The 55,169-nt window shown below is 64.0% G+C and carries 57 protein-coding genes and 1 riboswitch (2 of these 58 cut by a window edge); of the genes, 34 read left to right on the plus strand and 23 right to left on the minus strand.

The genetic code is table 11. The features are described 5' to 3' along the window. Positions 1-287: the 3' portion of a thiolase family protein gene (locus tag BM186_RS15410; RefSeq protein WP_074916373.1), read on the plus strand. The gene continues 889 nt to the left of window position 1, outside the view; 287 of the gene's 1,176 nt are visible here — the last part of the coding sequence; its start codon lies off the left edge, out of view; it ends in the stop codon at positions 285-287. A 70-nt stretch (positions 288-357) separates the two neighbouring features. Here BM186_RS15410 and BM186_RS15415 read toward each other — a convergent pair whose 3' ends face one another. Further along, positions 358-987: a LysE family translocator gene (locus BM186_RS15415; RefSeq protein ID WP_074679398.1), complete on the minus strand. Its 630-nt coding sequence runs from the start codon at positions 985-987 to the stop codon at positions 358-360. A 79-nt stretch (positions 988-1,066) separates the two neighbouring features. On the opposite strand from BM186_RS15415, the gene BM186_RS15420 reads away from it, so the two are divergent. The 4 genes from BM186_RS15420 (at position 1,067) to BM186_RS15435 (ending at position 4,539) form a co-directional block, all read left to right on the plus strand. Next, a complete protein-coding gene (locus tag BM186_RS15420; protein ID WP_074916375.1) occupies positions 1,067-2,032 on the plus strand; it encodes a 2-hydroxyacid dehydrogenase in 966 nt (321 codons plus the stop codon). 123 nt (positions 2,033-2,155) lie between these two features. Next, the gene (locus BM186_RS15425) at positions 2,156-3,151 is read left to right on the plus strand and encodes a class I SAM-dependent methyltransferase (protein WP_074916378.1); all 996 of its coding nucleotides are present in this window, start codon (positions 2,156-2,158) and stop codon (positions 3,149-3,151) included. A 37-nt stretch (positions 3,152-3,188) separates the two neighbouring features. After that, a riboswitch (yybP-ykoY riboswitch) is annotated at positions 3,189-3,309 on the plus strand. 93 nt (positions 3,310-3,402) lie between these two features. After that, positions 3,403-3,984, plus strand: a complete 582-nt coding sequence (locus tag BM186_RS15430; protein ID WP_099481824.1) for a TMEM165/GDT1 family protein — start codon at positions 3,403-3,405, stop codon at positions 3,982-3,984. A gap of 111 nt (positions 3,985-4,095) precedes the next feature. After that, positions 4,096-4,539 carry an ester cyclase gene (locus tag BM186_RS15435; RefSeq protein ID WP_074916382.1) on the plus strand — a complete coding sequence of 148 codons (444 nt, stop codon included), beginning with the start codon at positions 4,096-4,098 and terminating at the stop codon, positions 4,537-4,539. Between the two features lie 53 nt (positions 4,540-4,592). Here the strand turns inward: BM186_RS15435 and BM186_RS15440 are convergent, their stop codons facing one another. Further along, positions 4,593-5,414 (minus strand): M48 family metallopeptidase, encoded by an 822-nt coding sequence (locus BM186_RS15440; RefSeq protein ID WP_074916384.1) that lies wholly within the window; start codon positions 5,412-5,414, stop codon positions 4,593-4,595. A gap of 194 nt (positions 5,415-5,608) precedes the next feature. On the opposite strand from BM186_RS15440, the gene BM186_RS15445 reads away from it, so the two are divergent. Continuing rightward, positions 5,609-7,759 (plus strand): methyl-accepting chemotaxis protein, encoded by a 2,151-nt coding sequence (locus BM186_RS15445; protein ID WP_074916386.1) that lies wholly within the window; start codon positions 5,609-5,611, stop codon positions 7,757-7,759. A gap of 93 nt (positions 7,760-7,852) precedes the next feature. Here the strand turns inward: BM186_RS15445 and BM186_RS15450 are convergent, their stop codons facing one another. The 3 genes from BM186_RS15450 to BM186_RS15460 are packed head-to-tail and all read right to left on the minus strand — an operon-like array spanning position 7,853 to position 8,940. Beyond that, positions 7,853-8,470 (minus strand): SOS response-associated peptidase, encoded by a 618-nt coding sequence (locus BM186_RS15450; protein ID WP_074916387.1) that lies wholly within the window; start codon positions 8,468-8,470, stop codon positions 7,853-7,855. A gap of 27 nt (positions 8,471-8,497) precedes the next feature. Beyond that, positions 8,498-8,758 (minus strand): putative signal transducing protein, encoded by a 261-nt coding sequence (locus BM186_RS15455; protein ID WP_072424310.1) that lies wholly within the window; start codon positions 8,756-8,758, stop codon positions 8,498-8,500. After that, a complete protein-coding gene (locus BM186_RS15460) occupies positions 8,758-8,940 on the minus strand; it encodes a CPXCG motif-containing cysteine-rich protein (RefSeq protein ID WP_017675389.1) in 183 nt (60 codons plus the stop codon). Before BM186_RS15460 ends, BM186_RS15455 begins: the two co-directional genes overlap by 1 nt. Positions 8,941-9,039: 99 nt before the next feature. Between BM186_RS15460 and BM186_RS15465 the strand changes: the two genes are divergently transcribed. After that, a complete protein-coding gene (locus BM186_RS15465; protein WP_074916389.1) occupies positions 9,040-10,203 on the plus strand; it encodes a 1-acyl-sn-glycerol-3-phosphate acyltransferase in 1,164 nt (387 codons plus the stop codon). Positions 10,204-10,267: 64 nt separating this feature from the next. On the opposite strand, the gene BM186_RS15470 is transcribed toward BM186_RS15465, so the two are convergent. Continuing rightward, positions 10,268-10,543 carry a hypothetical protein gene (locus BM186_RS15470; RefSeq protein WP_074916392.1) on the minus strand — a complete coding sequence of 92 codons (276 nt, stop codon included), beginning with the start codon at positions 10,541-10,543 and terminating at the stop codon, positions 10,268-10,270. 274 nt (positions 10,544-10,817) lie between these two features. Between BM186_RS15470 and BM186_RS15475 the strand changes: the two genes are divergently transcribed. Continuing rightward, positions 10,818-11,024: a hypothetical protein gene (locus tag BM186_RS15475; RefSeq protein ID WP_004424534.1), complete on the plus strand. Its 207-nt coding sequence runs from the start codon at positions 10,818-10,820 to the stop codon at positions 11,022-11,024. A 61-nt stretch (positions 11,025-11,085) separates the two neighbouring features. On the opposite strand, the gene BM186_RS15480 is transcribed toward BM186_RS15475, so the two are convergent. Continuing rightward, on the minus strand, positions 11,086-11,670 hold the full coding sequence (locus BM186_RS15480) for a YajG family lipoprotein (protein ID WP_031306642.1): 585 nt from the start codon (positions 11,668-11,670) through the stop codon (positions 11,086-11,088). Positions 11,671-11,836: 166 nt separating this feature from the next. Here BM186_RS15480 and BM186_RS15485 point away from each other — a divergent pair, with 166 nt between their 5' ends. After that, positions 11,837-12,067 carry a hypothetical protein gene (locus tag BM186_RS15485; RefSeq protein WP_072424313.1) on the plus strand — a complete coding sequence of 77 codons (231 nt, stop codon included), beginning with the start codon at positions 11,837-11,839 and terminating at the stop codon, positions 12,065-12,067. Positions 12,068-12,530: 463 nt separating this feature from the next. Beyond that, a complete protein-coding gene (mqo, locus tag BM186_RS15495) occupies positions 12,531-14,030 on the plus strand; it encodes a malate dehydrogenase (quinone) (RefSeq protein WP_074916394.1) in 1,500 nt (499 codons plus the stop codon). Positions 14,031-14,075: 45 nt separating this feature from the next. On the opposite strand, the gene BM186_RS15500 is transcribed toward mqo, so the two are convergent. From BM186_RS15500 to rplU, 5 genes are all read right to left on the minus strand, one after another. After that, entirely contained in the window at positions 14,076-14,537 is a 462-nt protein-coding gene (locus BM186_RS15500; RefSeq protein WP_074916396.1) for a CreA family protein, read from the minus strand. 11 nt (positions 14,538-14,548) lie between these two features. Continuing rightward, positions 14,549-15,667 carry a glutamate 5-kinase gene (gene proB, locus BM186_RS15505; protein WP_072424316.1) on the minus strand — a complete coding sequence of 373 codons (1,119 nt, stop codon included), beginning with the start codon at positions 15,665-15,667 and terminating at the stop codon, positions 14,549-14,551. A gap of 81 nt (positions 15,668-15,748) precedes the next feature. Further along, positions 15,749-16,969, minus strand: a complete 1,221-nt coding sequence (gene cgtA / locus BM186_RS15510) for an Obg family GTPase CgtA (RefSeq protein WP_017675396.1) — start codon at positions 16,967-16,969, stop codon at positions 15,749-15,751. A gap of 242 nt (positions 16,970-17,211) precedes the next feature. Then, positions 17,212-17,469: a 50S ribosomal protein L27 gene (rpmA, locus tag BM186_RS15515; RefSeq protein WP_003240427.1), complete on the minus strand. Its 258-nt coding sequence runs from the start codon at positions 17,467-17,469 to the stop codon at positions 17,212-17,214. 36 nt (positions 17,470-17,505) lie between these two features. After that, positions 17,506-17,817 carry a 50S ribosomal protein L21 gene (gene rplU, locus BM186_RS15520; protein ID WP_004424548.1) on the minus strand — a complete coding sequence of 104 codons (312 nt, stop codon included), beginning with the start codon at positions 17,815-17,817 and terminating at the stop codon, positions 17,506-17,508. 246 nt (positions 17,818-18,063) lie between these two features. Between rplU and BM186_RS15525 the strand changes: the two genes are divergently transcribed. Further along, the gene (locus BM186_RS15525) at positions 18,064-19,032 is read left to right on the plus strand and encodes a polyprenyl synthetase family protein (protein ID WP_074679366.1); all 969 of its coding nucleotides are present in this window, start codon (positions 18,064-18,066) and stop codon (positions 19,030-19,032) included. A gap of 148 nt (positions 19,033-19,180) precedes the next feature. On the opposite strand, the gene BM186_RS15530 is transcribed toward BM186_RS15525, so the two are convergent. Continuing rightward, positions 19,181-19,939, minus strand: coding sequence for an SDR family oxidoreductase (locus tag BM186_RS15530; RefSeq protein WP_072424318.1), 759 nt, complete (start codon positions 19,937-19,939; stop codon positions 19,181-19,183). 108 nt (positions 19,940-20,047) lie between these two features. Between BM186_RS15530 and BM186_RS15535 the strand changes: the two genes are divergently transcribed. The 8 genes from BM186_RS15535 to BM186_RS15570 all read left to right on the plus strand — a co-directional run bounded on the left by BM186_RS15535 (position 20,048) and on the right by BM186_RS15570 (position 27,801). After that, positions 20,048-20,782, plus strand: a complete 735-nt coding sequence (locus BM186_RS15535) for a HugZ family pyridoxamine 5'-phosphate oxidase (RefSeq protein ID WP_074916398.1) — start codon at positions 20,048-20,050, stop codon at positions 20,780-20,782. A 67-nt stretch (positions 20,783-20,849) separates the two neighbouring features. Then, positions 20,850-21,299, plus strand: coding sequence for an FxsA family protein (locus BM186_RS15540; RefSeq protein WP_074916400.1), 450 nt, complete (start codon positions 20,850-20,852; stop codon positions 21,297-21,299). Positions 21,300-21,589: 290 nt separating this feature from the next. After that, positions 21,590-21,883: a co-chaperone GroES gene (locus BM186_RS15545; RefSeq protein WP_017675400.1), complete on the plus strand. Its 294-nt coding sequence runs from the start codon at positions 21,590-21,592 to the stop codon at positions 21,881-21,883. A gap of 48 nt (positions 21,884-21,931) precedes the next feature. Beyond that, a complete protein-coding gene (groL, locus tag BM186_RS15550) occupies positions 21,932-23,578 on the plus strand; it encodes a chaperonin GroEL (RefSeq protein WP_074916402.1) in 1,647 nt (548 codons plus the stop codon). A 282-nt stretch (positions 23,579-23,860) separates the two neighbouring features. Then, positions 23,861-24,565 carry a lipopolysaccharide kinase InaA family protein gene (locus tag BM186_RS15555; RefSeq protein ID WP_074916404.1) on the plus strand — a complete coding sequence of 235 codons (705 nt, stop codon included), beginning with the start codon at positions 23,861-23,863 and terminating at the stop codon, positions 24,563-24,565. A gap of 358 nt (positions 24,566-24,923) precedes the next feature. Beyond that, a complete protein-coding gene (locus BM186_RS15560) occupies positions 24,924-25,160 on the plus strand; it encodes a hypothetical protein (RefSeq protein ID WP_072424323.1) in 237 nt (78 codons plus the stop codon). 314 nt (positions 25,161-25,474) lie between these two features. After that, entirely contained in the window at positions 25,475-26,206 is a 732-nt protein-coding gene (locus tag BM186_RS15565) for a carbonic anhydrase (protein ID WP_074916406.1), read from the plus strand. Positions 26,207-26,289: 83 nt separating this feature from the next. Further along, entirely contained in the window at positions 26,290-27,801 is a 1,512-nt protein-coding gene (locus tag BM186_RS15570) for a SulP family inorganic anion transporter (protein WP_074916408.1), read from the plus strand. A gap of 429 nt (positions 27,802-28,230) precedes the next feature. Here the strand turns inward: BM186_RS15570 and BM186_RS15575 are convergent, their stop codons facing one another. After that, positions 28,231-29,058 carry an arylamine N-acetyltransferase family protein gene (locus tag BM186_RS15575; RefSeq protein ID WP_074916410.1) on the minus strand — a complete coding sequence of 276 codons (828 nt, stop codon included), beginning with the start codon at positions 29,056-29,058 and terminating at the stop codon, positions 28,231-28,233. Positions 29,059-29,236: 178 nt separating this feature from the next. On the opposite strand from BM186_RS15575, the gene BM186_RS15580 reads away from it, so the two are divergent. Continuing rightward, positions 29,237-29,440 carry a hypothetical protein gene (locus tag BM186_RS15580; protein ID WP_241519865.1) on the plus strand — a complete coding sequence of 68 codons (204 nt, stop codon included), beginning with the start codon at positions 29,237-29,239 and terminating at the stop codon, positions 29,438-29,440. Between the two features lie 102 nt (positions 29,441-29,542). On the opposite strand, the gene BM186_RS15585 is transcribed toward BM186_RS15580, so the two are convergent. Both BM186_RS15585 and BM186_RS15590 read right to left on the minus strand, forming a co-directional pair. Next, entirely contained in the window at positions 29,543-31,039 is a 1,497-nt protein-coding gene (locus tag BM186_RS15585) for a CoA-acylating methylmalonate-semialdehyde dehydrogenase (protein ID WP_074916414.1), read from the minus strand. Between the two features lie 82 nt (positions 31,040-31,121). Beyond that, the gene (locus tag BM186_RS15590) at positions 31,122-32,468 is read right to left on the minus strand and encodes an omega-aminotransferase AptA (protein ID WP_074916416.1); all 1,347 of its coding nucleotides are present in this window, start codon (positions 32,466-32,468) and stop codon (positions 31,122-31,124) included. 184 nt (positions 32,469-32,652) lie between these two features. On the opposite strand from BM186_RS15590, the gene BM186_RS15595 reads away from it, so the two are divergent. The 3 genes from BM186_RS15595 (at position 32,653) to BM186_RS15605 (ending at position 36,164) form a co-directional block, all read left to right on the plus strand. Then, the gene (locus BM186_RS15595) at positions 32,653-33,570 is read left to right on the plus strand and encodes a LysR family transcriptional regulator (RefSeq protein ID WP_017675412.1); all 918 of its coding nucleotides are present in this window, start codon (positions 32,653-32,655) and stop codon (positions 33,568-33,570) included. 341 nt (positions 33,571-33,911) lie between these two features. Then, positions 33,912-34,712 (plus strand): outer membrane protein OmpK, encoded by an 801-nt coding sequence (locus BM186_RS15600; RefSeq protein ID WP_074916418.1) that lies wholly within the window; start codon positions 33,912-33,914, stop codon positions 34,710-34,712. A gap of 72 nt (positions 34,713-34,784) precedes the next feature. Continuing rightward, positions 34,785-36,164 carry a uracil-xanthine permease family protein gene (locus BM186_RS15605; protein ID WP_074916420.1) on the plus strand — a complete coding sequence of 460 codons (1,380 nt, stop codon included), beginning with the start codon at positions 34,785-34,787 and terminating at the stop codon, positions 36,162-36,164. A 92-nt stretch (positions 36,165-36,256) separates the two neighbouring features. On the opposite strand, the gene BM186_RS15610 is transcribed toward BM186_RS15605, so the two are convergent. From BM186_RS15610 to BM186_RS15635, 6 genes are all read right to left on the minus strand, one after another. Further along, entirely contained in the window at positions 36,257-37,210 is a 954-nt protein-coding gene (locus BM186_RS15610; protein WP_074916422.1) for a PDR/VanB family oxidoreductase, read from the minus strand. Further along, entirely contained in the window at positions 37,207-38,643 is a 1,437-nt protein-coding gene (locus tag BM186_RS15615; protein ID WP_074916424.1) for an amidohydrolase family protein, read from the minus strand. Before BM186_RS15615 ends, BM186_RS15610 begins: the two co-directional genes overlap by 4 nt. Positions 38,644-38,789: 146 nt before the next feature. Further along, a complete protein-coding gene (locus tag BM186_RS15620; protein WP_338153426.1) occupies positions 38,790-39,554 on the minus strand; it encodes an ABC transporter permease in 765 nt (254 codons plus the stop codon). 115 nt (positions 39,555-39,669) lie between these two features. Then, complete coding sequence (locus tag BM186_RS15625) at positions 39,670-40,476, minus strand: ABC transporter ATP-binding protein (RefSeq protein ID WP_074916428.1); 807 nt, start codon at positions 40,474-40,476, stop codon at positions 39,670-39,672. Continuing rightward, positions 40,473-41,522, minus strand: coding sequence for an aromatic ring-hydroxylating dioxygenase subunit alpha (locus BM186_RS15630; protein WP_074916430.1), 1,050 nt, complete (start codon positions 41,520-41,522; stop codon positions 40,473-40,475). The genes BM186_RS15625 and BM186_RS15630 overlap by 4 nt, the downstream gene beginning before the upstream one ends. 47 nt (positions 41,523-41,569) lie before the next feature. Further along, complete coding sequence (locus tag BM186_RS15635) at positions 41,570-42,601, minus strand: ABC transporter substrate-binding protein (protein WP_074916432.1); 1,032 nt, start codon at positions 42,599-42,601, stop codon at positions 41,570-41,572. Between the two features lie 571 nt (positions 42,602-43,172). Here BM186_RS15635 and BM186_RS15640 point away from each other — a divergent pair. The 11 genes from BM186_RS15640 to BM186_RS15690 all read left to right on the plus strand — a co-directional run bounded on the left by BM186_RS15640 (position 43,173) and on the right by BM186_RS15690 (position 54,977). Next, complete coding sequence (locus tag BM186_RS15640) at positions 43,173-43,835, plus strand: TetR/AcrR family transcriptional regulator (RefSeq protein ID WP_072424330.1); 663 nt, start codon at positions 43,173-43,175, stop codon at positions 43,833-43,835. Further along, positions 43,835-44,419: an IMPACT family protein gene (locus BM186_RS15645; protein ID WP_074916434.1), complete on the plus strand. Its 585-nt coding sequence runs from the start codon at positions 43,835-43,837 to the stop codon at positions 44,417-44,419. The genes BM186_RS15640 and BM186_RS15645 overlap by 1 nt, the downstream gene beginning before the upstream one ends. Further along, entirely contained in the window at positions 44,416-44,979 is a 564-nt protein-coding gene (locus tag BM186_RS15650) for a DUF922 domain-containing protein (RefSeq protein WP_074916436.1), read from the plus strand. Before BM186_RS15645 ends, BM186_RS15650 begins: the two co-directional genes overlap by 4 nt. Before the next feature lie 158 nt (positions 44,980-45,137). Then, entirely contained in the window at positions 45,138-45,824 is a 687-nt protein-coding gene (locus BM186_RS15655) for an SDR family oxidoreductase (protein ID WP_074916438.1), read from the plus strand. 324 nt (positions 45,825-46,148) lie between these two features. Next, positions 46,149-47,696, plus strand: a complete 1,548-nt coding sequence (locus BM186_RS15660) for an ABC transporter ATP-binding protein (RefSeq protein ID WP_074916439.1) — start codon at positions 46,149-46,151, stop codon at positions 47,694-47,696. An 11-nt stretch (positions 47,697-47,707) separates the two neighbouring features. Beyond that, the gene (locus tag BM186_RS15665; RefSeq protein WP_074916441.1) at positions 47,708-48,805 is read left to right on the plus strand and encodes an ABC transporter permease; all 1,098 of its coding nucleotides are present in this window, start codon (positions 47,708-47,710) and stop codon (positions 48,803-48,805) included. 17 nt (positions 48,806-48,822) lie between these two features. Beyond that, on the plus strand, positions 48,823-49,749 hold the full coding sequence (locus BM186_RS15670; RefSeq protein WP_072424336.1) for an ABC transporter permease: 927 nt from the start codon (positions 48,823-48,825) through the stop codon (positions 49,747-49,749). Between the two features lie 212 nt (positions 49,750-49,961). Next, positions 49,962-51,317, plus strand: coding sequence for an 8-oxoguanine deaminase (locus BM186_RS15675; protein ID WP_074916443.1), 1,356 nt, complete (start codon positions 49,962-49,964; stop codon positions 51,315-51,317). 337 nt (positions 51,318-51,654) lie between these two features. Next, entirely contained in the window at positions 51,655-52,737 is a 1,083-nt protein-coding gene (locus BM186_RS15680; protein WP_074916445.1) for a BMP family ABC transporter substrate-binding protein, read from the plus strand. Between the two features lie 184 nt (positions 52,738-52,921). Next, a complete protein-coding gene (locus BM186_RS15685; protein ID WP_074916447.1) occupies positions 52,922-53,887 on the plus strand; it encodes a 2-oxoglutarate and iron-dependent oxygenase domain-containing protein in 966 nt (321 codons plus the stop codon). 142 nt (positions 53,888-54,029) lie between these two features. Continuing rightward, positions 54,030-54,977, plus strand: a complete 948-nt coding sequence (locus tag BM186_RS15690) for an adenosine deaminase (RefSeq protein ID WP_072424341.1) — start codon at positions 54,030-54,032, stop codon at positions 54,975-54,977. 62 nt (positions 54,978-55,039) lie between these two features. On the opposite strand, the gene BM186_RS15695 is transcribed toward BM186_RS15690, so the two are convergent. Next, positions 55,040-55,169, minus strand: partial view of a cytochrome b/b6 domain-containing protein gene (locus BM186_RS15695; RefSeq protein WP_072424342.1) — the end only. The gene runs 407 nt beyond the window's last position; 130 of the gene's 537 nt are visible here — the last part of the coding sequence; its start codon lies off the right edge, out of view — the gene reads right to left on this strand; it ends in the stop codon at positions 55,040-55,042.

Below are 55,169 nucleotides of genomic sequence, written 5' to 3' on the forward strand. Positions count from 1 at the left end.
ACCTGCTGAAGAAGAGCGGCTGGAGCAAGGACGACATCGACCTGTTCGAGATCAACGAAGCCTTCGCCATGGTGACCATGCTCGCCATGCGCGAACACGGCCTGGATCACGCCAAGGTCAACGTCTTCGGCGGTGCTTGCGCCCAGGGCCACCCGGTCGGCTCCACCGGCTCGCGGATCATCCTCACCCTGATCAACGCCCTGCAGAAGAAAGGCGGCAAGCGCGGCGTCGCCTCGCTTTGCATCGGCGGCGGCGAAGCCACCGCAGTCGCCATCGAACTGCTGTAAGCCGGCCCACCGACGAAAGAGCCCCGCAACTGCGGGGCTCTTTCTTTTAGCAGGTTGTTAGAACCACCTGCTAGCGCATTTCGGTCAGCGCCAGCTTCACGCCGATCCCGACCAGCACTGCCCCCATCAGCCGATCGAACCAATGCCCCATGCGGGCGAAACCGGCGCGCACGCGTGGCTGGCTGAACAGCCAGGCCACCAGACAGAACCAGAACGCCGTCGCCAACGCCAGATAGAGGCCATAACCAGCCTGAACCGCCACTGGGGTATGCGGGTTGATCACCACGGTGAACAAGGAAAGGAAGAACAGCGTCGCCTTGGGATTCAAACCGTTGGTGACGAACCCCGTGACGAAAGCACCACGACCGCTACGCTCGCCTGCTGCCAGATTCAACTCGGCGCTGGCCGGGTCGGCCGGACGCGCACGCAGCGCCTTGATGCCGATATACAGCAGATAAGCAGCCGCCAGCCATTTCAGCGCGTTGAACAGGACGATGGACTGCGACACGATCAGGCCAATACCGAGCAACGAATAGGTGACATGGACCAGAATCCCGGCGCCCACACCGAAAGCGCTGAACAACCCAGCGCGTCGACCGTAGCCGACACTCTCGCGCACGACGATGGCGAAATCCGGCCCCGGGCTGGCCACAGCCAGCAGGTGAATCAGGGCAACGGTGAGAAATTCAGTCCAGTACATGGCGGCTCCGCATCGACGATGAAGGTCTGGTAGGCTCGCCAATCTACTCTTGCGACCCTCCTGCGAAAAGGTACAGCTGATGAGCAACAGCCCACGCGCCGTCTTCCTCGACCACGCCTCCCTCGACCTTGGCGACCTCGACATGCAACCGCTGCATCAGGCGTTCGCCGAGCTGACCCTGCACGCGCACACGCGGCCGGATCAGGTCGCCGAACGCCTGCAAGGTGCCCAGGTCGCCATCAGCAACAAGGTGCCGCTGGACGCCACCACCTTCGCTGCCTGCCCAGAGCTGAAACTGGTTCTGGTAACCGCCACCGGCACCAACAACATCGACCTGAAAGCCGCCAACGCCCATGGTGTGACCGTCTGCAACTGCCAAGGCTACGGTACTCCGTCCGTGGCACAGCACACCTTGATGTTGCTGCTGGCCCTGGCCACGCGCCTGCCCGACTACCAGCGCGATATCGCTGCAGGTCGTTGGCAGCAAGCCAGCCAGTTCTGCCTGCTTGATCACCCCATCGTCGAACTCGAAGGCAAGACTCTGGGCATGCTCGGCCATGGCGAACTGGGCGGCGCAGTCGCCCGCCTGGCCGAAGCCTTCGGTATGCGCGTGCTGCTCGGCCAACTGCCGGGCAGACCCGCGCGCGCTGATCGCCTGCCGCTGCACGAACTGCTGCCGCAGGTCGATGCGCTGACCCTGCACTGCCCGCTCAACGAACAGACGCGCAACCTGATCGGCGCAGCTGAGCTGGCCCTGATGAAACCGCGCGCGTTCCTGATCAACACCGCGCGCGGCGGCCTGGTCGACGAACAGGCATTGGCCGATGCCCTGCGCCGTGGTCATCTGGGCGGCGCCGCAACCGACGTGCTGCTGCAGGAGCCACCGAAGGACGGCAACCCCCTGCTGGCAGCCGACATTCCGCGCCTGATCGTCACCCCGCACAGCGCCTGGGGCAGCCAGGAAGCGCGCCAGCGCATCGTCGGCCAGGTCGTGGAAAGCGCCGCCGGCTTCTTCGCCGGTGCGCCGCTGCGAGTCGTCGGGTAAGCTGCGCAGCTTTTTTTGGGGCGACGGACCAGCGCTGCGCTTTAGCAGCGATGCCCAGGTTTCTCGAACCGAGATCGCTCCTGCCCCTCTTACTTTTCCGCATCACAGATTTCAGGAAGCACCATGGACCCGCGAAGCGAAGTTCTCCTGCGTCAGGCCGAGTTGTTCGGTGGCGAGCTGCTGTTGGCCGGCCTGCCGGCTGACGACCTGCTTGGTGCCCTGCCGCAAGCGCGCGGCTGGAACTGGCATGCCGGCGATCAGGCAGTGCTCGCCGCACGCTTTGCCGGCCGCAACCACTTCGACACACGCATGCCCGATGGCGACTACCGCGCCGCCGTGCTGTTCCTGCCCAAGTCACGCGAGCTGACTGACTATCTGCTGCAAGCGCTGGCCTCGCGCCTGGCAGGTAAACCGCTGTACCTGGTCGGTGAAAAACGTGGCGGTATCGAGCGTGCGGCGAAACAGCTGGCTGCTTATGGCAAACCGCGCAAGCTCGATAGCGCGCGACATTGCCAACTCTGGTGCGTCGAGGTGGAACAGGCGCCGCCCGTACCCGACCTGCACGCCCTGGCACAGAGCTACCCATTGCAGCTGGCCGACGGGGCACTGGAGATCGTTACCCTGCCCGGCGTATTCGCCCATGGCCGCCTGGATCGCGGCAGCGCGTTGCTGCTGGAGCATCTGGATGACCTGCCCAGTGGGCACCTGCTGGACTTCGGTTGCGGCGCCGGCGTACTCGGCGCCGCACTCAAAAGACGTTACCCAGACAACGAGCTGAGCCTGCTGGATGTCGACGCCTTCGCCCTGGAAAGCAGCCGCCTGACCCTCGCGCGCAATGGCCTGTCAGCCAACCTGATCGCCGGCACCGGGATCGAATCGGCGCCAGAGGGACTCAGCGCCATCGTCAGCAACCCGCCGTTCCATCAGGGCGTACATACCGACTACCAGGCCAGCGAGAACCTGCTGAGCCAGGCGGCTCGCCACTTGATAAAAGGTGGCGAGCTGCGCCTGGTGGCCAACAGTTTCCTCAAATACCCGCCACTGATCGAGCGTCATCTCGGCCCCTGCCGCACCCTGGCAGACGCCGATGGCTTCCGCATCTATAGCGCACGACGCTGAATTGGGGTTGCCCCCAACGCAGCGCTTGGGCACAATTGCGCCCGTCCTAGGGGAGTAGTCTCCCGCGAGCGCCCTGCTCGCCCGGTATACGTCAACACACTTGCTCCGCAGAGCATGGCGTATACGACCCAAGGCCTTCACAGAGAGGCCTGCGGTTTGACAAGACCTATGACACGCACAACCTAACCCGGGGCGGGAAGGTCGTTCGTGTCATAAGCCGTGTCGACCCGCCCCCTGTAGGAAACCTGATGCTGGAATCGCTGTTCGTCCCCACCCTGATCGTTGCCCTGGCCGAAATCGGCGACAAGACCCAGTTGCTCGCTCTTCTGCTGGCCGCCCGTTTTCGCAAGCCCTGGCCAATCATCTGGGGCATAGTCGTCGCCACTCTGGCCAACCACTTCGCCGCAGGCGCCGTCGGTAACTGGGTCGCCGGTTTCTTCTCCCCTGCCACGCTCAGCTGGATTCTCGCCGCCAGTTTCGTCGCTGTAGCGGCCTGGACCCTGGTGCCGGACAAGCTCGACGACGACGAGGAATCCGGCCTGAAGAAGTACGGTCCCTTCCTCACCACCCTGATCGCCTTCTTCCTCGCCGAGATGGGCGACAAGACCCAGGTCGCAACCGTGATGCTGGCCGCGCAGTACCCGCACTTCATCCTGGTGGTGGTCGGCACCACACTGGGCATGTTGATCGCTAACGTACCGGTGGTACTGGCGGGCAATTTCGCAGCCGAACGCCTGCCGCTGACCCTGATCCGGCGCCTGGCCGCCTGCGCCTTCGCCGCGCTGGCAATCTATGCCGGCTACCAGGCAATGAAGCTGAGCGGCCTTATCTGACGGAGCAATGACGTCAACGAGCCGGCACTTCGGCCAATCCCAGCCCCCTCCTGCCTGCTGCTAAAGTGCGTGCCACGTCACAGGGTGACGGCCGGTAGTCGGGAGGGCTGCATGTCATTGGATGATCGCAAGAAGGTGGTGTGCCAGCACATCGATCTGGTCTGGAACAAGGGCCGCCTGGCGCTGGCCGAACAACTGCACAGCCGCGACTTTCTCTATAAGAGTTCGTTCATTGGTCGGCCGCTCGACAGCACCGGTTTCACCCAGATGGTGCAAGACATCCGCAGCGCCATGCCGGACCTGCAGGTACTGGTCGAGGAATGCATCGCCGAGAACTACAAGGTGGTCACCTGGAGCACCCTGATCGGCACCATCCAGAAACCCGCACTGGGCTACCCACCCAGCGACAAGGTACTGAGCATCTCGGCCATGGCCTTCTGGACCCTGACGCCGGGCAATGAGATCCAGGAAATCTGCACCATGTTCGACATGGAAAGCTTCCGCGCTCAGTTGGGCCTGCAACCCCGTCCACTTGCCGAAACCGCCCTGCCCTGAAACGCAAACGGCGCGCCGTGAACCATCACGCCGCGCCGTTTCCTGGCCCGAAATTAACGCCCTGCCTTGGCCTGCTCGTACAGCGGCATCACCTTGGGGATCGCCGCCTGCAGTGAGGCGATACGGCTGCTGGACGACGGGTGGGTACTCATGAACTCGGGCGGTGCCCCACCACCGGCGGCCTCCATCTTTTGCCACAGGCTGATGGCGGCATTCGGGTTGTAGCCCGCGCGGGCGGCCAGCTCCAGGCCAATCAGGTCGGCCTCGTTCTCGTTACTGCGGCTGTTGGGCAATGTCAGGCTGTACTGCACCACCGTATCCGCCATGGCCATCCCACTCTCACCCAGTCCGAGCAAGGCACTGGCACCCTGTTTGGCGACCTGAATACCGTAGGCCTTGGACATCGCCTCACGGCTGTGCTCACGCAGGGCATGCGCCATTTCGTGGCCCATGATCGCGGCGATTTCATCGTCAGTCAGCTTCAGCTGCTCGATGATGCCGCTGTAGAAGATGATCTTGCCGCCCGGCCCGCAGTTGGCATTGAGCTCGGGGCTCTTGATCAGATTGACCTCCCACTGCCAGTTGGCGGCATCCGGGCGAAAACGCGGCGCCTGCGGAATCAGGCGACCGGCGACGGCCTGCAGGCGCTTGGCATTATTGCTGGTCTTGTCCAGCACGCCCTTGCTCGACGCCTCGCTCAGCGTCTGCTGATAGGACTGCGCGTACATCTGATTGACTTCTTCGGCTGACAGCATGCTGAACATGTACTGCTTGCGCTCCACGCCAACCGCACCACCGCTGGTGGTATTGACGGCCTGACACCCTGCCAGCAGCACGGCAGCAGCCAGGCCACTCAGATATAGAACCTTGCTCATCGAGCCTTCTCCTTGAATCGGACGCCCTATGCTAGGCCGCCCCCGTGGCACGAGCAACCGCGTCACTTGCGCGATAGCCGTGCGCCATCTTTGCTAAATGCAACAGCAGCCAGATGCTCCGCATCAACCTATTAAGGTTTTCCCCTGTCACGGCCGATAGCCCGTAACAGGACACACTGCGCTCGGGAGCTCCCATGAAGTTCAAGTCGATCCAGTTTTCCGTCGCATTCCTCGCCGGAGCCAGTGTGCTGGCAGTGGTCGTGGCATTGGTGCTCTACGCCCTGTTCGCCAGCGACCGAACCCAGAATCTGGTGCAGCAACGCACCCAGGTATTGCTCGAGCAAATCATCGAACAGCGCCTTTCCTCACTGGCGCAGGCCCAGGTCAGCGAAATCCAGCGCGAACTGGAAGCGCCCCTGCAGATCACCGCCGACCTGGCGCGCGTCAACGCCATGCTCGGCATGACCGATGCCGACGGCAGCCCGCTGCTCAGCATCAGCCGCGAAGAACTGGCCAACCTGGTACATGAAACCACGGCGCAGAATCCCAAGCTGCTCGGCAGCTACCTGGGCTGGGAGCCAAACGCCTTCGACGCCAGCGACGATATGTACGCCGGCAGCAAGGAAAATGGCTACGACGGCACCGGCCGTTTCCTGCCTTGGTGGTACCGCAATGCCGACGGCAGCCTCGGTGTCGATGCCATCGGCTCGACCGAGAGCGAGGAGCTACTGCCGACCGGCGTGCGCGCGGGCGAATACTACCTGTGCCCCAAGGAACGCAAACGCCCCTGCGTGATCGATCCAGCCCCCTACGACGTCGGCGGCAAGATGACCATGCTCGCCTCCTTCACCTCACCAATTCTGGTCAACGGCGAGTTTCGCGGCATCGCCGGGGCTGATCTGGCGGTCAACTTCATCCAGGAACTGTTGGTCAAGGCCGACGCCCAGCTCTATGGCGGCGCCGGCGAGATCGCCCTGATCGCCAGCAATGGCCGTATCGTCGCCTCGACCCAGGCACCGGAAAAGCTTGGCGAGCCCGCTACCGAGCTGCTCGACGCCAACGAACTGGCCAACCTGAGCAGCCTGCAGCCCGGCATGCCGAAGTACGACGTGCATGTCGAGGACGATCCCGCCGACAGCCATATCGAGCTATTCCTCAGCTTCACCATCGGCCAGACCGACGCTCGCTGGGTGCTGATGCTGTTACTGCCGCTGGACACCGTGATGGCTGACCTGCGCCAACTGCAGGCCGAGCTTGCCACCCAACGCGACGGCGACACCCTGGGCATGACGCTGGTGGGCTTGCTGATCGCCGGCCTGGGTCTGCTGGTAATCTGGTTCGTCGGCTACGGCATCGCCCGTCCGCTGCGGCAGATGGTCGGCATGCTCGATGACATTGCCAAGGGCGACGGCGACCTGACCGTGCGCCTGCAGGTCGACCGTACGGACGAGCTGGGACAGATCGCTCAGGGCTTCAATGCCTTCCTGGCCAAACTGCAGACGATGATCGCCTCCGTGGTGACCTCGGTGCAGCAGGTCAGCGATTCCTCCGAGCACACTGCCGACATCGCCATCCGTACCAACCAGGGCGTGCAGAAGCAACTGGCCGAGATCGAACTGGTGGCCACGGCGGTACACGAGATGACAGCCACCGCGCAGGACGTCGCGCGCAACGCCACTCATGCTGCCGAGGCGGCCAACCACGCCGACCGCGCGGCCAATCAAGGCAAGCAGGTGGTGCAGGAAACCTCCAGCGCCATCGCCGCCCTGGCCAGCGAAATCGGCCGCGCCGTGGGCGTGGTGCAGAACCTGGCCAAGGACAGCGAGAACATCAACGCCATCCTCGTTGCCATACGCGGCATTGCCGAGCAGACCAACCTGCTCGCCCTCAATGCGGCCATCGAAGCAGCCCGCGCCGGCGAACAAGGTCGAGGTTTTGCCGTGGTCGCCGACGAGGTACGCAACCTGGCACAGAAGACCCAGCAAGCCACCGAAGAAATCCAGAACATGATCCAGCAGCTGCAGCAGGGCACCCGCGAAGTGGTCAAGGTGATGGAGCAGAGCCAGAGCAAGACCGACGACAGCGTGGAGCACGCCAACCAGGCCGCTCAATCGCTAGAGTCCATCACTCAAGCCGTGTCGGTGATCAACGACATGAACACGCAGATCGCCAGCGCGGCGGAAGAACAGAGCGCGGTAGCCGAAGACATCAACCGCAACGTCACCAATATCGGCCAGGTCGCCAACGAGGTGGCCGGCGGCGCCGACGAAGCCAGCCAGGCCAGCGCCCAACTGACCAAGCTGGCCGAACAGCAACGCAGGCTGATCAACCAGTTCAAGGTGTAAGGGACTTCATCAGGTAGGGTGCGCCGCATGCACCGGCTCTGGGCCAGCCGCGGTGTGCACAGCCTGGGCGCCCCCTCGACACCCTGCGCAGGCTCAAGCCGGAGTCAGACACTCCGGCGCATCCAGCTGTGGATCGTTGACCAGCGTTGCCAGCGCGCGCTCACGTAGCGCCATCTGCGGCTTGAGCAGCAGCGCTGCCAGTTGCTCGGGGGGCGTGTCGTTGCTCAACCACAACGCCTGTTCGTGCTCACCGAGAATCAAGGGCCGCCGCAGCGTGGCAGCTTCCTGAGTGATCAGCGCCACGCTCAGGTACTCCTGCCCGCCCACCGGATAAAGCTCCCACAACGCCGCGAAATACATCAGGGGCTCACCGTTGCTCATCCAGTACGGCCGCTTGCGCGCGCCACCGCGCCACTCATAAAAGCCATTGGCCGGCAGCAGCGCGCGGCGCTGGCGGAAGGGCTCACGGAACATCGGCTGCTCGGCCAGGGTTTCGGCGCGGGCATGAGCCGGGGTCTTGGACAGATCCTTGAGCCACGCCGGCGTCAGTCCCCAACGCGCCGCGGCCGCTTGCGGCCCTTGCTCGCCAGCACGCAACATCAGCACCTGGCCGTTGGGCGCCAGATTCCAGCGCGGCTTCTGGTCGGCGGGAAAGCCGGGTAACGCCGCAAAAGAGGGCGACCAGCGGAACAGGGCATAACGTCCACACATGAAACGACTCGACAGGCAGGGGGCGCGTCAACAGAGCAACACGCCCTGAAAGGACTCTGGCTCATCGCCAGGCACAGGTTGCGCCGCATTGTACTCAGCGATCAGCGTCCGTGCCCGCTCGGCGTAGTGATCAGCGACGACCAAGCCGAGCAGGCCACACGCCGGCAACTCCCCCACCGCACCGACCAGATGCTGACCGAGCAGATGCGCCTCAACGCCCTCACTGGCCAGCATGTCCACCAGCATCTGCCCTTCCAGCAGGTTTTCCGGTTCGTAGATTCGTTGCATCAGTCGTTCTCCCCGCGAACGTCCAACTCCCACTCGGTGCCGTCCGTACGCAGCTCGAACTCGATCGGCCGACAGCACACCGGACAGTCTTCGATGTAGGACTGATCACCACCCGACAGATCCAGCAGCGCCTCGGCCGGCTCGCCGCAATAGGGGCAATAATACAACTGGCTTTCCAGCATCGCGGCCTCCTTGTGACTTGGCGGTATAATCGCCGGTCTACTGCTCACCCTGTTTAAGCAGACCCCCTTTCAACCTTAGCCGTTCTAGAACAAGAGAGCATGATGGGCGCATTCGATGCCATCCGACCCTATGCCGATGCAGAAGTGCGCCCCGTACTGGCGCGCCTGCTCGCCGACCCGGCGTTTCTCGGCACCCTCACCCGTTTTCGCTTCCCGCGCCTGGCCGGGCCACTCGGCTGGCTGCTCAAGCCGCTGATCACCGCGCGGCTGCGCAGCGAGTTCGCCAGCATCGATTCGGTTTCCAAGCTGCAGGAAAAGATCGAACCCTATATCGATCGCACCATCGAGCATGCCAGTGATGGCATCAGCTACTCCGGCCTGGAACACCTGCAATCGGGCAAGCCCTACCTGTACCTGGCCAACCATCGCGATATCGTCATGGACCCGGCCTTCGTCAATTACGCCGTCTACCACGCCGGCCTGCAGACGCCACGTATCGCCATCGGCGACAACCTGCTGCAGCGCCCCTTCGTCAGCGACCTGATGCGCCTGAACAAGAGCTTCATCGTGCACCGCTCGATCAGCGGGCGACGCGAGAAGCTGGCGGCCTATCAATTGCTCTCGGCCTATATCAACCACTCGATTCGCGAAGATGGCGAGTCGATCTGGATCGCCCAGGCCGAGGGCCGCGCCAAGGACGGTGACGACCGTACCGACTCGGCCATCCTCAAGATGTTCCACATGAGCCGCAAGGATGAGCCGTTCGCCGCCGTGATCGATTCGCTGAACCTGATCCCGGTGTCGATCAGCTACGAGTACGATCCCTGCGACCTGGCCAAGGCCCGCGAACTCTGCGTACGCGCCGCCACGGGCAGCTATACCAAGGCGCCGGGCGAAGACGACACCAGCATCGCCCTGGGCATCACCGGCTACAAAGGGCGCGTGCATCTGCACTTCAGTCCGCCTGTCGCCGGCCTGGAGGACACCAAGCAGCTTGCCCAGGAGATGGATCGTCACATTCTCGGCCAGTATCGCCTGTTCCCCGTGCACTACTTGGCCTACGCCATGTGGGAAGGCCGCGAGGCCGAGCTGAACGTGCCAGCAGCAAGCGACGTATTCGATGCCGCGGAACTGGCCAAGGCCGAAGCGCAGTGGAACAAACGCCTGGCCGCCTGCAGCGCCGAAGAAAAGCCGTTCCTGATCCTGCAGTACGCCAATCCGGTGCGCAATCAGTACCGGATCAAGGTGGGTCTGCCTCTGTAAGAGGCCCGCGCTACAAACGAAAACGGCAGCCTGATGGCTGCCGTTTTCGTTTAGCGCTCAAGCATCAAAGCCGTGTGCTGAGCCAGGACAGCAGCAGGGCTGCGCCCAGGCAGACGGCGCCAAAACGGTAGAAGAAGCGGTTGATGCGCACAGTGCGCTCATCCTGTGCTTCGCTTTCGTCCAGCTCACCCTGAGCCAGCACGCGCGCCATACCGCGCTGCTCACGCACGCGAGTCATCAGACACAGCCAGGCACCCGCCAACGCGAAGAACAATGCCAGCGAATTCACCACCCCGGCCGGATGGACGAGAAACAGCGACCACAACATCTGCAGCGACATGCAACACCTCGAGAACAGCATGGTGCAGCAACCCCGCCACTGCACCAGAATGGGGATTTCGGCCGAGAAACGGTACGTCTCGACCCTCGAAAAGTCGTCGCGCAGTGTACTGAACTAGCGCTTTTATAAGGTTCGTTTCCGACGAACGCGGCCCGCTATCCCGAAATCGTCTGAAAACTGTCATATGCCTGGCCTAGGGTTTGTATCTCCAATAGTGACCAAATAGTCACGACTGTTGCTGGAGCCAAACCCCAACGTCCCTGGAGGACCTGCCATGCTTAATTCACAACCGCTGGATCGCGATTACCTGATCGACTCGCTGGATGAAGTGGACGCCGTGGTCGACGAACTCTCCTTCAACGTGCAGGACCAGCACTGGCTGGTGTACTGCGCCCTTGGCGGCCACGAGCATTACGACCTGCCGGACATCGACAACCGCACCGGCATGAGCCTGCCGGAGTTCTACGCCGAAGCGGCATGAAACCCCAGGACAAATGAAAACGCCCCGCAATGCGGGGCGTTTTTCGTAGCGACGCTAGGAATTACTGCAGTAGAACCTGGCCAATGGTCGGGTCCTTGAACGCACGGGTCAGCGCGTCGCTGAGCACGTCACCCACCAGCTTGGTGTTGGTCTGCTGGTTCGGTGCGCTGCCGAAACGCTGATTCAGCGAAGCACCGTAACGGCCGGTGTAGCGGCGGCTACCGCCCTGCACGTCAGCGCGAATGGAAGCGGAGATATCTGCCTCGGTGACGTACATACCCTCTTTAGGCGACTGATACTTCAGTTCCGCCAGGGTGATGGTCAGTTGCGGCGCGTTGTAGGCGTTGGCCGACGGGGTGAAGCCGAGCAGACGTACAGCAGCCTCGGCCTCAGCCTGCAGCTTGGGCAGCACATACTCGGGGCTGACGCTGATGGAACTGGTTTCCGGATACAGGCCACCGCGGGTGCCAAGCACCGGCGAAGGACGGCCATCGACCACGCGCACCACCACCGGCTGGCCCTGACCCACGGGAGTCAATGAGCTGGTGAGCTTGGGTTGCGGGGTGAGTTGCTGAGGGCTGAGGGCGCAACCGGCCAGAGTCAGGCTGGCGGCAGCAAGCAAGGCGATCAACGCACGGTGCAGCATGCTCATCTCTCCGAGTGAGGTAAAAGTGGCCGGCAGTATACCCAGCGCGGCCTGAGGCCGACAGTGGTGCAGCATAGGACCGCCAGCACAGCATTGCGGTTCCTGTCATCAGCCTGTCACCGCGCCCTGGCATAAAGATACCCGTCACCACGCTGGAGCCTTCGCCATGCTGTTGCGCCGTCTGTTCAGCCGCGCTCGCCCGATGCGCCATTTTGCCCTGATCGATGGTCAGGGGCTTTGCCGTGCCCTGCGGCAGATGCAGGAACACCCGAGCCAGCCTGGGTGGGTGGAAGTTCGCGAGCCGAGCATCTCCTGGCTGGGCTCCCCCTTGCCTGCCAGCGCCCGGATCACCCCGGTCGTCACACACGCACCAGCCGCTCGCCCGTTGGCGGCCTGACCGGCGGAAGAATAAAAGTCACGCAGGGGCGATCAATTTCCCCTCATTCACCGTTATAATCGCGCCCCGATTATAAGGACGTCTCCTGATCGGGCCGCACGACCTCGCCGATGCAACGTCATCGCCCCGCCCCAGAGAGTCGCCCACTTCGAGCTGCCGCTTCCGGCCAGCCGCTTTCAGCCCATATGCAGAGCCGATAGCAGCCATGCATTGCATGTTTTGTACGGGCAAAAGCGCGCCGAGGCAGTCGAGCTTTTGAGGTTCACCGCTCCAAAAGAGCGTGAAAAAAACGGTTTTTACAAACTTCACAAGAGTGTGGCGAACAGATGAACAGTTTTGCGTCCGCAAATCCCAGCCTTGACCCTCCCCGCCGAACGACAGGGCATCACGCCTGAGTCTGCCGGTATCGCCCTGAAAGGCCGAACGGCCATCCATCTGGTGCAGTTTTCTTGGAGAGAGGTTAATGGCGCATAACGATTACCAAAGCGTAGATGTGGTGCTGGTTGGCGCTGGCATCATGAGCGCGACCCTGGGCGTACTGCTCAAGGAACTCAACCCCGGCATCACCCTGGAAGTGGTAGAGCTGCGCGAGTCCGGCGCAGTGGAAAGCTCCAACCCCTGGAACAACGCCGGCACCGGTCACGCCGCGCTGTGCGAGCTGAACTACACCCCGGAAGGCGCGGACGGCAGCATCGACATCAAGAAGTCGGTGAACATCAACGCCCAGTTCGAGGAGTCCAAGCAGTTCTGGGCCTACCTGATCGAAAAAGGCGCGATCAACTCGCCGAAGACCTTCATCAACCCGGTGCCGCACATGAGCTTCGTGCGCGGCGAAAGCGGCATCGCCTTCCTCAAGAAGCGTTTCGAGGCCCTGCGTCAGCATCACGCCTTCACCGAGATGGAATACACCGAGGATCGCGCCACCATCGCCGAATGGGCGCCGCTGCTGATCCCGGGCCGCGATGCCAGCGAACCGTTGGCGATGACCCGTGTGCAGGCCGGCACCGACGTCAACTTCGGCGCGGTCACCGAGCAGATGCTCGCTTACCTGACCACCCAGCCCGACGCCAAGGTCACCTGCAACCAGAAGGTCACCGACCTCAAGCGCGACGGTGAAGGCTGGCTGGTGGACATCAAGGACACCCGCTCCGGCGCCACGCGCAAGATCAAGAGCAAGTTCGTCTTCCTCGGCGCTGGCGGCGGCGCACTGCCGCTGCTGCAACTGTCCGGCATCCCCGAAGGCAAAGGCTTTGGCGGCTTCCCGGTGAGTGGCCAGTGGCTGCGCTGCGACAACCCTGAGATCGTCAAGCAGCACCAGGCCAAGGTCTACAGCCAGGCTGCCGTCGGCTCGCCACCGATGTCGGTACCGCACCTCGATACCCGCGTGGTCGATGGCAAGAAATCCCTGCTATTCGGCCCCTACGCCGGCTTCACCACCAAGTTCCTCAAGCACGGCTCGTTCCTTGACCTGCCGCTGTCGGTACGCCCCAACAACCTCGGCCCGATGCTGGCGGTGGCGCGCGACAACATGGACCTGACCCGCTACCTGATCAAGGAAGTGATGCAGTCCGAGGAGCAGCGCCTGAACACCCTGCGCGGCTTCTACCCCGAAGCCAAGGCAGAGGACTGGCGCCTGGAAGTCGCTGGCCAGCGCGTGCAGATCATCAAGAAGGACAGTAAGAACGGCGGCGTGCTACAGTTCGGCACCGAACTGGTGGCTGCAGCCGACGGCACCATCGCCGCATTGCTCGGCGCCTCGCCGGGCGCATCGGTCACCGTGTCGATCATGCTCGACCTGATTCGCCGTTGCTTCCCCGAGCAGGCCAAGAGCGACGAATGGCGCAGCAAACTCGACGAGATCTTCCCGGCCATGGCCGATGTTCTGTCCAGCGACGCCGCGCGCTACCACGAAGTGCAGACGCAATCGAATCAGCGCCTGCAGCTCGACATCCCCAGCGCCTGATCGTCACGCACAAAAAACCGCCCTTCGGGGCGGTTTTTTATGGGGTTACTGCTGACCCCAAGGCAGAATCGGAATGGCCGTCACCGCATTCTGCGGGCTGCCCTCGATCACCCGGTCGCTGTAGACCAGATACACCAGTGTGTTGCGCTTGCTGTCGAAGAAACGCACCACCTGCATGGTCTTGAACACCAGCGAAGTGCGTTCCTTGAACACCTCCTCGCCGTCCTTGAGCGTGCCCTTGAAGGCAATGGGACCGACCTGGCGGCAGGCGATGGAGGCCTCGGCCCGATCCTCGGCCAGGCCCAGACCACCCTTCACTCCGCCGGTCTTGGCGCGCGACAGGTAGCAAGTCACACCATCCACCTTGGGGTCATCGAAGGCCTCGACGACGATCTTGTCGTTCGGCCCCACCCATTTGAACACCGTCGACACCTCGCCGATGGTTTCGGCCAGTGCCAGGCTGGGCAGCATCAACAGCCCCAAGGCAATGCCCTTGAATAGCCGCATGAGCGTCTCCTTCATACGAGGATCAGATTGTCGCGATGCACCAGCTCCGGCTCATCGACATAGCCCAGCAGCTTCTCGATGGCGTCCGACGGCTGGCCGATGATCTTCTGCGCTTCCAGCGCACTGTAGTTGACCAGACCACGCGCAACCTCACGGCCGTCAGGCGATACGCAGACCACCATCTCGCCACGGCGGAAGCTACCCTGCACAGCCTTCACGCCGACCGGCAGCAGGCTCTTGCGATCCTGGCTCAACGCCTTCACCGCGCCGGCATCCAGCACCAGGGTGCCACGGGTCTGTAGGTGGCCAGCCAGCCACTGCTTGCGCGCCGCCAGCAAGCCACGCTCGGGGGCCAGCAGCGTGCCCAAACGCTCGCCCGCCTTGAGCCGCGCCAACACCTGCTCGATGGCTCCACCAACGATCACCGTATGCGCCCCGGAGCGCGCAGCCAGACGCGAAGCACGCAACTTGGTCTGCATACCGCCACGGCCCAGCGCACCACCGACGCCACCAGCTACCGCATCCAGTGCCGGGTCATCGGCGCGGGCTTCGAAGATCAGCTCGGCATCGGGATTGTGGCGCGGGTCGGCGTTGTACATGCCATCGCGGTCGGTGAGGATCACCAGCAGATCGGCTTCCACCAGGTTGGCTACCAGCGCGGCCAGGGTGTCGTTGTCGCCGAAGCGGATTTCATCGGTGACCACGGTGTCGTTCTCGTTGATCACCGGAATCACGTCGAGATTCACCAAGGTGCGCAGGGTGCTGCGCGCGTTGAGGTAGCGCTTGCGGTCGGAGAGATCGTCGTGCGTCAGCAGCACCTGTGCGGTACGCCGGCTGTGCTCGGCAAAGCTCGACTCCCAGGCCTGCACCAGGGCCATCTGGCCAATGGCGGCAGCGGCCTGCAGCTCGTGCATCGCGCTGGGTCGGCTGGTCCAGCCGAGACGGCTCATGCCGGCAGCCACCGCGCCGGAGGACACCAGCACCAGTTCCACGCCCTGCTCACGCAGCGCGACCATCTGCTTGACCCACACCGCCATGGCCGCACGATCCAGGCCACGCCCGTCGGCGGTCAGCAGCGCGCTGCCGATCTTCACCACCCAGCGCCGCGCGCCGGTCACCTTGTCACGCATGATCTTCCAACCTTAGCCAGAAAATGATGGGGTCCACCCCACCTACAAAAACGCCGCAATTAAGCGGCGTTGGAAATTTGCTTAATCCCGGACGTAAATGATTTCCGGGCCATCGTCGTCTTCTTCGTCGAGGAAGTCATCGTCCTCGTCGATATCGTCGACACTGCGCACACCGGATTTACGCAGCGCACGCTGGTCATCCAGCGCCTGCAGACGGGCACGCGCCTCGTCTTCGATGCGCTGATCCAGCTCGGCCAGCTCCTCGGCGAATACCGGGTCCTCGGCGATGCGCTCGGCACGCACTTCCAGGTAGTGCATGATGTCGCGGCTGATGCGCTCGGTGCCGTCGCGGCTGATGGCCGAGACCACGTAAACCGGGCCCTGCCAGTTCAGACGGGCAACGATATCGGCCTTGCGCGCCTCGCGCTCGTCCTCGGGCACCTGGTCCATCTTGTTCAGCACCAGCCAGCGATCGCGCTCGGCCAGCGCCGGGCTGAAGCGCCCCAGCTCGTCGATGATCACCTGCGCAGCCTCGGCCGGATCGCTCTCGTCCAGCGGCGCCATGTCCACCAGATGCAGCAGCAGGCGAGTACGCGCCAGGTGCTTGAGGAAGCGAATGCCCAGACCGGCACCGTCCGAAGCGCCTTCGATCAGCCCCGGAATGTCGGCGACGACGAAGCTCTTGAAGCGATCGACGCTGACCACGCCCAGGTTCGGCACCAGGGTGGTGAAGGGGTAATCGGCGACTTTCGGCTTGGCCGCGGAAACGGCGCGGATGAAGGTGCTCTTGCCGGCATTGGGCAGACCGAGCAGGCCGACGTCGGCCAGCACTTTCAGCTCGAGCTTGAGATCGCGCGACTCGCCCGGCTTGCCCGGCGTGGTCTGCCTCGGCGCACGGTTGGTACTGGACTTGAAGCGGGTGTTGCCCAGGCCGTGCCAGCCGCCCTGAGCGACCATCAGGCGCTGACCGGGCTTGACCAGGTCACCAATCACTTCCTGCGTGGCCACGTCGATCACCGTGGTGCCGACCGGTACCGGCAGGATCAGGTCCTCGCCCTTGGCGCCGGTGCAATCGGTGCTGCCGCCCTTCTCGCCATTCTGCGCGTTGAATTTGCGCGTATAGCGGTAATCGATCAGGGTGTTGAGGTTGGCGTCGGCCTCGAGGAATACCGAGCCGCCGTCGCCGCCGTCGCCGCCGTTGGGGCCGCCCTTCTCGATGAATTTCTCGCGACGGAAGGCCATCATGCCGTTACCGCCGTCACCGGCTTTTACAAAAATCGAAACTTCGTCGACAAATTTCATGGATACGCCTCCCGCAAGCGCTGCGGGTCAACAGAACAACGTAAAGGCCCTTGCCGGATGACCCCACGCAAACAGCGTGGCGTTACGGGTGATCGGGCAAGAACCCAAGGATACAGAAACAAAAAAAACGCCTGGAGCGTTTTTTAACGTCGCTTGCGACGGCCCGGAGGGTTGCCGCCATGGACGGCGGGCCAATAAAAAAGCCCCGTCCTACGGACAGGGCTTTTCCAGCGCGTAGGCGATTAGGCCTGGACGACGCTCACGTAGCGACGGCCGAAAGCGCCCTTCACTTCGAACTTGACCACGCCTTCGATTTTAGCGAAGAGGGTGTGGTCTTTGCCCATGCCCACGCCGAAACCCGGGTGGAACTCGGTGCCGCGCTGACGAACGATGATGTTACCGGCCTTGATGACCTGACCACCGTACATTTTCACGCCAAGGCGTTTACTTTCGGAATCGCGGCCGTTACGGGTAGAACCGCCAGCTTTTTTGTGTGCCATGAGTCAATACTCCTATAAAGGATCGGGGCCGACGAATCAGGCCTGGATACCGGTGATTTTGATCTCAGTGAACCACTGACGGTGGCCCTGACGCTTCATGTGGTGCTTACGACGGCGGAACTTGATGATGCGCACTTTATCGTGACGGCCTTGCGACACGACTTCGGCAACCACTTTAGCGCCGTCTACGACCGGAGCGCCGATCTGAACGTCGTCGCCATTGCCGATCAGCAGAACGCGATCGAAAGTCACGGCTTCGCCGGTAGCGACTTCGAGCTTCTCGATCTTGAGGAATTCGCCTTCGGTGACTTTGTATTGCTTGCCACCAGTAACAATTACTGCGTACATGGTAAATCTCCGTTGATCCTGCTCACCCAGCGCTTTAGAAAAGTCGTTATTGGCTGGCATGGCTGCTTGGGGCCGGAAGTGACACCCTTGCAATTGCGTAAGGCAGGGAAATGCCCAGGGGGAAGTTCAGGGTGCGCGATTGTACGCAAGCGCCGAACGCTTCGCAAGGGGCGCCAGTGCTTGCCTTGACAGCCCCTACCCTGCCACCTAGCATGCCGCGCAACCTCACAGGAGCACCAGTCGCCGATGCAACCCCAGGCTTTCTACCGCGTGGTAGCGGACGATTTCACCGCCGTCGATGGCATCATTCGCCAACAGGTGGTTTCCCGCGTGCCGCTGGTGGAAAAGATCGGCGACTATATCATCTCCGCTGGCGGCAAACGCCTACGCCCGCTTCTGGTGCTGCTCAGCGGTCGCGCGCTGGGTTACCAGGCCGACGACCTGCGCCTGCTGGCCGCCACCATCGAGTTTCTACACACTGCCACCCTGCTGCATGACGATGTGGTCGACATGTCCGACATGCGCCGCGGGCGCAGCACCGCCAACGCCCAGTGGGGCAACGCACCGAGCGTACTGGTGGGCGACTTCCTTTATTCACGCTCGTTCGAAATGATGGTCGAGCTCGGCTCCATGCCGGTAATGAAGATTCTCTCCCACGCCACCCGCGTGATCGCCGAAGGCGAAGTGCTGCAACTGTCCAAGGTACGCGACGCCAGCACCACGGAAGAGACCTATATGGAAGTCATCCGTGGCAAGACAGCGATGCTGTTCGAGGCCTCGACCCACAGTGCCGCCGCCCTGGCCGGCGCCAACGAGGCGCAGCGCGAAGCCCTGCGCACCTTCGGCGACCACCTGGGTATCGCCTTCCAACTGGTCGACGACCTGCTCGACTACAAGGGCGACGCGGCCGAGCTGGGCAAGAACGTCGGTGACGACCTGGCCGAAGGCAAGCCGACCCTGCCGCTGATCTACACCATGCGTGAAGGCACCGAGGAACAGGCCGCTCTGGTACGCCGTGCGATTCAGAAAGGCGGTATCGAAGACCTGGAAAGCATCCGCGCTGCCGTGGATGCCGCTGGCGCTCTGGATTACACCGCACAACTCGCCCGCGACTACGCCGAACGCGCCATTGCCTGCCTGGAAGTGCTACCGGCCGGCGAATATCGCGATGCGCTGATCGAGTTGAGCCGTTTCGCCGTCGCTCGTACACATTGAAAGCAGCGGTGCGCACGGCGCACCCTACGGAAAGTCGCGCGCATCATGCCCGTAGGGTGTCGCGGGGCCGCCTAGGCCGTGCACACCAACTGCCAGAAACGAAAACGCCCCGAACCAGTCGGGGCGTTTTGCGTTCAGGCCTGGCGGATTACAGACGCAGGCCGCCGTCCAGCTCCAGAATGCGACCGGTGTAGTAGTCGTTTTCCAGAATGTAGGCCACCGAATGCGCGATCTCGGCCGGCTTGCCCATGCGCTTGAGCGGAATGCCGGAGGTCATCTTCTCCAGCGCTTCCGGCTTCATGCTGCCGGTCATCTCGGTTTCGATGAAGCCCGGCGCCACACCCGCGACGCGGATGCCGTAGCGCGCCAGCTCCTTGGCCCAGACCACGGTGTCGGCAGCCACGCCCGCCTTGGCTGCAGAGTAGTTGGCCTGGCCCATGTTGCCGGCACGGGAGATCGAGGAAATGTTGACGATGGCGCCCTGGTTGCCCAGCTCGATCATCTTCGCCGCCACTTCACGGGTACAGAGGAAGACGCCGGTCAGGTTGACATCGATCACCGCCTGCCACTGCGCCAGGCTCATCTTGGTCATTTCGCCATCCTTCACACGGATGGTCAGGCCATCGCGCAGGATGCCGGCGTTGTTGACCAGGCCGTTGATGGCGCCGAAGTCATCGGCCACCTGGGCGACCATATGGGTCACCTGCTCTTCATCGGCAACGTTGCACAGATAGGCGCGAGCATCGCCACCGGCGGCCTTGCAGGCAGCCACGGCTTCGTCGAGTTTTTCCTGGTTCAGATCGACCAGCGCCAACTTGGCGCCCTTGGCCGCCAGGTACTCACCCATGGCGCGGCCCAGTCCCTGGCAACCGCCAGTGATGATGATGACTTTGTCTTTCAGTTGCATCGCTTTATCCCCTCAAGGTGCAGCATTTACCGACCCCGCTGATGCCCGCTAACCGCTATGCTAGGGCGTCTGTCCGTTTCTGACGGATTCTTTGCGAGGAGTCATAAGGTGAGCGTGAAAGCCGGCAAGCATGCACGAGAATTGCTGCTCAAGGAATACCGTGGCGTGCTCAGCACCCACTCCAAGGCCATGCCGGGTTTCCCTTTCGGATCGGTGGTGCCCTACTGCCTGGACGCCGAAGGCCGCCCACTGATCCTGATCAGCCGCATCGCCCAGCACACCCATAATCTCGGGCAGGACGCCAAATGTTCGCTACTGGTCGGCGAACGTGGCGCAGAGGATGTGCAGGCGGTCGGCCGCCTCACTTTGCTCGCCGAAGCACGACAGTTGCATGACGAGGACGAAATCGAAGCGGCCGCACAGCGTTATTACCGCTTTTTCACCCAGTCGCGCGACTACCATCGGGCGCATGATTTCGATTTCTGGCGGCTGGAGCCGGTGCGCTGGCGCTTCATCGGCGGCTTCGGTGCCATTCACTGGCTCGAACAGGTGGCCCTGGCCAATCCCTTCGCGACGGACGGCAGCGAAGCGAGCATGGTCGAGCACATGAACGACGACCACGCCAGCGCCATCGCACATTACGTCGAACTGGCCGGCCTACCGCAACACGAACCCGCGCAGATGGCCGGTGTCGACAGTGAAGGCTTTCATCTGCGCATCGGCCAGAGCCTGTACTGGCTGCCCTTTCCCGCACCCTGCGGCAATCCCGGCGCCGTGCGCCAGGCGCTGGTGCAACTGGCCAGAGCCGAGAGCTGGCCGACCAATGGCGCGCCTTCAGCTTGAATTAAGCGCGAAACGCCATATTTAACTTCTACGGGAAGCCCGTCTTCCGCCAAGGACACTTCGACTCATGCGCGCGTTTCTGTTCCTCTTTCTGCTCTTTCCCATTATCGAGCTGGCCCTGCTGATCAAGGTCGGCAGCGCCATAGGCGTGCTGCCCACGCTCATGCTGGTGATCGGCACCGCTATCCTCGGCAGCTTGCTGCTGCGCGTCGCAGGTGTCGCCACCGCCTGGCGTGCCCGCGAAAAGCTCTCGCGTGGTGAGCTGCCCGAGCAGGAAATGCTCGAAGGCCTGCTGATCGCCGTCGGCGGTGGCCTGCTGCTGCTGCCGGGTTTCATCAGCGACATCTTCGGCGTGCTCTGCCTGATTCCCTTCACCCGGCGCCTGCTGGTGGGCAAGATCCGCCGCCGCGCCGAGGAGCAGGCCCTGCGCCAGCGCGCCTTCTTCGATGACCAGGCCGCCCGCACCGGCAAGACCAATCCCAACGTGCTCGAAGGCGAGTACGAGCGTCGCGACTGATCCTACAGCACCTGTAGGAGCCGGCTTGCCGGCGATCTCTCTGGCTGATCGCCGGCAAGCCGGCTCCTACGCAAGTCCACCCCTCTGCAGCGCAAAAAATTTTACCCCCGCCCCTTGAAATGCCCTTGCCCGCCCACATGTAGCAGTCACCGCAAGGTGCCTGCCCGCTGAGGCAGTCCGACTTTCGCGGTGCGCCCAGCGTGCCGCGCCCGGCCTCGCCGGATTTTACAAACCCGCCGACCAATCAAGAGTCGGCAAGTTGGCCATTCAATTGTTAGGAGAGATCGACAATGAAGCTTCGTCCTCTGCATGACCGCGTCGTGATCCGTCGCAGCGAAGAAGAGACCAAAACCGCAGGCGGCATCGTGCTGCCGGGTTCGGCCGCCGAGAAGCCGAACCAGGGTGAAGTCGTTGCCGTCGGTACCGGTAAGGTTCTGGATAACGGCGAAGTCCGTCCGCTGGCCGTCAAGGTCGGTGACAAGGTGGTATTCGGCCCGTACTCCGGCAGCAACACCGTCAAAGTAGACGGCGAAGACCTGCTGGTAATGGGCGAGAACGAAATCCTCGCTGTCGTCGAAGCCTGATTCCCACGAATCTCCGTTTAACCTTCAAGAATTTGAGGACTGATCAACATGGCTGCTAAAGAAGTCAAGTTTGGCGATTCCGCCCGCAAGAAAATGCTCGTTGGCGTCAACGTACTGGCCGACGCCGTCAAAGCCACCCTCGGCCCGAAAGGCCGTAACGTGGTTCTGGCCAAATCCTTCGGCGCCCCGACCATCACCAAAGACGGTGTGTCGGTTGCCAAGGAAATCGAACTGAAAGACGCCTTCGAGAACATGGGCGCCCAGCTGGTCAAGGACGTCGCGTCCAAGGCCAACGACGCTGCCGGTGACGGCACCACCACCGCTACCGTTCTGGCTCAAGCCATCGTCAACGAAGGCCTGAAGTCCGTCGCTGCCGGTATGAACCCGATGGACCTGAAGCGCGGCATCGACAAGGCCACCGTCGCCATCGTTGCCCAACTGAAAGAACTGGCCAAGCCGTGCACCGACACCAAGGCCATCGCTCAGGTCGGCACCATCTCTGCCAACTCCGACAACTCCATCGGTGACATCATCGCCGAAGCCATGGAAAAGGTCGGCAAAGAAGGCGTCATCACCGTTGAGGAAGGCTCGGGCCTGGAAAACGAACTGTCCGTCGTAGAAGGTATGCAGTTCGACCGCGGCTACCTGTCGCCGTACTTCATCAACAAGCCGGACACCATGGTTGCCGAGCTGGAAGGCCCGCTGCTGCTGCTGGTCGACAAGAAGATCAGCAACATCCGCGAACTGCTGCCGGTTCTGGAAGCCGTTGCCAAAGCTGGCCGTCCGCTGCTGATCGTGGCTGAAGACGTCGAAGGCGAAGCTCTGGCTACCCTGGTCGTCAACAACATGCGCGGCATCGTCAAGGTCGCTGCCGTCAAGGCTCCGGGCTTCGGCGACCGCCGCAAGGCCATGCTGCAGGACATCGCCATCCTCACCGGCGGCACCGTGATCTCCGAAGAAGTCGGCCTGTCCCTGGAAAGCGCCACTCTGGAGCACCTGGGTAACGCCAAGCGCGTCGTGCTGAACAAGGACAACACCACCATCATCGATGGTGCTGGTGCCCAGGTCGACATCGAAGCCCGCGTTGCGCAGATCCGCAAGCAGGTCGAAGAAACCTCTTCCGACTACGACAAAGAGAAGCTGCAAGAGCGTCTGGCCAAACTGGCTGGCGGTGTTGCCGTGATCAAGGTTGGCGCTGCCACCGAAGTCGAGATGAAAGAGAAGAAAGCCCGCGTTGAAGACGCCCTGCACGCTACCCGCGCAGCCGTGGAAGAAGGCGTGGTGCCTGGCGGTGGCGTTGCCCTGGTGCGCGCTCTGCTGGCAATCGACGAGCTGAAAGGCGACAACGAAGACCAGAACGTCGGTATCGCTCTGCTGCGTCGCGCTGTCGAAGCGCCGCTGCGTCAGATCGTTGCCAACGCCGGCGGCGAGCCGAGCGTAGTGGTCGACAAGGTCAAGCAGGGTTCGGGCAACTTCGGCTTCAACGCCGCGACCGACACCTACGGCGACATGATCGAGATGGGTATTCTCGACCCGGCCAAGGTCACCCGTTCGGCCCTGCAAGCTGCTGCTTCCATCGGTGGCCTGATGATCACCACCGAGGCCATGGTTGCCGAAGCGGCTGATGACAAGGCTCCGGCCATGCCTGATATGGGTGGCATGGGCGGTATGGGTGGCATGGGCGGCATGATGTAAGCCACCCGGCTCCTTAGCAGTACCAAGAACCCCGCGCCCGTCGCGGGGTTTTTTATGGCCTGCCATCCATGGCGGCCACCCTGCGGGCCGCCGTACGCGACGTTAAAAATTTCTCCCGGAAATTTTTTATGCCCGACGAAGAGCGCTACAGGCCGAAAAATCCGATGACATTTCCTGTGGACTCGGGAACGTTGTTTGCTTATGTTTTGTTACAACCCTGAACGATGCAGTCCCCGTTCACGAGACGAGTACTGCGTAAACCTCCAATAGAAGAACAAAAATATGGCCCCTTGCAGTACGAGCGAGATTCCTCAGCAGGTATTCCAATACTGGTGGCAACAGCAAGGTGATTGGGTCGAAGAGCCCAACGCTCGTCGCGGCGGCGAAAGTGGCGTGCAGCGCCTGCTGGATGAAACCGGTGTGCTCTACGCCAAGAAACAGATCGGCCATCTCTACCGCAGCCTGCTGCACCCACAGGGACGCCCGACCGTACTGCGCGAACGCAGTGCATTGCTGGCCCTGGACGCACTCGGCGTGCCCGTTCCCAAGCTGATCTACTGCGGCGTCGAACGCGACCCACAACAGGGCTGGCGGGGCCTGCTGGTGACCGCCGAGCTCGAAGGCTTCATGGACATCGAAAGCTGGTACGCCAAAGGCGGCCGCAAAGCCTGTGGCGAAGCCGTACACACCGAGCTGCTGCAACTTGTTGGCGCGACTCTGGCGCGCATGCACCTGGGGCGCTGGCAGCACGGTTGCCTGTATGCCAAACATGTCTTCGTTAACGTTGCCGGCGAAACGCCGCAGGTTGCCCTGCTGGATCTGGAGAAAAGCCGTCGCCGCCTGACACGCGTTCAGGCTGCTCAGCACGACCTGCCTCAACTACGACGCCACAGCCCCTGGTCCGACGCCGACTGGCAGCAACTGCTGCAGGGCTATCGCCAGATCTTCGCCGATGGTGCCAAAGGCTTCGGCACGGCTATTGCCTGAACAAACGACTGCCGGCCCAAGGTCGGCAGTGTTTTTCCCGCAACACCTCGTTCTATCCGCATCATCCCCACCAGGAAGTGGCTCTACCTTGCACCTTTGCGCTGGGTAGCAAGCAGAGCTGCAGGCGACTGCAACTGCCAGGGCCGGCTGTTACAGGGGGCCTTAACGGGCACCTAAGGTTACGTCGATACGTTACCCGCAGCATTGTTGAACCAACCGACAAGGCCCGTGTCCCAGCACAGCCCCGGCTGGTGCCAGCTACGCGCTAAGACCGTTCGTCGCATAAGACGACGACAAGGCAATGGGTGATCTAGGTTTAGCGAACAGCGTTTGGCAGCGCTTTCAAGGGGTTAGCAAAATGAAATTAGAAATAGCACGAGGTTTGTTCTTGGGCCTCGCCCTCAGCGTAACGGCAATCGCCGCCGCAGCCTGGCAGGAGCCCGGCCCACGTGTGCTGGAAGCGCACGCCTGCACCGCAGCAGAGCCCTGCCCCACCGCGCCTTTGCGCAAGCAAGTGCAGCCCGCCGCCAAACCCGATGCCAATTTGCTGGTGCTGATGTTCAGCCTGAGTGGCGCGATGAAGGGCGAGCACTAAGTCACACCCACGGTCACACCTCGCCAAGCGGGCTGACCTGCATCAGCAGGTGGCCCGCCAGGCGCTGCCTCTTGGCGCTCATAACCGCGCAGCTCGACCTCCCATTCTGCTCCTCGATACTCCCAGCACTCACTCATGCCTCTGGCCCCACAGGCCGCATCCCTGAAAATACCCGCATAGTGGCGTTTTAGAGCCTCTCGTTCAGTTTTGATTAAGTAAGAATCTTTATCGTTGCCCCGGAAGTGACCGATCGGTCACAGGCGTTTGGCTGGCAGTCGAGAACGTCACCGATGAAAATCACAGGAGATGCAACGATGAACTCAACCGCTTCCCGAACCGGCAATACCCTGCACCCCGTCGCCAAGGACAACGCGCAGGCCGCCCTGCAACAACTGCTGCAGGGCTTTCGGCGTTTCCGCCAGGAGGTCTACCCGCAGCAGCAGGCGCTGTTCAAGCGTCTGGCCTCGGCACAGGCGCCCAGCACAATGTTCATCACCTGCGCCGACTCGCGCATCGTGCCGGAGCTGATCACCCAGAGCGACCCCGGCACCCTGTTCGTCACCCGCAACGTGGGTAACGTGGTACCGCCCTACGGACAGATGAACGGCGGCGTATCCACCGCCATCGAGTACGCCGTACTGGCGCTCGGCGTACAGCACATCATCGTCTGCGGCCATTCCGACTGCGGTGCGATGAAGGCCGTGCTCAACCCGGCCAGCCTCGACGGCATGCCCACCGTGCGCGCCTGGCTACGCCATGCCGAGGTGGCGCGTAGCGTGGTGGCGGACAACTGCAAGTGCGGCAGCGCCCATGAAACCCTCGGCGTGCTGACCGAAGAAAACGTGGTGGCGCAGCTCGACCACCTGCGCACTCACCCTTCCGTCGCCGCGCGTCTGGCCAGTGGTCAGCTGCAGATCCATGGCTGGGTCTACGACATCGACAGTGGTGGCATCCGCGCCTACGACGCCGCCTCGGGCAACTTCCTTGCGCTCGACGGTGACGAGCAGCCCTGCGCCACCCCGCAACCGCGCTACGCCAGCGCCTGAGCCACCCATTTCCCCGAGCCTGCCTCCACAAATGAAGGCGGGCACGGGCTGTTTTTGCCCGCAAGTCGGGCCAGGAGATCCCCATGAACCTGTTTCGCACATTGCCACGGGACGCACTGGCGTCCGTCGTGGTCTTTCTCGTCGCCCTGCCACTGTGCATGGGCATCGCCATCGCCTCGGGCATGCCGCCGGCCAAGGGTCTGATCACCGGCATTATCGGCGGTCTGGTGGTCGGCTTCATCGCTGGGGCGCCACTACAGGTGAGTGGCCCGGCTGCCGGCCTCGCCGTGCTGGTGTTCGAACTGGTGCGTACTCACGGAATGACTGCGCTAGGTCCAGTATTGCTGCTGGCCGGACTGATCCAGCTGGTCGCCGGCACCTTGCGCCTGGGCGGCTGGTTTCGCGTCACCGCGCCGGCGGTGGTCTACGGCATGCTCGCCGGCATCGGCATCCTCATCGTGTTGTCGCAGGTGCACGTGATGCTCGATGCCGCACCCAAGGCCTCCGGCCTGGACAACCTGCTGGCCTTCCCCGGCGCCGTGCGTGATGCGCTGAGGCTGCTCGGCAGCAACGCCATGATCGCCGGCGCCATCGGTCTCGGCACCATCGTCAGCATCTGGCTGTGGGAGCGTTTTCGCCCAGCGCCACTGCGCTTTCTGCCCGGCGCGCTGGTCGGCGTGATGCTCGCCACTCTGGCCAGCCTGTGGCTGACACTGCCGGTCAAACGCGTCGAACTGCCGGCCAATCTCGGCGATGCCATCGACTGGATTACTCCGCAGGGCCTGGCCAGCCTGGCCGACCCGCAACTGCTGATCGCCGCCCTGGCACTGGCCTTTATCGCCAGCGCCGAGACGCTGTTGTCTGCCGCCGCCGTGGATCGCATGCACGACGGCCCGCGTGCGCGCTTCAACCGCGAACTGTCCGCCCAGGGCATCGGCAACATCCTCTGTGGTGCGGTCGGCGCCCTGCCGATGACCGGCGTAATCGTACGCAGCTCGGCCAACGTCCAGGCCGGCGCTCGCGGCCGCGCCTCGACCATCCTCCACGGCGCCTGGTTACTGGCCCTGGTCGCCCTGCTGCCCGGCGTGCTGCAGAGCATCCCGGTGGCCAGCCTCGGCGCGGTGCTGGTGTACACCGGCTGCAAACTGGTCGACCCCAAGGCCATGCGCAACCTCGGCCAGTACGGCCGTGCCCCGGTGTTCATCTACGCCGCCACGGCGCTGTGCATCGTCTTCACCGACCTGCTGACCGGCGTGCTGGTGGGCTTCGCCCTGACCTTGCTGAAACTGGTGTGGAGCGCATCGCACCTGCGCGTGAAGCTGGTGCCCACCGGCCCGAACAGCGCCGAACTGCGTATGAGCGGCGCCGCCACCTTCCTCCGTGTGCCACAACTGGCCAAGCTGCTGGCTAGCGTCGAACCGGGCACACGCCTGCATCTGAGCCTGGCGCGGGTCAGCTACATCGACCATGCCTGCATGGAACTGCTGGAAGACTGGGGCCGCTCCGCCCGCGCCCAGGGCGGCGGGCTGGAGATCGTCGAAGGTGCGGCGTTGAAACGCCGGGTGGAGGGCCGACAACGCACGGCGCTGGCCTGAACGCACCACGGCTCACTCACGCAGGCCGGTGAGTGAGCCAGACTGGGGACAGACCTTTTGGTTCCTTTGGGCGGGGCCGGCCATCCGGCGTTTGCCAAAAGGGGCTCGCCGTCAGGGCGATACGAAGCGAAGCGTAGTAACAGCCGCCGGCTGGCCCGGAGGGTGAGCGAAGCGAATCAACCGTAATCACGGACAACGAATTTGCGGTGTCGGAGTGCAATACCCCAGCAAAAGCCCAAAGCGCCCTCTCCCCTAGCCCCTATCCCGCAAGCGGGAGAGGGGAACTGATCGCGGGCCTTCAGCAATCTCAGCAGGCCTCCGAGGCTTCCAAGATTTTCGCGGCTGAAGCCGCTCCTACAGATCTGGATGGATTCGGGTCGCGGCTGAAGCCCTCCCACAAGAACGTGGCGATACCACCCGGCCTTGTCTTCACGCTCCCGCGATCAGCCGCTCGATGATCTCCCGACGCTCAGGATGCTCCGGCACCTGAATGCCAAACTCTTCTCGCAACACCTTCAGCACCTCATCGACACTCTGCAACTGCACCCGCTCACTCGCCTGCCCCAGTCGGTGAATGGCGAAGCTGCCGTTGTTCAAGGTCTTGCGCAGGCCTGGCCCGGTGCGGGCGGCGATCATCTGGCCGAGGAAGGGCGAGTCCGGGTGGGTGCACACGTACCAGTTGCCCACCACGTAATCGATATCCGCCACCTGCTGCAGATCGAACACGTACATCGCCCGCCAACTGCCGGCGACCAATGCGCGCAGGGTGTAGGTGCCGTCCACCAACGTCAGCCGATAGGGCTCATGCGGTGTGGCCTGCTCAGCCTCGCTGTCGAGTAGCAGTGGGCCGGTCGGCACCATGCCGCCGAAACCGACGTCGCTGATGTAGCGCACGCCATCGAGAGTCACCAGCACCAGCATATGGGTGCGCGCCGGCAGGGCATCTTCCGGACCGCCCATGACCACGCGGCCGGTCAGCCCGCGCGCGTCGAAGCCCAACGCCTGCAACAGCAGCAGGTACAGACGGTTAAGTTCGAAGCAGTAGCCGCCACGGCCCTGGCGTAGCAGCTTGTCCTGGATCGCGGCGGGTTCGACCTCCACCGGCACGCGCAGCATGCTCGCCAGGGTTTCGAAGGGGAACTCGGCGGTGTGCCGCGCTTGCAGCTCGCGCAGGGTGTCGAGGGTCGGTGGCGGCGCCGACGAGTAACCCAGGCGCTCGAGGTATGTGTGTAGATCCAGCATGAATGGCTCGGTCATCGTGCATCTCCCTTTTCTACCTGCCGGCTGTTTTACCAGAGGGCGTGGATAGACGATATGCAACGAGCCACATGGTGTGCTCGAAACAGCGCTTTCGGTTTGCGGCAGCCGGCACACACAAATCCGCGCAGATGCGCCAATCTATCGCTCACCGCCCGAGCTTGCCGAGGACTCCATGATGCACCTGCGCCTTTTCTGCACCTTCTCCCTGTTACTCACCCTGAGCGGCTGCGGCGCCGGTGAGACGGCCGCTACGGCGACGCTCCAGGCTGAACAGGCCCAACAGGCCCAACAGCAGATGGAGCAGCTCAAGCAGCAGATCGACCAGGCCAATGCGGCGAACACCCAGCGCCTGCAGGAGGCCATCGATCAGGCGCAGTGAACGGCGTTTCCAGCGGAGCGCTGCTTGCAACGAGCAACGCGCCGCCTGACAACAAAAAGGCCGATCTATTGATCGGCCTTTTCGTTCAAAGCAGCAGCTCACTCAGCCATTGCTGGGGAAGGCGAACTGCGCCGCTTCGTGGCTCTTGCGTGCCGGCCAGCGTTGGGTGATGGCCTTCTTGCGGGTGTAGAAGCGCACACCATCCGGGCCGTAGGCATGCAGGTCGCCGAACAGCGAACGCTTCCAGCCGCCGAAGCTGTGGTAGGCCACCGGCACCGGCAGCGGCACGTTGACGCCGACCATGCCCACTTCGATCTCATCGCAGAACAGACGCGCGGCTTCACCGTCGCGAGTGAAGATGCAGGTGCCGTTGCCGTACTCGTGATCGTTGATCAGTTGCATGGCTTCTTCCAGGCTGCCGACGCGAACGATGCACAGCACCGGTCCGAAGATTTCGTCGGTGTAGATAGTCATGTCCGGGGTCACCCGGTCGAACAGCGTGCCGCCGACGAAGAAGCCGTTCTCGTTACCCGGCACCACCAGACCACGACCATCGACCACCAGCTTGGCGCCCTGCTCGACCCCGGCGTCGATGTAGCCCTTGACCTTGTCACGCGCAGCAGCGGTGACCAGCGGGCCCATGTCCAGGCCGCAGGAGGTGCCGGCGCCGATCTTCAGCGCCTGGATCTGCGGGACGATCTTCTCCACCAGCGCGTCGGCGATCTGGTCACCCACGCACACGGCCACGGAGATGGCCATGCAGCGCTCGCCGCAGGAGCCATAGGCCGCGCCCATCAAGGCGCTGACAGCATTGTCCAGGTCGGCATCGGGCATCAGCACAGCGTGGTTCTTGGCGCCGCCGAGGGCCTGCACGCGTTTGCCGCGCTTGGTGCCTTCGCTGTAGATGTATTCGGCGATCGGGGTCGAGCCGACGAAGCTCAGGGCCTTGACCTCGGGCGCTTCGATCAGCGCATCGACCGCATCCTTGTCACCGTTGACCACGTTCAGCACGCCCTTGGGCAGGCCGGCCTGGTTCAGCAGCTCGGCGATGAACAGGGTGGAGCTGGGATCGCGCTCGGACGGCTTGAGGATGAAGCAGTTGCCGCAAACGATGGCCAGCGGGTACATCCACAGCGGCACCATGGCCGGGAAGTTGAACGGGGTAATTCCTGCGACGACACCGATAGGTTGCAGATCGGTCCAGGCGTCGATGTTCGGGCCGACGTTGCGGCTGTATTCGCCCTTGAGAATTTCCGGGGCGGCGCAGGCGAACTCGACGTTCTCGATACCGCGCTTGAGTTCACCGACGGCGTCCTCAATGGTCTTGCCATGCTCGGCGCTGATCAGCGCGGCGATTTCGTTCTCGTTCTGCTCCAGCAGTTGCTTGAAGCGGAACATGATCTGCGCGCGCTTGGCCGGCGGGGTGTTGCGCCAGGCCGGGAAGGCGGCCTTGGCCGCGTCGATGGCCAGTTGCATGGTGGCGCGATCAGCCAGGCCGACGGCGCTGGTGGAGTCGCCGGTGGACGGGTTGTACACCGGAGCGCTGCGACCGTTGCCGGCAACGCGTTCGCCGTTGATCAGATGGGGAATGTGGCTCATGGGAATCTCCAAAGTTAGGTTGGTGGGAGGGGCTTCAGCCGCGACTGAGTGAGCGTCGCGGCTAAAGCCCCTCCCACAGGAATCAGTCGAGCTTGTTCAGCACGTCACCGACGGCGTTGAAGACGTGGTCGAGGTCTTCCATCTTGGCGTTGAAGGTCGGGCCGAACTGCAGGGTGTCGCCACCGAAGCGTACGTAGAAACCCGCCTTCCACAGGGCCATGCCGGCCTCGAACGGACGGATCACCGCGTCGCCATCACGCGGGGCGATCTGCAGGGCGCCAGCCAGGCCGCAGTTGCGGATGTCGACGATGTGCTTGGTGCCCTTCAGGCCATGCAGCGCGGCCTCGAACTTCGGCGCCAGCTCGGCGGACTGCTGAATCAGATTCTCGCGCTTGAGCAGCTCCAGCGTCGCCAGGCCAGCGGCGCAGGCCACCGGATGTGCCGAGTAAGTGTAGCCGTGGGTGAACTCGATCATGTGCTCCGGCGACGGCTGCTGCATGAAGGTGTTGTAGATCTCGCTGCTTGCGATCACCGCACCCAGCGGGATGGCGCCGTTAGTGATCTGCTTGGCGACGTTCATCAGGTCCGGGGTCACGCCGAAGAACTCTGCGCCGCTCCACTTGCCCATGCGGCCGAAGCCGGTGATCACTTCGTCGAAGATCAGCAGGATGTTGTGCTGCGTGCAGATCTCGCGCAGGCGCTGCAGGTAGCCCACCGGCGGCACGATGGCACCGGCCGAGCCGGACATCGGCTCGACGATTACCGCAGCGATGTTGGAAGCGTCATGCAGCTCGATCAGCTTGAGCAGTTCGTTGGCCAGCTCCACGCCGCCGGTCTCGGCCATGCCCTTGGTGAAGGCCATGCCCGGTTGCAGGGTGTGCGGCAGGTGGTCGGCATCCATCAATTGGCCGTACATCTTGCGGTTGCCACCGATGCCACCAAGGGCAGTGCCGGCGATGTTGACGCCGTGGTAGCCGCGGGCACGACCGATGAAACGAGTCTTGGACGCCTGGCCTTTCAGGCGCCAGTAGGCCTTGGCCATCTTCACCGCGGTGTCGGCGCACTCGGAGCCGGAGCCGGTGAAGAACACATGGTTGAGCTCGCCCGGCATCAGGTCGGCGACCTGCTCGGCCAGCTTGAACGACAGCGGATGGCCGTACTGGAAGCCCGGCGAATAGTCGAGGGTGCCGAGCTGCTTGGCCACGGCTTCCTGAATTTCCTTGCGCGAGTGACCGGCTCCACAGGTCCACAGGCCGGACAGGCTGTCGTAGATCTTGCGGCCCTGGTCATCGGTCAGCCAGTTGCCCTCGGCTGCCACGATCAGGCGCGGGTCACGCTGGAAGTTGCGGTTGGCGGAGAACGGCATCCAGTGCGCATCCAGCTTGAGCTGGCTGGCCAGGGACGGGGTTGCGGTCTGCGGCATGTTCATTGGGGTGGCCTCGCACTCGACGGTGTCGTGGGAGGGGCTTTAGCCGCGACAAACAGGGGACCGACAACAGTCGCGGCTAAAACCCCTCCCACAGGAGTTGAATCAGTTGCCAGCAAAGGTGCCACGGGCATAGAGTCAGTAAAACAACACTCTTCTTATCTTCAGTTCAAGGTCTACTAAACATATGAGTAGCCGCCGTCCCGATCCGCTGGCCCAGGTCAGCGACTTTGAAATCCGTCTGCTCAAGCTGTTTCGCAGCGTGGTGGAATGCGGTGGTTTTTCCGCAGCGGAAAGTGCCTTAGGCATCGGCCGCTCGGCCATCAGCCAGCAGATGAGCGACCTCGAACAACGCCTCGGCCTGCGCCTGTGTCAACGCGGCCGCGCCGGCTTCGCCCTGACCGAGGAAGGCCGCGAGGTGTACCAGAGCACCCTGCAACTGCTGGCGGCGCTGGAGAGCTTTCGCACCGAGGTCAACGGCCTGCACCAGCACCTGCGCGGCGAGCTGAATATCGGCCTCACCGACAATCTGGTGACCATCCCGCACATGCGCATCACCAATGCCCTGGCACGCCTCAAGGTGCAGGGGCCGGACGTGCGCATCCACATCCGCATGACGCCACCGTCGGAAGTGGAACAGGGCGTGCTCGACGGTCGCCTGCATATCGGCGTGGTGCCGCAGGTCGGCGCCCTCTCCGGCCTGGAATACCAGGCGCTATACGATGAGCGCTCGCTGCTCTACTGCGCGGTCGGCCACCCGCTGTTCTACGTCGATGATCTGCAGCTCGAGGACGAAAGACTCAACGCCCAGGAGGCCATCGCCCCGACCTTTCGCGTGCCGCCGGAGGTGCAGAGCCACTATCAGGCGCTGAACTGCACCGCCAGCGCCTCGGACCGCGAGGGCATGGCCTTTCTCATCCTCACCGGGCGCTATATCGGCTACCTGCCCGACCACTATGCCCAGGCCTGGGTGCAGCAGGGTCGCCTGCGCGCGCTCAAGGCTTCCACTCGCTACTACGACATCAACCTGGCGGCGGTGACGCGCAAGGGCCGTCGCGCACACCTGGTGCTGGAGAGTTTTCTCGACGCCCTGGCCGAAGCCTGACCCCCGCGAGCGGAATATCAGCACCAATCGCGCCTACTTGCGTAAGCGCAAAAGCAGCCTGCTTGCTGGCGATCAGCGAGTTCGCTCCATCGCTGGCCAGCCGGCTCCACTTGAGGGCAGAACGCCCTATCGCGGGGCGCCACTAAACACGACCCGCCAGCAGGAAAACTGAACACCAAGTCACGAATAATCGTATGCAATTGATGCGACAAGGCTTTCGTCACAGCTGAATACAATTCCTCATGCAAGCTGATCAGTTGGACAGCTTTTTGCACCTGGGCTGCAACCTGACCATATGGCCAGGAAAAATCAGAACGACACGATGATTTTCAGGAGCCCAGATGAACCCTACTCGCGCGACCATGCTCGCCGCCGGCAGCCTGCTGCTGGCGACCCATGCCCAGGCCGACAGCCCATTGCTGTGGCAGAACAACAGCCTTTCCTACCTCTATGGCAAGAACTTCAAGGTCGAGCCAGCTATCCAGCAGACGCTCACCTTCGAACATGCCAGCGGCTGGAGCTGGGGCGATGTGTTCTTCTTCGTCGACCAGAAGTTCTTCAACGGCGCGCAGAACGGTGCTGGGGATTCGCGCAGTTTCTACGGTGAGCTGAGCCCGCGTCTGTCATTCGGCAAGCTGCTGGGGCGTGACCTATCGTTCGGCCCGGTCAAGGACGTGCTGCTGGCGGCGACCTACGAGTTCGGCGAGGACGAGACCGAGGCCTACCTACTCGGTCCGGGCTTCGACCTGGCGGTGCCCGGCTTCAACTTCTTCAAGCTGAACTTCTACTACCGTAAACCGGACGGCAATCGAGTCGACCGCGATGGTGACGGCAAGCCCGATGGCAGCGGCGTCTGGCAGGTCACACCGAGCTGGTCCTATACCCTGCCGGCGGGCAAGTCGGACATTCTCATAGACGGCTATATCGACTGGGTGGTGGACAACGACGCCGGCTACCACAGCAACTACCACATCAACCCGCAGATCAAGTACGACCTGGGCAAGGCCCTGGACTGGGGCGACAAGCAGGTCTACGTCGGCGTGGAATACAGCTACTGGGAGGACAAGTACGGCATCCAGGACTCGGCGGCCTTCACCACCAACCAGAACACCGCCAGCCTGCTGCTGAAAGTGCATTTCTGATTCGAGGCGGCCGACCGGCGCAGGTTGGTCGGCCTTTTGCAGCCACTTCCAGACTCACCACGGGAATGCCCCATGACCACCGAATCGCAACCTACCTCCGAACTGCTCTACGGTCTGGATGACCGCCCCGCGCCATTGCCGGCCTTCTTCGCCGCGCTGCAGCATGTACTGGCCTGCTTCGTCGGCATCGTCACCCCGACGCTGATCATCGGCGGCGTGCTCGGCCTGCACGAACAGTTGCCCTACCTGATCAGCATGGGTCTGATGGTTTCCGGCGTCGGCACCCTGATCCAGGCGCGCCGCCCGTTCGGCATCGGTGCCGGGATGATCTGCGTGCAGGGCACCAGCTTCGCCTTCCTTAGCGCCGTGCTGGCAGCAGGCCTGATGGTCAAGGCGCGCGGCGGCAGCCCGGACGACATCCTGGCGATGATATTCGGCGTGTGCTTCTTCGGCGCCTTCATCGAGATGGTGCTGAGCCGCTTCATCGGCCGCCTGCAACGCGTCATCACACCGCTGGTGACCGGTATCGTGATCACCATCATCGGCGTCAGCCTGATCAAGGTGGGCATCACCGACGTCGGCGGCGGCGCCAAGGCGGAGAACTTCGGCGCGCCGATCAACCTGGCCCTGGGCGCCCTGGTGCTGCTGACCATCATCGTGCTCAACCGCCTGAGCAATCCCTGGCTGCGCCTGTCGGCGATCGTCATCGGCCTGTTGGTCGGCTCACTGGCTGCCTGGTTCAGCGGCGTGCTGGTACCCAAGGCGTTGCCCGAACTGCCGTTGGTGAGCCTGCCGATCCCGTTTCGCTACGGTTTCGACTTCGACTGGATGGCCTTCGTCCCGGTGGCGTTGATCTACCTGATCACCGCCATCGAAACTACCGGCGACCTGACCGCCAACTGCATGATCTCGAAACAGCCGATCAAGGGCCCGCTGTACCTGCAGCGGATCAAGGGCGGGGTATTCGGCGATGGCGTCAGCTCGCTGATCGCCGCGGTGTTCAACACCTTTCCCAACACCACCTTCAGCCAGAACAACGGGGTGATCCAGCTCTCCGGCGTAGCCAGCCGTCACGTCGGCTACTACATCGGCGCGATCCTGCTGATCCTCGGCCTGTTCCCGGTGCTCGGCGCCATCCTCCAGCAAATTCCCAAGCCGGTGCTGGGCGGCGCCACCCTGGTGATGTTCGGCACGGTCGCTGCCGCCGGCATCCGCATCCTCGCCCAGGCGCCGCTGGATAGGCGCAGCCTGCTGATAATGGCCACCAGTTTCGGTATCGGCCTGGGCGTATCCAGCCAGCCAGATCTGCTCGGCCAGATGCCCAGACTGGTGCAAAACGTGTTCGGCTCGGCGATCACCAGCGGCGGCCTGACCGCCATCCTGATGAACCTGCTGTTGCCGCTGGAAAACAGCGCCTTGCCCGAAGAGACCGAGCAGACGCAGCAGGTCTGAGTGCCGGCTACCACGCGGACAGTCCGCGCCCGTCCCGCAGGGCAGGCAGGTCACCGTGGTTTTATAAGGGCAGCCATGTGGCTGCCCGCTTTTCAGCAGTCCAATTCCAGCCGCGCCCCGCGACAGCCGGAGACGCAGGGCATCAACCACTCGCCACTGGCCTGTTCGGCGGCCGACAGGTACTGGTCGCGGTGCTCCGGCTCGCCGGCCAGCACCCGCGTCTGGCAGGCACCGCACATGCCCATGCCGCAGGAGGTGGGAATGTTCACGCCGACCCGCGCCGCCGCCTGCACCAGGCTCTCTCCCGCCATCACCTCGACCTCACGGCCACTGCGCGCCAGCACCAGGCGCAGCTCGCCGGGCTGCCTGACCGACGTCTGCCCAGGCGCCTGAAAGTGTTCCCGATGCAGCGCAGCATCCGGCCAGCCGCGGGCTATCGCGCGCTGCATGACCCGTTGCATGAAACCCTGCGGCCCGCAGGTGTAGAGCTGCCGTCCGCCCTGCCAAACCGGCAGGTGCTGCTGCAGATAGGCGTCGATGGCCGCGCTATCCAGCCCGGTCACCAGGCTCACCGCCGGGTCGCCGGCCAGGCGCTCGGCGAAGGCGACATGCGCGGGGCTGCGGGCGAAATACAGCAGGCGCACCGAGCGCCGTTCGAGCCGGCACTGGCGGTACATGGCCAGCAGCGGAGTGATGCCGATGCCGGCCGCCAGCAGCCAGACCTCATCGCTGCCCGGCTGCAGGGCGAACAGATTGCGCGGCACGCCGACCTGCAGTAGCGCCCCCACGCGCAGGTGCCGATGCAGCCACTGCGAGCCGCCGCGCGAAGCCGCCTCGCGCTTGATCGCCAGGCGCAGGCAACCCTCGTCGGCCAGGTTGGTCAGCGAGTACTGGCGCACCAGGCCATCGCCGGTGCGCACATCGACATGCGCACCGGCCTGCCAGGCGAAAGGCAGCGCACCGCGCTCGAGCGGGCACAGTTCGACACCGAGGATATCCCGGGCCTCCTCGCGCAGGCCGCGCACCTGCAGTTCCACCCAGCTCATCGGCGCACCCCGGCACGCCGCTGCAACTGCAGCACCGCCGCATTGGCCTCACGGCCCAACGCGGCCAGGTCCAGCCCTGGAAGCCGATCATCCACCACCACGCGCTGACCGCCGACCAGCAGCGCCTTGACGCTGGCGCGGCCACCGCAGGCAATCGGGCCGATGGCCGGGTCATGCAGGCCGAAATAACGCGGATCGTCCAGGCCGTAGATGGCCAGGTCCGCTGCCTGGCCAACCTGCAAGGTGCCCAGCGCATCCAGCCCCAGCACCTGGGCGCCGCCAGCCGTACCCCAGCGCAACACATCCTCGATGCTCGCAGCATCCGCACCGCCTTCGAAGGTGCCACCGGCATAGCGCGGTTTGGCCTGCTCACCCTTGCGTGCCCGCTGCAACAGCCAGGCTGCATGGGTTTCGCTGAGCATGTCGGCGGCCTCGTTGGAGGCGGCGCCATCGACGCCGATGGATACCCTGACCCCAGCCGCTTCCAGCGCCGGCAGATCGGCAATACCGCTGCCCAGACGGCCGTTGCTCTGCGGGCAATGGGCGATGCCACTGCCACTGCTGCCGAGCAGGCGGATTTCCTCTGGCAGCAGTTTTACCAGGTGGGCGAACCACACGTCCGGGCCCAGCCACTCCTGCTCGGCGCAGAACTGCACCGGAGTCATGCCGAACTTGGCGCGGGCGGCGTCCAGGTAATCCACGGTTTCGCTGAGGTGGCTGTGCAGGCGCAGGCCCAGACGCCGCGCCAGGCGCGCCGTCTCGCACAGTTCCTCGGCCGTGGTCGAGTGCAGGGTGGTGGTCGGCGCCACCACGATGCGCCGTCGCGCATCGCTGGCCGGGTCGTGGTACTGCGCGGTCAGGCGCTCGATATCGGCCAGGTAGTCGTCCAGCTTTTCCGGGCGCAGCGCCTGCGGTAGATCGGCTTCGAGCTGGCGGGTCTGGGTCGCGCCACCGCGACAGAGCACGAAGCGCAGGCCCAGGGCATCCGCCTCCTCGAACAGAATCGCGGCACCGTCGAAAGGCATGCCGGGGTAATAGAGATAGTGGTGATCGGCCACCGTGGCACACCCGGAACGGGCCAGCTCGATCAGACCGATGCGCACCGCCAGGCGGAAGCTGTGCTCGTCGAAGGCGGCGCGAAAGCGGTACGGCGTGGCCGCCAGCCAGGCGGTCAGGCTCTGGTTGAGGCCCTGCGGCTCGCCCTTGAGCAAAGACTGGAACAGGTGGTGATGAGTATTGACCCAGGCCGGATAGACCACGCAGTCGCGCGCATCGATCAACGCTTCGCCGGGGAGCGCCTCAAGTCGGCCGATAGCGGCGATGCGCCCGTCCGTCACGCGGATGTCCGGTCCTGCTATACGCGCCTCGCTACCGGACAGGCCGGTCATGATGGCGCTGGCGTTACGGATCAGCCAGTTGTTCGGGATGTTCATGTACTTGCTCCAAAATCACCGAGCCTTGCGGCTCAGTACAGATGTTCATAGTTCCCGTAGGAGCGGCTTCAGCCGCGATTTGGTTCTTTCAGCCAAAGCATCGCGGCTGAAGCCGCTCCTACAAGATTTGCGTTACCACGACAGGCTCAGCCCTGCTCGCTCTCATGCCAGTGCCCCAGGCATAGGCGGGCGATAAAGGCCATCAGGCTGAACAGCGCCACACCGGTGACGGCGATCAGCAGCAACGCGGCGAACAATCGTGGAATGTTCATCTGGAAGCCGGCCTGGAGAATCTGGTAGGCCAGCCCGGCACCGGTGCCGCCGGTGCCGGCGACGAACTCGGCCACCACCGCACCGATCAGCGCCAACCCCGAGGCGATGCGCAGGCCGCCGAAGAAGTACGGCAGCGCGCTGGGGATGCGCAGGCGCAGTAGGGTTTGCCAACGGCTGGCGCGGTTCAGCCGGAACAGGTTGAGCAGCCCCGGATTGACGCTGCGCAAACCGAGTACGGTGTTGGAGATGACCGGGAAGATCGCCACCAGAGTGGCGCAGATCACCAGCGCCAGGGTGGTGTTGCTGACCCAGATGATGATCAACGGGGCGATGGCCACCACCGGGGTGACCTGCAGCAGAATCGCATAGGGAAACAGGCTGGCCTCGATCACCCGGCTCTGCACGAACAGGAAGGCCGCCGCCACGCCCAGAACCACCGCCAGGGCGAAGGAGAGGAAGGTGATCTGCAGCGTCATCCACAGCGCACCAAGCAACAGCGGCCCGTCCGTGATCAGCGTGCGGCCGATGTCGGCCGGACTCGGTACCAGGTACACCGGCACCTCGAGGCCGACACACAGCGCCTGCCAGAGGCCCAACAGAAAGGCGCCGACCAGCAGCGGGGCGAGAATCTTCTGCATGGCCGGGTTGGCCAGCCAGGGAGTATGTTCAGTGCTCATGCGGTTGCTCCTGCTGATTCGTATGGGACTGCACCAGCGCTTTGGCGAAGCGCTGTGCGCCGCTCATTCGATGCGTTCAATGCTCGCCCTCCCCGTTGGCTTCAGCGAGCAATGCAGACAAGTGCGCGCACTGCCGGATAAACCCCGCCGAGGTGCGGAAGGCCTCGTCCCGCTCGGCCGGGCCGTCGATGGCCACATCGGCCAGTACCCGTCCCGGCCGCGCGCCCATCACCACCACCCGAGAGGACAGGTACACCGCCTCGTAGATGCTGTGGGTGACGAACACCACGGTCAGGTCGCGCTCGGCCCAGAGCCGGCGCAAGTCGCTGTCCAGGCGGTTGCGGGTGAACTCATCGAGCGCACCGAACGGCTCGTCCATAAGCAATAGATTGGGCTCGGTGGCCAGTGCACGAGCGATCGAGGCACGCATCTGCATGCCACCGGACAACTCGCGCGGGTAGACCCCGCCGAACTGGCCCAGGCCCACCAGCTGTAGTGCCGCCTGCACCCGCGGCTCGCTCTGGCTTTTCGGCATGCCGGCCAGATCCAGCGGCAGACGCGCGTTGTCGGCCACCTTGGCCCAGGGCATCAGCGTCGCCTCCTGAAACACCATGGCCAGGCGCCGCTCACCAGCGCTCTGCTCGATGGCGCCCTTGCCCCACCAGCGCACCTGGCCGGCCGAAGGTTGCTCCAGCCCGGCGAACATCTTCAGCAGGGTGCTCTTGCCGCAACCGGAGGGGCCGAGCAGCGAGACGAACTCGCCGCGGCCAATTTCCAGCTTCAGCCGTTGCAGGGCCTGGGTGCCGTTGGGGTAGGTCTTCTCCACCTGATTGGCCAGCAGCACCGGGCGCTCGGCATCGGCCATTTGCAGGGCGGCGTTCATAGTGGCACCCCGGCCGGGCGGAACTGTTCCTCTTCGCCGTGGCGTTGCAGCAGCTCGAAGAGCATCTTGCGCATGATCAGCCCGGGCTTGTCCGACTCCATGTGGAATTCCACGCGGCGGCGGGTATCGACGCAGGCATCATAGTCGGTGGCCTCGAGGATCTCCTGGTCCTCGCGGGTGATCGGCGCATCCCAGGCGATCAGCTCCTCGCTGCTGCAACTGGCCTCGTTGTCGTTGCGATACAGCCACTGCACCAGCTGGATGCGCTTGTCGTCGATGGGCGTGGCGCAGTTGTAGATGATGTGGTGCAGGCCGCTGTCCGGGTAGGTACAGCCGAAGCGGCGCACGAACGGCAGGTGCCAGCGGTTGAACAGGTGGCGGATGGTGGTGGGTTTGTCCGTACCGGTGACGCGGTGGCCAGCCGGTGGATTGTTGATCGGCACCACGGTTTCCGCCTCGAAGCCCCACTCGGTCTGTTCCAGGCGGTAGCTGGAGGGTTTGGGCTGGTCGAGCATGCCGAAATTGGCCTTGTGCACGAAGGAGAAATGCGAGTTGTCGAAGCTGTTCTCCATGAAGCGCAGCGGGCTGGTACGCCACTGTTCATAGAACTGGAAGATGCGCCGGTAGGCCGGGTCGCCGTCTTCCTCGAAAGTCGGGATGTCCTGCAGCGGCTCGCCGAGGCACACCCAGACGTAGCCGTAACGCTCCTGGCAGCGGTAGGCCTCGGTGCGCGCGCCGGCCGGGATCGGCGCGCCAGCGGCCTGCTGCGGAATGCACACGCAGGCGCCGCTGCCGTCGTAGCGCCAGCCGTGGTAGCCACAGACGATGGTGCCGTCCTCGACCCAGCCCTTGGACAACTGAGCGGTGCGGTGACAACAGCGGTCGGCCAGGGCCACCGGGCCGTCGTTGCCACCCTCTTTTTTTCCCAGAAACAGCACCAGGCGTTCGCCGAGCAGGGTGAAGGGTTGCGGGCCGGCGTCGAGCATCGACACGGGCATCAGGGCGTACCAGAAACGGCGCAGCACGGGTTGTTGGGTTACCAGCATGGCAAATCTCCTCATCGCGCCCTCTAACGGAGCGCTGGGCAGTCGAATCAGGGGTTGGCGGCGGTGACGGCGGCGGCCGGCAGCACGCGTAGATCACGGACGAAGTCGGTGGTGAAGGCGCGTTGCCAGTCGGTCTCGGCCTTGAGCAGGCCGGTCTCGACCATGAAGTCGCGGGTCTTGCCCCAGCGCGCCGCGGTGATCACCCCGATGCCCTCGGTCGCCGCGTCGCCACCTTCCACCAGGCGGTACTCCTTGAGCTTGGCCACGCCCCAGGCCAGCAGTTCGTCGCTCATGTTGGGGTTGTCGCGCTTGATCAACTCGTTGGCCGGCGCCGGGTTGTCGAGATAACTCTTCCAGCCCTGCATCGAGGCCGCGACGAAGCGCGCCAGCACTTGCGGGCGCTCGGCAATCACCTCGTCGCGGGTGACCAGGGTGGAGCCATAGGGCGGGTAACCGGCATCGGCGAACAGGTAGAAGTTCGGCTGCTTGCCGGCCTGGGTGGCCTGGAACAGTTCCGAGCTGGCATAGGCCTGCTGCACCGCCTGCGGGTTGTTGAAGAAGGGCTGCAGGTTGAAGGTGTAGGGGCGCGCCTGGGCGTCGCTCAAGCCGTACTGCTGCTTGAGCCAGGGCCACCAGGTGGTCTGCCCGGACGTCGACACCAGCACCGTCTTGTCAGCCAACTGATCCAGCCCGGAGACATCGGCATGGGTCAGCATGCCCTGCGGGTCGCCCTGGAAGGCGGCGGCGATGGCCTTGACCGGTAGGCCCTGCTCGATGCTCTTGAGCACCTGCAGATCGTAGTTGACGATCACGTCGGCCTGCCGGTTGAGCAGCAACTGCATGCCGTTGACCTGCGGACCGCCCATGCGGATGCTCACCTCCAGGCCCTGCTCCTGATACAGGCCGGTGGCCAGGGCCTGATAGAAGCCGCCGTGCTCGGCCTGGGCGTACCAGGAGGTGAGCAGTACCAGCTTGTCTGCAGCCTGCGTCAGCGGCGCGGCGAACAGACCAAGCAGCGCCGCCGGCAACAGGCGACGCAGGGTGGAAGCGGTGGAACCCAAGGCAATGCGTGATTTCATGGCGAATTTCTCCCGATAGGAAGGCACGTTGAAAGCCGCGCCGGGCGCGCGTGGCACCAGGCTGCGAGGGAAACCGGAAGGGGCCGAACGAGGAAAAAGCGGGCAAGGACGAGCAGCCGAGCGCCAGGAATGGCGCGACTGGAAGTGCGGTCGAAGCTGGAGCTGAAGCGTTGCATGGCCGACCTCTCTCTCGCCCAAGGCCCGAAGACCAGGTTCAAGCACCCATACCGGGTGTGCGGCCGGGGTGGCCGCAAGAGCAATGTCCCACGTCGATCGGAGCCGATCGGACGCTAACCGCTTCTACTCAACCAAGGCTTAGCAGAGGCTGTGCCAATTCGTGGAAAGGCCCGTTGCAGAGCGAGTCTCTCGTCAGGCCAGGGCGCCACGAGCGAGCATCAGCCAGCCTCGCGGCGACAAAAGCGTGCGCAACGGACATATCACGCACAACCACGGTGCAACGCCGCCCCCAAAGTCATTTCCTGTCATTTTTCCGCGACTTGCGCTTGTCACCCGGACGGCGCTGGGGTATCAGTGCAATCGCTCCGCTCCCTGATCAGTTCGGAATCGCCCCATGACCTTCGAAGTCCCCGCCCACAGCGCCAACGACAAGCCCGCCGGGCGCATTCGCCAGAAGAACGAAGAAGCCATCATCAAGGCTGCCGAGGAAGAGTTCGCCCGGCACGGCTTCAAGGGCACCAGCATGAACACCATCGCGCAGAACGTCGGCCTGCCCAAGGCCAACCTGCACTACTACTTCAACAACAAGCTGGGGCTGTACCTGGCCGTGCTGAGCAACATCCTCGAGCTGTGGGACAGCACCTTCAATAATCTGAGCGTCGATGACGACCCGGCCGAAGCGCTGGAGCGTTACATCCGCGCCAAGATGGAATTCTCCCGGCGCCAGCCGAAGGCTTCGCGCATCTTCGCCATGGAAGTGATCAGCGGTGGCGACTGCCTGTCGCAGTACTTCAACCAGAACTACCTGGACTGGTTCCGTGGCCGTGCCGCCGTGTTCGAAGGCTGGATCGCCGCTGGCAAGATGGACCCGGTCGACCCGATCCACCTGATCTTCCTGCTGTGGAGCAGCACCCAGCACTACGCCGACTTCGCCTCGCAGATCTGCCGCGTGAAGCAGAGCTCGCGCCTGACCAAACAGGACTTCGAGCAAGCCTCCGATCAACTGGTGCAGATCATCCTCAAGGGCTGCGGCCTGACGCCTGCTGCCAAAGCCTGATGGCGTTCACCCTGCTCGGCCCTTGCCAATACCGCGAGGAGATTCGCAAGAGCCGCTTCATTGCCCTCGCCGCGCCGATTGCCAGCGCGGCCGAGGCGCAAGCCTTCATCGATAGCCACAGCGATCTGGCCGCCTCGCACAACTGCTGGGCGTGGAAGGTCGGCAACCAGTACCGCTTCAACGACGACGGCGAACCGGGCGGCACGGCTGGCAGGCCGATCCTAGCCGCCATCGAGGGGCAGGACTGCGATCAGGTGGTGGTACTGGTGATTCGCTGGTACGGCGGCATTCAGCTCGGCACCGGCGGCCTGGCCCGCGCCTACGGCGGCAGCGCGGCGAAATGCCTGCAGGCTGGCGAGCGCCGTGAACTGGTGCTGCGGCAGCCCTTCACCTGTCATTTGCAGTTCGCCGAACTGCCGCTGTTCAAGGCGCGTCTGAACGAGTTCGACAGCCTGATCGAGAACGAAGATTACGATGCCAGCGGCGCGCGCCTGCACCTGGCCGTCGCGCCGGCAGAGCGTGAAAAGCTGGAGCGTCTGTTGGGTGATATCAGCCGTGGCCGGGAGAGCCTGAGCGCACCATGAGACACGCAATGATTGCCTCGCTGCTTTTCTGCTTGGCCATGCCCGCCCAGGCCGAAGTGCAGGAACGGCTGCAGGAGCAGTACTACGATCTGCAAGTGGCTCCTGGCGAGTCCCTCAGCCGCGCCATCAACCAGGCCTCGCCGATTCGCCAGAACGGCCAGATCTATCACGCCTACACCCGTTGGCAGGTGCAATGGAACTTCTGGTGGCGCGAACAGCGTGATGGTCGCTGCCAGATCGACCTCACCCGCACCCGGTTGAACGCCACCATCACCCTGCCCCGCCTCGGTGGCGGCGACGCACAGCAGCGCCAGCGTTTCGAACAGTACCTGGGCGCACTGCGCGAACATGAGATGGGCCATTACCGCATCGGCCAGGCGGCGGCGGCCGAGATCGACGCGGCGCTGCTGACGACACCTGAATACCCCAGTTGCGCCGAGCTGCAACAGCAGGCCAACCGGCGCGCCAATGCCGTGCTGCAACGGCATGTCGAACATGAACGCCGTTACGACCGCGAAACCGGCCATGGCCGCAGCCAGGGCGCCTGGCTGACGGAATAACAGCGCAAGAGGAAGGCGCGGCGCCCCACCGTGGATAGTGGCTGGACGCACTCGAAAAGCTTCGCCCCGGGGGGCTCCTACAGGGGATTGCCGTGCCGGGCTTATCGGATCGGCATTCGCTATGCTGATCTTCTTTCTCATCCGCAATGGAGCCTGATATGACTGCCCCCCGATCCATCCTGATCATTGGAGCCTCACGTGGCCTCGGCCTTGGCCTGGCCGGTGAGTTCGCCGCCCAGGGCTGGGCCGTGACCGCCACCGTGCGCAGCGCCGCGCAGCAAGCGCCGCTGCAGGCACTGCCCGGCGTGCGCGTGGAGCAACTGGAGATGACCGACCCGGACAGCCTCGAGCAGTTGGCCAACCGCCTGAATGATCAGCAGTTCGACGTCATCTTCGTCAATGCCGGGGTCGCCGGCCCCGAGCACCACAGCACTGCACAGGCCAGTGCCGAGGAAATGGGTCAGCTGTTCCTGACCAACGCCGTCGCCCCGCTGCGCGTGGCCGAGCGCCTGCTGCCGAATTTGGCCGCCGAACATGGGCTGATCGTGTTCATGAGTTCGATCCTGGGCAGCATCGAAGCCGGTGCCGGCCTGGGCATGCCGCTGTACGGCGCCAGCAAGGCTGCGCTCAACCACCTCGTGCAATGCTTCGTGCGCACTCAGGACAATCCAAAACTCGGCGTAGTGCTGATGCATCCGGGCTGGGTACGCACCGACATGGGCGGCGCAGACGCCCCGCTGGATATCGACAGCAGCTGCAAGGGCATGGTCGCACAGGTCAGCGCTGCCGTCGGCCAACCGGGCCTGCGTTATCAGGACTATGAGGGCAATCCGCTGCCCTGGTAAGGGCGTTCGCTACGCTCGAACCGGGCCGGTAGCGGAAGTTCGCTCTGGTAGCCACAAGTAGTGGCCTCTGGTGATCCCCGGATTGCATCCGGGCTATGTTCGCGGCTAAAGCCCTTCCCACAAGAGCAGCAGCTGTTTGTGGGAGGGGCTTTAGCCGCGCACGCGCGAATACGGTGCATTGTGCGCAGCGCACGGAGAGACGCGCACCAATGGCAGGCATTGCAGTGCGCTCGGCCATAGGCGAGAGCCAATTAAATGGATTTTCTGACTCACTGGCCAAGTTTTTGCTTTATCCCCGCTCAGTCATGTTCATGAGCGCTTCCCATGTCCGCCCCACCCGCTTCCCCACGCCTGCAGCTGACAGCCATCAGCAAGCAATACCCCAGCTGTCTGGCCAACGACCGTATCGACCTGGCCATCGACCCCGGCGAGATCCATGCCCTGCTCGGCGAGAACGGCGCCGGCAAGAGCACGTTGATGAAGATCATCTACGGCGTCACCCAGCCCAGCAGCGGCGAGATTCACTGGCAGGGCCAAGCCTTGAAGATGCGCGACCCAGCCATGGCGCGCAGCCTGGGCATCGGCATGGTGTTCCAGCATTTCTCGTTGTTCGAGACGCTGACCGTCGCCGAGAATATCGCCCTGGCCATGGGCGCCGAGGCCGGTACGCCCAAGCAGCTTGAACCTAAGATTCGCGAGGTGTCGCAGCGCTACGGCATGGCGCTGGAGCCGACCCGGCTGGTGCACAGCCTGTCCATCGGTGAGCGCCAACGGGTGGAGATCGTCCGTTGCCTGATGCAGGACATCAAACTGCTGATCCTCGACGAACCCACCTCGGTGCTCACCCCGCAGGAGGCTGATGAGCTGTTCGTCACCCTGCGCCGGCTGGCCGCCGAAGGCTGCAGCATTCTCTTTATCAGCCACAAGCTCGGCGAGGTGCGCGCGCTCTGCCACAGCGCCACGGTGCTGCGTGGCGGCCGCGTATCCGGCCATTGCGTACCAGCCGAGTGCAGCGACCTGGAGCTGGCGCGGCTGATGGTCGGCGATGCCGAGGGGCTGGAAAGCAGTTACCCGAAAGTCAGCGGCGGCCTGCCACGGCTGCGTGTGGATGACCTCAGTTGGCACAACCCCGACCCATTCGGCTGCTCGCTCGAACGCATTCGCCTGGAGGTACGCAGCGGTGAGATCGTCGGCGTCGCTGGCGTGGCCGGCAATGGCCAGGACGAATTGCTCGCCCTGCTCAGCGGCGAAACGCGCCTGCCCCGTGGCGAGCGCGAGCGGGTCAGTATCGATGCCGCGCCAGTGGCCAATCTGCATCCTGATGCACGGCGCCAGCTGGGCTTGGCGTTCGTCCCCGCCGAGCGCCTCGGCCATGGCGCCGTGCCGGAGATGAGCTTGGTGGACAACGCCCTGCTCACCGCCTTCGGCCAGGGTCTGGTCAAGGGCGGCCTGGTGCAGCGCAGCAAGGTGCGCGCGCTGGCCGAGCAGATCATCCAGCGCTTCGCGGTGAAAACGCCGGATGCCGACACCGCCGCGCGCAGCCTGTCCGGCGGCAATCTGCAGAAATTCATCCTCGGCCGCGAGATTCTGCAAAACCCCAAGCTGCTAGTAGCTGCACATCCCACATGGGGCGTGGACGTCGGCGCCGCCGCCGCCATCCACCGCGCGCTGATCGCCCTGCGCGATGCCGGCGCGGCGATCCTGGTGATCTCCGAAGACCTCGACGAGCTGTTCCAGATCAGCGACCGCATCGGTGCGCTGTGTAGCGGGCGGCTGTCGCCGCTGGCCGAGACGGCGCAGGTGTCCACCGTGGAAGTCGGCCGCTGGATGGCCGGTGAATTCGATCAACCCGCCGCCGCTGCGGCCTGCTGACGGAGCCCGTCATGCTGTTATCCCTGGAACCGCGCGGCCAGGAGTCGCGCCCCATGCTCTGGCTGTCGCCGCTGTTGGCCGCCGTGCTGACGCTGGTGAGCGGCATGCTGCTGTTCACCCTGCTCGGCCATGATCCGCTGGAAACCCTGCACACCCTGCTGATCGCCCCGGTCAGCGACTGGTACGGCGTGTCCGAACTGCTGGTCAAGGCGCTGCCGATTCTGCTCTGCGCCCTCGGCCTGGCAGTCGCCTACCAGGCGCGCATCTGGAACATCGGCGCCGAAGGCCAACTGTTGATCGGCGCCCTGGCCGGCAGCGCCATGGCCCTGCAACTGATCGACTGGGAAAGCCGCTGGGCACTGGCCTGGGTGGTGCTGGCCGGTACATGCGCCGGAGCGGCCTGGGCCGGGCTTACCGCCTGGCTGCGCACGCAGTTCAACGCCAACGAAATCCTCACCAGCATCATGCTCAACTACATCGCGCTGAACCTGCTGCTGTTCTTCGTGCATGGCCCGCTGAAGGACCCGGCCGGTTTCAACTTCCCCGAGTCGGCCATGTTCGGCGATGCCAGCCGCCTGCCGCTGGTCAGCGAGGACGGGCGCCTGCATGGCGGCCTGTACCTGGCGCTGCTGGCCCTGGTGGCAGTGTGGGTGCTGCTGCACAAGAGCTTTCTCGGCTTCCAGATCAAGGTGCTGGGCCTGGACAAGCGCGCCGCCGGCTTCGTCGGTTTTCGCGAGAAGCGCCTGGTGTGGTTCGCCCTGCTGGTCAGCGGCGCCCTGGCCGGTATGGCCGGCGTAGGTGAAGTGGCCGGGCCGATTGGCCAACTGGTGCCGCAGGTATCGCCCGGTTACGGCTATGCGGCGATCACCGTGGCCTTTCTCGGCCGTCTCAATCCGCTCGGCATCGTCGCCGCCAGCCTGCTGATGGCGCTGCTCTACCTGGGCGGCGAGAACGCGCAGATGAACCTGAATCTGCCACAGGCGATCACCCAACTGTTCCAGGGAATGATGCTGTTCTACCTGCTGGCCTGCGACGTGCTGATCCTCTACCGGCCCCGGCTGAAGTGGAAATGGGCGCGCCGCCAAACGCTTGCCGAAGCCACCACCTGAACGCCAAGGAAATCCCCATGGATCTCGATCTGTTGACCAATATTTTCTACGCCATGGTCCGCACCGGCACACCGCTGCTGCTGGTGGCCCTGGGCGAGCTGGTGTGCGAGAAGAGCGGCGTGCTCAACCTCGGCCAGGAAGGCATGATGCTGTTCGGCGCGGTGATCGGTTTCATCGTCGCCTTCAGCACCGGCAGCCTGTGGCTCGGTGTGCTGCTGGCCATCGCCGCCGGCATACTGCTGTCGCTGCTGTTCGCTGCCGTGGCGCTGGGTTTCAACGCCAACCAGGTGGCCACCGGCCTGGCCCTGACCATCTTCGGCGTGGGTCTGTCCACCTTCGTCGGCGCCGCCTGGGTCGGCAAGCCGCTGAGCGGTTTCGAGCCCATCGTCATCCCGCTGCTGTCCGACCTCCCGCTGATCGGGCGCATGCTGTTCGCCCAGGACGTGCTGATCTACCTGTCCTTCGCCCTGTTCGCACTGGTGGCCTGGGTGCTGCTGAAAAGCCGTATCGGCCTGATCATCCAGGCCGTCGGCGAGAACCCGGACGCCGCCAGCGCCATGGGCCTGCCGGTGCTGCGTGTACGCACCCTGGCGGTATTGTTCGGCGGTGCCATGGCCGGCCTGGCCGGTGGCTACCTGTCGCTGGCCTACACGCCGATGTGGGCGGAGAACATGACCGCCGGGCGCGGCTGGATCGCCCTGGCGCTGGTGGTGTTCGCCAGCTGGCGGGTGCTGCGCGTGCTGCTCGGCGCCTACCTGTTCGGCCTGGCCAGCATCCTCCATCTGGTAGCGCAAGGCATTGGCCTGTCGATCCCGTCGAACCTGCTGGCCATGCTGCCTTATGTGGCCACCATCGTGGTGCTGGTGCTGCTCTCGCGCGATGCGATCAAGACCCGGTTGTATGCGCCGGTATCGCTGGGCCAGCCATGGCAGCCGGGGCATTGATGAGGAGAAGTCGCGGCTAAAGCCCCTCCCACAAAAGCCGCCCCCACAGACTTCACTGGTGCTGTGGGAGGGGCTTCAGCCGCGACAGGCTTGTTGCCCCTGACTCCAGAGTCAGCTATCTTCCCCCCACGTCATTTCCGACGCACCTGGATCAGCAGACAGGGTCAACACTGAGCTGGCTTACCTGACATCAACCTCAGAGGAGCCTGCTCATGGCAGCTACCCGTATCTGGATCAAGAACCCCCTCGCCATCTTCACCGCCAACGACCTGGACGCTTCCGGCGGCCTGGTGATCGAGGATGGCCGCATTGCCGAAGTGCTCAGCAAAGGCCAGCAGCCTTCAACACCTTGCGAGCAAACCTTCGATGCCCGTGAGCACGTGGTGCTGCCGGGCCTGATCAACACCCACCATCACTTCTACCAGACCCTCACCCGCGCCTGGGCGCCAGTGGTCAATCAGCCGCTGTTCCCCTGGCTGAAGACGCTCTACCCGGTGTGGGCGCGCCTTACGCCGGAGAAACTGGCGCTGGCCAGCAAGGTGGCGCTGGCCGAGCTGCTGCTGTCCGGCTGCAGCACCGCGGCCGACCACCATTACCTGTTCCCCGGCGGCCTGGAAAATGCCATCGACGTGCAGGTCGAGGCGGTGCGCGAACTGGGCATGCGCGCCATGCTCACCCGTGGCTCCATGAGCCTGGGCGAAGCCGATGGTGGCCTGCCGCCGCAGCAGACGGTGCAACAGGGCGAGGTGATCCTGGCCGACAGCCAGCGCCTGATCGGCCAGTACCACCAGCGCGGCGACGGCGCGCAGATCCAGATCGCCCTGGCGCCCTGCTCGCCCTTCTCGGTGACTCAGGAAATCATGCGCCAGAGCGCCGAACTGGCCGAGGAGCTGGACGTGCGCCTGCACACCCACCTGGCCGAAACCCTCGACGAGGAGGACTTCTGCCTGCAGCGCTTCGGCCTGCGCACCGTGGATTACCTGGACAGCGTCGGCTGGCTCGGCCCGCGCACCTGGCTGGCCCATGGCATCCACTTCAACCCCGAGGAAATCATCCGCCTCGGCGCCGCCGGCACCGGCATCTGCCATTGCCCCAGCTCCAACATGCGCCTGGCTTCGGGCATCTGCCCCAGTGTCGAACTGGAGGCTGCCGGTGCGCCGCTGGGCCTGGGTGTCGACGGCTCGGCCTCCAACGATGCCTCGAACATGATCCTCGAAGCGCGCCAGGCGCTGTACATCCAGCGCCTGCGCTACGGCGCCGAGCAGATCACTCCGCATCGCGTGCTCGGTTGGGCCAGCAAGGGTTCGGCGAAGCTGCTGGGGCGCAGCGATATCGGCGAATTGGCGGTGGGCAAGCAAGCCGACCTGGCGCTGTTCAAGCTCGACGAGCTGCGCTTCTCCGGCAGCCACGATCCACTCTCCGCGCTGCTGCTGTGCGGCGCCGACCGCGCTGACCGGATGATGATCGGCGGCACCTGGCGCGTCATCGACGGGCAGATCGAAGGGCTGGATGTGGCGCAGTTGATCGCTGATCACCGCCAGGCGGCGCGTGAGCTGATCGCAGGCTGACATCGGTTGCGTAGGCTGGGTCGAGCGCAGCGATGCCCAGGCTACCGTCTGAGTCGCGGCTAAAGCGCCCTCCCACAAAGGCCCCCGCCCGCAAGAACAACGCCAACCTGTGGGAGGGGCTTCAGCCGCGACCGTCGTTTCATCGGTGCAAGGGTGAGAGCGACGCACCACAAAATCCCATACGCGCCTGCCGCGCACCAATACCGCCCCACTCCTGAGCGGCGCACAGGCAGAACGCCGTCTGCCTCGCCTATCTGTCCTTTTGGTCAGCTTTTTGCAGTCAGGGGATCAGCCAAACAACGGCCACCCCAACACCAAGACTGGAGCTGCACCCACCATGCACAAGAAGAGCAAGAAACCGCTGCTGCGCACACTCGTCGCCGCCCTGGGCTTTGGCGCCATGCTCAGCGCCTCCGCCGCCGACCCGCTGAAAGTCGGCTTCGTCTACATCGGCCCTATCGGCGACCACGGCTGGACCTACCAGCACGAGCAGGGCCGGCAGATGCTGATCAAGGAAATGGGCGACAAGGTCACCACCAGCTTCGTCGAGAACGTACCGGAGGGCGCCGACGCCGAGCGGGTGATCCGCAACATGGCCAAGGGCGGTTTCGACCTGATCTTCACCACCTCCTTCGGCTACATGAACCCAACCATCAAGGTGGCCAAACAATTTCCCAACGTCACCTTCGAACACGCCACCGGCTACAAGCAGGACAAGAACGTCGGCACCTACCTGTCGCGCTCCTATGAGGGGCGCTACGTCGGCGGCTTCCTAGCGGCGAAGATGACCAAGACCAAGAAGGTCGGCTACGTTGCCTCCTTCCCGATCCCCGAGGTGATCCGCGATATCAACGCCATCCAGCTGGCCCTGGACAAGTACAACCCGGGCACCGAGATCAAGGTGGTGTGGGTCAACACCTGGTTCGATCCGGGCAAGGAGTCCGATGCCGCCAACGCACTGATCGACCAGGGCGTGGACGTGATGTTCCAGCACACCGACAGCCCGGCGCCGATCCAGACCGCCGAGCGCCGTGGTATCTACTCCGTCGGCTACGCTTCGGACATGGCCCACTTCGGGCCGAAGGCCGTGCTCACCTCCATCGTCAACGACTGGGGCCCGCACTACGTGAAATCCACCCAGGCGGTGATCGACGGCACCTGGCAGGCGCAGGATTTCTGGGGCGGCCTGTCCGAGGACACCATCGAGCTGCCGATCAGCGACCTGGTGCCGGCTGATGTGAAGAGCGAGGCCGAGCAGATCATCGCCGACATTCGCAGCGGCACGTTCCACCCCTTCACCGGCCCGATCAAGGATCAGAGCGGCGCGGTGCGCATCGCCGAAGGCGTGAGCGCGACCAACGCCGAACTGGCCTCGATGAACTACTACGTGGAAAACGTGAAGGCCGAGCTACCGAAGTAAGCAAGCAGAACATCGCGGCTGAAGCCGCTCCCACAGGTGTGGGGGCGCTTCAGCGGCGACATTCTTGTAATCATCGATGCCGTCCCTGCCACCGGCAGAACCGCATCACCGTGGCACCGGCCTTTGGTACCACGCATCGCTGCCCTGGGTACGAGAAGACTCGCAGCAACACCCCGGAGCTTTTATGAATAGCCTTCCCATCATCGACATTGCCCCTCTCTATGCCGACGACGCGATCGCCTGGCCTGCCGTGGCCGAGCGGATCGACCGCGCCTGCCGCGACTGGGGCTTCTTCTATATCGTCGGCCACCCTATCAGCGCCGAGCGCATCGACGCCCTGCTCAGTGCGGCGAAGACCTTCTTCGCCCTGCCCGCCAAAGAGAAACTCAGGATCGATATCACTCAGACCGCCCACCACCGTGGCTACGGCGCCATCGCCACCGAGCAGCTCGACCCGAGCAAGCCGAGCGACCTGAAGGAAACCTTCGACATGGGTTTCCACATGCCCGCCGATCATCCCGAGGTGCTGGCAGGCAAACCGCTGCGCGGACCGAATCGCCACCCGGACATGCCCGGCTGGGCCGAGCTGATGGAACAGCATTACGCCGACATGCAGGATCTGGCCAAGACTCTGCTGCGCGCCATGGCCATGGCCCTGGATATCGAGCACGACTTCTTCGACGTGCGCTTTCATGAGCCGATCAGCGTGCTGCGCATGATCCACTATCCACCGCGCCACACCGCCACCAGCAGCGATCAGCAAGGCGCCGGCGCGCACACCGATTACGGCTGCATCACCCTGCTCTACCAGGACGACGCCGGCGGCCTGCAGGTGCGCGCGCGCGATGGCGAGTGGATCGACGCGCCGCCGATTGCCGGCAGCTTCGTGGTCAACATCGGCGACATGATGGCGCGCTGGAGCAACGACCGTTACACCTCCACGCCGCATCGGGTGATAAGCCCGCTGGGGGTGGATCGCTACTCCATGCCGTTCTTCGCCGAACCGCATCCCGACACGCTGATCGACTGCCTGCCGAACTGTTCCAGCGCGGACAATCCGGCCAAGTACACACCGGTAACCAGCGCCGCGTACCTGCTGTCGCGTTTCGCCGATACCTACGCCTATCGGCGTGAGGAAGCACAGGGCTGATCTGATGGCTCCCACGCTCCGGCGTGGGAACGATGATGGGCATGAAGAGCGATGTCCGCCCAGCAGGCTAGGCGGCGCAGCACTATCCTGTCCGAGCGGTTAAACTTTGCCGATCCCCAAGCCTGATAACGAGAACCTGACCATGCCCGAATGGCTCAACGCCCTGCCCAAGGCCGAATTGCACCTGCACCTGGAGGGCTCGCTGGAGCCCGAGCTGCTGTTCGCCCTGGCCGAACGCAACCAGATCGCCCTGCCTTGGGCCGATGTCGAGACCCTGCGCGCGGCCTACGCCTTCAACAACCTGCAGGAATTTCTCGACCTGTACTACGCCGGCGCCAACGTGCTGCGTACCGAGCAGGATTTCTACGACCTGACCTGGGCCTACCTGCAACGCTGCAAGGCGCAGAACGTCATCCACGTCGAACCTTTCTTCGACCCGCAAACCCACACCGACCGTGGCATTCCCTTCGAGGTGGTGCTGCGCGGCATTCAGCAGGCGCTGGTCGACGGCGAGAAACAGCTGGGCATCAGCCACGGCCTGATCCTCAGCTTCCTGCGTCACCTACCCGAAGAAGAAGCCTTCAAGACTCTGGAACAGGCCATGCCGTTCCGTGACGCCTTCATCGGCGTCGGTCTCGACAGCTCGGAAAAAGGCTTCCCGCCCCGCCTGTTCGAGCGGGTGTTCGCCAAGGCACGTAGCGAAGGTCTGCACGCAGTGGCGCACGCTGGCGAGGAAGGCCCGCCCGAGTACATCTGGGAAGCGCTGGACCTGCTCAAGATCAAGCGCATCGACCACGGCGTACGCGCCATCGAAGACGAGCGGTTGATGCAGCGCATCATCGACGAGCAGATCCCGCTGACCGTCTGCCCGCTGTCGAACATCAAGCTCTGCGTGTTCGAGCACATGGGCCAACACAACATCCTCGAGATGCTCGAGCGCGGAGTGAAGGTGACGGTGAACTCGGACGATCCGGCCTACTTCGGCGGCTACGTCGGCGAGAACTTCGCCGCTCTGCACGAACACCTGGGCATGACCGAGGCACAGGCCAAACGCCTGGCACAGAACAGTCTGGACGCGCGCCTGGCCTGAGCAAGAGCATCGCCGCTGAAGCGCCTCCCACAGTGGGAGGGGCTTTAGCCGCGACTGTACACTCAGTGCTCCGAGAGCTTGCGCCGCTTGCCGGTCACCATCGACAGCGGCAGGTTCTCGCGCAGCCGATAGCTCTCGAACAAGGCGGCACTGATATGCAGGCCGACCACCGCCATCAGGCCGTTGGCACAG

It is taken from the genome of Ectopseudomonas toyotomiensis (genome assembly GCF_900115695.1).
GTDB classification, from domain to species: Bacteria; Pseudomonadota; Gammaproteobacteria; order Pseudomonadales; family Pseudomonadaceae; genus Aquipseudomonas; species Aquipseudomonas toyotomiensis.

Bases quoted from the DNA above. Each gene is read 5' to 3' on its own strand.
- BM186_RS15415 (WP_074679398.1), bottom strand. From the start codon at position 987: ATGTACTGGACTGAATTTCTCACCGTTGCCCTGATTCACCTGCTGGCT.
- BM186_RS15420 (WP_074916375.1), top strand. From the start codon at position 1,067: ATGAGCAACAGCCCACGCGCCGTCTTCCTCGACCACGCCTCCCTCGAC.
- BM186_RS15425 (WP_074916378.1), top strand. From the start codon at position 2,156: ATGGACCCGCGAAGCGAAGTTCTCCTGCGTCAGGCCGAGTTGTTCGGT.
- BM186_RS15435 (WP_074916382.1), top strand. From the start codon at position 4,096: ATGTCATTGGATGATCGCAAGAAGGTGGTGTGCCAGCACATCGATCTG.
- BM186_RS15440 (WP_074916384.1), bottom strand. From the start codon at position 5,414: ATGAGCAAGGTTCTATATCTGAGTGGCCTGGCTGCTGCCGTGCTGCTG.
- BM186_RS15445 (WP_074916386.1), top strand. From the start codon at position 5,609: ATGAAGTTCAAGTCGATCCAGTTTTCCGTCGCATTCCTCGCCGGAGCC.
- BM186_RS15450 (WP_074916387.1), bottom strand. From the start codon at position 8,470: ATGTGTGGACGTTATGCCCTGTTCCGCTGGTCGCCCTCTTTTGCGGCG.
- BM186_RS15455 (WP_072424310.1), bottom strand. From the start codon at position 8,758: ATGCAACGAATCTACGAACCGGAAAACCTGCTGGAAGGGCAGATGCTG.
- BM186_RS15460 (WP_017675389.1), bottom strand. From the start codon at position 8,940: ATGCTGGAAAGCCAGTTGTATTATTGCCCCTATTGCGGCGAGCCGGCC.
- BM186_RS15465 (WP_074916389.1), top strand. From the start codon at position 9,040: ATGATGGGCGCATTCGATGCCATCCGACCCTATGCCGATGCAGAAGTG.
- BM186_RS15470 (WP_074916392.1), bottom strand. From the start codon at position 10,543: ATGTCGCTGCAGATGTTGTGGTCGCTGTTTCTCGTCCATCCGGCCGGG.
- BM186_RS15475 (WP_004424534.1), top strand. From the start codon at position 10,818: ATGCTTAATTCACAACCGCTGGATCGCGATTACCTGATCGACTCGCTG.
- BM186_RS15480 (WP_031306642.1), bottom strand. From the start codon at position 11,670: ATGCTGCACCGTGCGTTGATCGCCTTGCTTGCTGCCGCCAGCCTGACT.
- BM186_RS15485 (WP_072424313.1), top strand. From the start codon at position 11,837: ATGCTGTTGCGCCGTCTGTTCAGCCGCGCTCGCCCGATGCGCCATTTT.
- mqo (WP_074916394.1), top strand. From the start codon at position 12,531: ATGGCGCATAACGATTACCAAAGCGTAGATGTGGTGCTGGTTGGCGCT.
- BM186_RS15500 (WP_074916396.1), bottom strand. From the start codon at position 14,537: ATGCGGCTATTCAAGGGCATTGCCTTGGGGCTGTTGATGCTGCCCAGC.
- proB (WP_072424316.1), bottom strand. From the start codon at position 15,667: ATGCGTGACAAGGTGACCGGCGCGCGGCGCTGGGTGGTGAAGATCGGC.
- cgtA (WP_017675396.1), bottom strand. From the start codon at position 16,969: ATGAAATTTGTCGACGAAGTTTCGATTTTTGTAAAAGCCGGTGACGGC.
- rpmA (WP_003240427.1), bottom strand. From the start codon at position 17,469: ATGGCACACAAAAAAGCTGGCGGTTCTACCCGTAACGGCCGCGATTCC.
- rplU (WP_004424548.1), bottom strand. From the start codon at position 17,817: ATGTACGCAGTAATTGTTACTGGTGGCAAGCAATACAAAGTCACCGAA.
- BM186_RS15525 (WP_074679366.1), top strand. From the start codon at position 18,064: ATGCAACCCCAGGCTTTCTACCGCGTGGTAGCGGACGATTTCACCGCC.
- BM186_RS15530 (WP_072424318.1), bottom strand. From the start codon at position 19,939: ATGCAACTGAAAGACAAAGTCATCATCATCACTGGCGGTTGCCAGGGA.
- BM186_RS15540 (WP_074916400.1), top strand. From the start codon at position 20,850: ATGCGCGCGTTTCTGTTCCTCTTTCTGCTCTTTCCCATTATCGAGCTG.
- BM186_RS15545 (WP_017675400.1), top strand. From the start codon at position 21,590: ATGAAGCTTCGTCCTCTGCATGACCGCGTCGTGATCCGTCGCAGCGAA.
- groL (WP_074916402.1), top strand. From the start codon at position 21,932: ATGGCTGCTAAAGAAGTCAAGTTTGGCGATTCCGCCCGCAAGAAAATG.
- BM186_RS15555 (WP_074916404.1), top strand. From the start codon at position 23,861: ATGGCCCCTTGCAGTACGAGCGAGATTCCTCAGCAGGTATTCCAATAC.
- BM186_RS15560 (WP_072424323.1), top strand. From the start codon at position 24,924: ATGAAATTAGAAATAGCACGAGGTTTGTTCTTGGGCCTCGCCCTCAGC.
- BM186_RS15565 (WP_074916406.1), top strand. From the start codon at position 25,475: ATGAACTCAACCGCTTCCCGAACCGGCAATACCCTGCACCCCGTCGCC.
- BM186_RS15570 (WP_074916408.1), top strand. From the start codon at position 26,290: ATGAACCTGTTTCGCACATTGCCACGGGACGCACTGGCGTCCGTCGTG.
- BM186_RS15575 (WP_074916410.1), bottom strand. From the start codon at position 29,058: ATGACCGAGCCATTCATGCTGGATCTACACACATACCTCGAGCGCCTG.
- BM186_RS15580 (WP_241519865.1), top strand. From the start codon at position 29,237: ATGCACCTGCGCCTTTTCTGCACCTTCTCCCTGTTACTCACCCTGAGC.
- BM186_RS15585 (WP_074916414.1), bottom strand. From the start codon at position 31,039: ATGAGCCACATTCCCCATCTGATCAACGGCGAACGCGTTGCCGGCAAC.
- BM186_RS15590 (WP_074916416.1), bottom strand. From the start codon at position 32,468: ATGAACATGCCGCAGACCGCAACCCCGTCCCTGGCCAGCCAGCTCAAG.
- BM186_RS15595 (WP_017675412.1), top strand. From the start codon at position 32,653: ATGAGTAGCCGCCGTCCCGATCCGCTGGCCCAGGTCAGCGACTTTGAA.
- BM186_RS15600 (WP_074916418.1), top strand. From the start codon at position 33,912: ATGAACCCTACTCGCGCGACCATGCTCGCCGCCGGCAGCCTGCTGCTG.
- BM186_RS15605 (WP_074916420.1), top strand. From the start codon at position 34,785: ATGACCACCGAATCGCAACCTACCTCCGAACTGCTCTACGGTCTGGAT.
- BM186_RS15610 (WP_074916422.1), bottom strand. From the start codon at position 37,210: ATGAGCTGGGTGGAACTGCAGGTGCGCGGCCTGCGCGAGGAGGCCCGG.
- BM186_RS15615 (WP_074916424.1), bottom strand. From the start codon at position 38,643: ATGAACATCCCGAACAACTGGCTGATCCGTAACGCCAGCGCCATCATG.
- BM186_RS15620 (WP_338153426.1), bottom strand. From the start codon at position 39,554: ATGCAGAAGATTCTCGCCCCGCTGCTGGTCGGCGCCTTTCTGTTGGGC.
- BM186_RS15625 (WP_074916428.1), bottom strand. From the start codon at position 40,476: ATGAACGCCGCCCTGCAAATGGCCGATGCCGAGCGCCCGGTGCTGCTG.
- BM186_RS15630 (WP_074916430.1), bottom strand. From the start codon at position 41,522: ATGCTGGTAACCCAACAACCCGTGCTGCGCCGTTTCTGGTACGCCCTG.
- BM186_RS15635 (WP_074916432.1), bottom strand. From the start codon at position 42,601: ATGAAATCACGCATTGCCTTGGGTTCCACCGCTTCCACCCTGCGTCGC.
- BM186_RS15640 (WP_072424330.1), top strand. From the start codon at position 43,173: ATGACCTTCGAAGTCCCCGCCCACAGCGCCAACGACAAGCCCGCCGGG.
- BM186_RS15645 (WP_074916434.1), top strand. From the start codon at position 43,835: ATGGCGTTCACCCTGCTCGGCCCTTGCCAATACCGCGAGGAGATTCGC.
- BM186_RS15650 (WP_074916436.1), top strand. From the start codon at position 44,416: ATGAGACACGCAATGATTGCCTCGCTGCTTTTCTGCTTGGCCATGCCC.
- BM186_RS15655 (WP_074916438.1), top strand. From the start codon at position 45,138: ATGACTGCCCCCCGATCCATCCTGATCATTGGAGCCTCACGTGGCCTC.
- BM186_RS15660 (WP_074916439.1), top strand. From the start codon at position 46,149: ATGTCCGCCCCACCCGCTTCCCCACGCCTGCAGCTGACAGCCATCAGC.
- BM186_RS15665 (WP_074916441.1), top strand. From the start codon at position 47,708: ATGCTGTTATCCCTGGAACCGCGCGGCCAGGAGTCGCGCCCCATGCTC.
- BM186_RS15670 (WP_072424336.1), top strand. From the start codon at position 48,823: ATGGATCTCGATCTGTTGACCAATATTTTCTACGCCATGGTCCGCACC.
- BM186_RS15675 (WP_074916443.1), top strand. From the start codon at position 49,962: ATGGCAGCTACCCGTATCTGGATCAAGAACCCCCTCGCCATCTTCACC.
- BM186_RS15680 (WP_074916445.1), top strand. From the start codon at position 51,655: ATGCACAAGAAGAGCAAGAAACCGCTGCTGCGCACACTCGTCGCCGCC.
- BM186_RS15685 (WP_074916447.1), top strand. From the start codon at position 52,922: ATGAATAGCCTTCCCATCATCGACATTGCCCCTCTCTATGCCGACGAC.
- BM186_RS15690 (WP_072424341.1), top strand. From the start codon at position 54,030: ATGCCCGAATGGCTCAACGCCCTGCCCAAGGCCGAATTGCACCTGCAC.